The organism is Neglectibacter sp. CSJ-5 (genome assembly GCF_032490475.1).
GTDB lineage: Bacteria > Bacillota > Clostridia > Oscillospirales > Acutalibacteraceae > Hominenteromicrobium > Hominenteromicrobium mulieris.
Genome location: NZ_JAVYJC010000001.1, coordinates 576,715 through 634,163 on the forward strand (window position 1 = coordinate 576,715; position 57,449 = coordinate 634,163).

51 protein-coding genes and 4 tRNA genes (2 of these 55 only partly in view) are annotated in these 57,449 nt (G+C 52.8%); 44 read left to right on the plus strand and 11 right to left on the minus strand.

The features are described 5' to 3' along the window. A protein-coding gene (locus R2K26_RS02590; protein ID WP_308448085.1) for an aldo/keto reductase crosses the window boundary here: on the plus strand, positions 1 to 236 show its 3' end. 754 nt of this gene lie to the left of the window's left edge; only the last 236 of its 990 coding nucleotides appear in the window; its start codon lies beyond the left edge, outside the window; the stop codon is at positions 234 to 236. Positions 237 to 337: 101 nt separating this feature from the next. Here R2K26_RS02590 and R2K26_RS02595 read toward each other — a convergent pair. Further along, a tRNA-Tyr gene (locus R2K26_RS02595) sits at positions 338 to 422 on the minus strand. A gap of 344 nt (positions 423 to 766) precedes the next feature. Here R2K26_RS02595 and larC point away from each other — a divergent pair. From larC to R2K26_RS02630, 7 genes are all read left to right on the plus strand, one after another. Continuing rightward, positions 767 to 2,029, plus strand: coding sequence for a nickel pincer cofactor biosynthesis protein LarC (gene larC / locus R2K26_RS02600; protein ID WP_316518643.1), 1,263 nt, complete (start codon positions 767 to 769; stop codon positions 2,027 to 2,029). Positions 2,030 to 2,205: 176 nt separating this feature from the next. Beyond that, entirely contained in the window at positions 2,206 to 3,246 is a 1,041-nt protein-coding gene (locus R2K26_RS02605; RefSeq protein ID WP_308448087.1) for a hypothetical protein, read from the plus strand. A 79-nt stretch (positions 3,247 to 3,325) separates the two neighbouring features. Continuing rightward, entirely contained in the window at positions 3,326 to 3,553 is a 228-nt protein-coding gene (locus R2K26_RS02610; RefSeq protein ID WP_316518644.1) for an integrase core domain-containing protein, read from the plus strand. 193 nt (positions 3,554 to 3,746) lie between these two features. Continuing rightward, positions 3,747 to 5,513, plus strand: a complete 1,767-nt coding sequence (locus R2K26_RS02615; protein WP_316518645.1) for a phosphotransferase — start codon at positions 3,747 to 3,749, stop codon at positions 5,511 to 5,513. Further along, the gene (locus R2K26_RS02620; protein WP_316518646.1) at positions 5,503 to 6,285 is read left to right on the plus strand and encodes a hypothetical protein; all 783 of its coding nucleotides are present in this window, start codon (positions 5,503 to 5,505) and stop codon (positions 6,283 to 6,285) included. The genes R2K26_RS02615 and R2K26_RS02620 overlap by 11 nt, the downstream gene beginning before the upstream one ends. A gap of 88 nt (positions 6,286 to 6,373) precedes the next feature. Beyond that, a complete protein-coding gene (locus R2K26_RS02625; protein WP_316518647.1) occupies positions 6,374 to 7,093 on the plus strand; it encodes an NTP transferase domain-containing protein in 720 nt (239 codons plus the stop codon). Then, positions 7,094 to 8,635, plus strand: coding sequence for a BCCT family transporter (locus R2K26_RS02630; RefSeq protein WP_316518648.1), 1,542 nt, complete (start codon positions 7,094 to 7,096; stop codon positions 8,633 to 8,635). Between the two features lie 92 nt (positions 8,636 to 8,727). On the opposite strand, the gene R2K26_RS02635 is transcribed toward R2K26_RS02630, so the two are convergent. Continuing rightward, positions 8,728 to 11,382: a hypothetical protein gene (locus R2K26_RS02635; protein ID WP_316518649.1), complete on the minus strand. Its 2,655-nt coding sequence runs from the start codon at positions 11,380 to 11,382 to the stop codon at positions 8,728 to 8,730. Positions 11,383 to 11,778: 396 nt separating this feature from the next. On the opposite strand from R2K26_RS02635, the gene R2K26_RS02640 reads away from it, so the two are divergent. The 4 genes from R2K26_RS02640 to R2K26_RS02655 all read left to right on the plus strand — a co-directional run bounded on the left by R2K26_RS02640 (position 11,779) and on the right by R2K26_RS02655 (position 13,268). Next, positions 11,779 to 12,741, plus strand: a complete 963-nt coding sequence (locus R2K26_RS02640) for a hypothetical protein (protein WP_316518650.1) — start codon at positions 11,779 to 11,781, stop codon at positions 12,739 to 12,741. 138 nt (positions 12,742 to 12,879) lie between these two features. Beyond that, positions 12,880 to 12,955 (plus strand) — tRNA-Lys (locus R2K26_RS02645). 21 nt (positions 12,956 to 12,976) lie between these two features. Next, positions 12,977 to 13,052, plus strand: a tRNA-Thr gene (locus R2K26_RS02650). A 131-nt stretch (positions 13,053 to 13,183) separates the two neighbouring features. Then, positions 13,184 to 13,268: transfer RNA gene (locus R2K26_RS02655), tRNA-Tyr, on the plus strand. A gap of 423 nt (positions 13,269 to 13,691) precedes the next feature. Here the strand turns inward: R2K26_RS02655 and R2K26_RS02660 are convergent. Then, positions 13,692 to 14,264, minus strand: coding sequence for a hypothetical protein (locus R2K26_RS02660; protein WP_316518651.1), 573 nt, complete (start codon positions 14,262 to 14,264; stop codon positions 13,692 to 13,694). Positions 14,265 to 14,429: 165 nt separating this feature from the next. On the opposite strand from R2K26_RS02660, the gene R2K26_RS02665 reads away from it, so the two are divergent. From R2K26_RS02665 to R2K26_RS02680, 4 genes are all read left to right on the plus strand, one after another. Continuing rightward, positions 14,430 to 14,726 carry a helix-turn-helix transcriptional regulator gene (locus R2K26_RS02665; protein WP_316518652.1) on the plus strand — a complete coding sequence of 99 codons (297 nt, stop codon included), beginning with the start codon at positions 14,430 to 14,432 and terminating at the stop codon, positions 14,724 to 14,726. Positions 14,727 to 15,077: 351 nt separating this feature from the next. Next, positions 15,078 to 15,743, plus strand: coding sequence for an SGNH/GDSL hydrolase family protein (locus R2K26_RS02670; RefSeq protein WP_316518653.1), 666 nt, complete (start codon positions 15,078 to 15,080; stop codon positions 15,741 to 15,743). Between the two features lie 31 nt (positions 15,744 to 15,774). Continuing rightward, positions 15,775 to 17,418, plus strand: a complete 1,644-nt coding sequence (locus R2K26_RS02675) for a TIM barrel protein (protein ID WP_316518654.1) — start codon at positions 15,775 to 15,777, stop codon at positions 17,416 to 17,418. 18 nt (positions 17,419 to 17,436) lie between these two features. Then, a complete protein-coding gene (locus R2K26_RS02680; RefSeq protein WP_316518655.1) occupies positions 17,437 to 17,997 on the plus strand; it encodes a pyruvate kinase alpha/beta domain-containing protein in 561 nt (186 codons plus the stop codon). Between the two features lie 64 nt (positions 17,998 to 18,061). Here R2K26_RS02680 and R2K26_RS02685 read toward each other — a convergent pair whose 3' ends face one another. Together R2K26_RS02685 and R2K26_RS02690 are read right to left on the minus strand one after the other, a co-directional pair. Further along, complete coding sequence (locus R2K26_RS02685; RefSeq protein WP_316518656.1) at positions 18,062 to 20,035, minus strand: YgiQ family radical SAM protein; 1,974 nt, start codon at positions 20,033 to 20,035, stop codon at positions 18,062 to 18,064. 17 nt (positions 20,036 to 20,052) lie between these two features. Beyond that, positions 20,053 to 21,630: an alpha-galactosidase gene (locus R2K26_RS02690; RefSeq protein WP_316518657.1), complete on the minus strand. Its 1,578-nt coding sequence runs from the start codon at positions 21,628 to 21,630 to the stop codon at positions 20,053 to 20,055. A gap of 205 nt (positions 21,631 to 21,835) precedes the next feature. Between R2K26_RS02690 and R2K26_RS02695 the strand changes: the two genes are divergently transcribed. Further along, positions 21,836 to 24,109 carry a glycoside hydrolase family 3 N-terminal domain-containing protein gene (locus R2K26_RS02695; protein ID WP_316518658.1) on the plus strand — a complete coding sequence of 758 codons (2,274 nt, stop codon included), beginning with the start codon at positions 21,836 to 21,838 and terminating at the stop codon, positions 24,107 to 24,109. Between the two features lie 135 nt (positions 24,110 to 24,244). Here the strand turns inward: R2K26_RS02695 and R2K26_RS02700 are convergent, their stop codons facing one another. Next, positions 24,245 to 24,799, minus strand: a complete 555-nt coding sequence (locus R2K26_RS02700) for a DUF308 domain-containing protein (RefSeq protein WP_308448094.1) — start codon at positions 24,797 to 24,799, stop codon at positions 24,245 to 24,247. Between the two features lie 253 nt (positions 24,800 to 25,052). Beyond that, complete coding sequence (locus R2K26_RS02705) at positions 25,053 to 25,736, minus strand: Crp/Fnr family transcriptional regulator (protein WP_316518659.1); 684 nt, start codon at positions 25,734 to 25,736, stop codon at positions 25,053 to 25,055. A 115-nt stretch (positions 25,737 to 25,851) separates the two neighbouring features. Between R2K26_RS02705 and R2K26_RS02710 the strand changes: the two genes are divergently transcribed. The 4 genes from R2K26_RS02710 to R2K26_RS02725 all read left to right on the plus strand — a co-directional run bounded on the left by R2K26_RS02710 (position 25,852) and on the right by R2K26_RS02725 (position 29,093). Then, positions 25,852 to 26,592 carry a 4Fe-4S binding protein gene (locus R2K26_RS02710; protein ID WP_316518660.1) on the plus strand — a complete coding sequence of 247 codons (741 nt, stop codon included), beginning with the start codon at positions 25,852 to 25,854 and terminating at the stop codon, positions 26,590 to 26,592. Continuing rightward, a complete protein-coding gene (locus tag R2K26_RS02715) occupies positions 26,589 to 27,047 on the plus strand; it encodes a hypothetical protein (protein ID WP_316518662.1) in 459 nt (152 codons plus the stop codon). The genes R2K26_RS02710 and R2K26_RS02715 overlap by 4 nt, the downstream gene beginning before the upstream one ends. An 89-nt stretch (positions 27,048 to 27,136) precedes the next feature. Next, positions 27,137 to 28,045, plus strand: coding sequence for a patatin family protein (locus tag R2K26_RS02720; RefSeq protein WP_316518663.1), 909 nt, complete (start codon positions 27,137 to 27,139; stop codon positions 28,043 to 28,045). Between the two features lie 22 nt (positions 28,046 to 28,067). Continuing rightward, a complete protein-coding gene (locus R2K26_RS02725; RefSeq protein WP_316518664.1) occupies positions 28,068 to 29,093 on the plus strand; it encodes a glycoside hydrolase family 172 protein in 1,026 nt (341 codons plus the stop codon). 52 nt (positions 29,094 to 29,145) lie between these two features. Here R2K26_RS02725 and recG read toward each other — a convergent pair whose 3' ends face one another. The 4 genes from recG to R2K26_RS02745 all read right to left on the minus strand — a co-directional run bounded on the left by recG (position 29,146) and on the right by R2K26_RS02745 (position 34,749). Continuing rightward, positions 29,146 to 31,185: an ATP-dependent DNA helicase RecG gene (recG, locus tag R2K26_RS02730; RefSeq protein ID WP_316518665.1), complete on the minus strand. Its 2,040-nt coding sequence runs from the start codon at positions 31,183 to 31,185 to the stop codon at positions 29,146 to 29,148. A 63-nt stretch (positions 31,186 to 31,248) separates the two neighbouring features. After that, a complete protein-coding gene (locus R2K26_RS02735; RefSeq protein ID WP_316518666.1) occupies positions 31,249 to 32,943 on the minus strand; it encodes a DAK2 domain-containing protein in 1,695 nt (564 codons plus the stop codon). A 134-nt stretch (positions 32,944 to 33,077) separates the two neighbouring features. After that, positions 33,078 to 33,851, minus strand: a complete 774-nt coding sequence (locus R2K26_RS02740) for a TIGR00282 family metallophosphoesterase (RefSeq protein ID WP_316518667.1) — start codon at positions 33,849 to 33,851, stop codon at positions 33,078 to 33,080. A gap of 16 nt (positions 33,852 to 33,867) precedes the next feature. Beyond that, positions 33,868 to 34,749, minus strand: a complete 882-nt coding sequence (locus tag R2K26_RS02745) for an aminoglycoside 6-adenylyltransferase (RefSeq protein ID WP_316518668.1) — start codon at positions 34,747 to 34,749, stop codon at positions 33,868 to 33,870. A gap of 223 nt (positions 34,750 to 34,972) precedes the next feature. On the opposite strand from R2K26_RS02745, the gene R2K26_RS02750 reads away from it, so the two are divergent. From R2K26_RS02750 to R2K26_RS02860, 23 genes are all read left to right on the plus strand, one after another. Beyond that, entirely contained in the window at positions 34,973 to 35,932 is a 960-nt protein-coding gene (locus R2K26_RS02750) for a substrate-binding domain-containing protein (protein ID WP_316518669.1), read from the plus strand. Positions 35,933 to 36,065: 133 nt separating this feature from the next. Then, positions 36,066 to 36,893 carry a phosphate ABC transporter permease subunit PstC gene (pstC, locus tag R2K26_RS02755; RefSeq protein WP_316518894.1) on the plus strand — a complete coding sequence of 276 codons (828 nt, stop codon included), beginning with the start codon at positions 36,066 to 36,068 and terminating at the stop codon, positions 36,891 to 36,893. Positions 36,894 to 36,917: 24 nt separating this feature from the next. Then, positions 36,918 to 37,829 (plus strand): phosphate ABC transporter permease PstA, encoded by a 912-nt coding sequence (pstA, locus tag R2K26_RS02760; RefSeq protein ID WP_316518895.1) that lies wholly within the window; start codon positions 36,918 to 36,920, stop codon positions 37,827 to 37,829. A gap of 47 nt (positions 37,830 to 37,876) precedes the next feature. Continuing rightward, positions 37,877 to 38,629: a phosphate ABC transporter ATP-binding protein PstB gene (pstB, locus tag R2K26_RS02765; RefSeq protein ID WP_316518670.1), complete on the plus strand. Its 753-nt coding sequence runs from the start codon at positions 37,877 to 37,879 to the stop codon at positions 38,627 to 38,629. Positions 38,630 to 38,655: 26 nt separating this feature from the next. Further along, positions 38,656 to 39,294 carry a phosphate signaling complex protein PhoU gene (gene phoU / locus R2K26_RS02770; RefSeq protein WP_308448106.1) on the plus strand — a complete coding sequence of 213 codons (639 nt, stop codon included), beginning with the start codon at positions 38,656 to 38,658 and terminating at the stop codon, positions 39,292 to 39,294. A 34-nt stretch (positions 39,295 to 39,328) separates the two neighbouring features. Continuing rightward, complete coding sequence (locus tag R2K26_RS02775) at positions 39,329 to 40,003, plus strand: response regulator transcription factor (protein ID WP_316518671.1); 675 nt, start codon at positions 39,329 to 39,331, stop codon at positions 40,001 to 40,003. Positions 40,004 to 40,018: 15 nt separating this feature from the next. Continuing rightward, the gene (locus R2K26_RS02780; RefSeq protein ID WP_316518672.1) at positions 40,019 to 41,695 is read left to right on the plus strand and encodes an ATP-binding protein; all 1,677 of its coding nucleotides are present in this window, start codon (positions 40,019 to 40,021) and stop codon (positions 41,693 to 41,695) included. Between the two features lie 119 nt (positions 41,696 to 41,814). Next, positions 41,815 to 43,212: an alpha-L-fucosidase gene (locus R2K26_RS02785; protein WP_316518673.1), complete on the plus strand. Its 1,398-nt coding sequence runs from the start codon at positions 41,815 to 41,817 to the stop codon at positions 43,210 to 43,212. Beyond that, positions 43,197 to 43,463 (plus strand): hypothetical protein, encoded by a 267-nt coding sequence (locus R2K26_RS02790; protein WP_176820657.1) that lies wholly within the window; start codon positions 43,197 to 43,199, stop codon positions 43,461 to 43,463. Before R2K26_RS02785 ends, R2K26_RS02790 begins: the two co-directional genes overlap by 16 nt. Positions 43,464 to 43,677: 214 nt before the next feature. Continuing rightward, positions 43,678 to 44,052: a PqqD family peptide modification chaperone gene (locus tag R2K26_RS02795; RefSeq protein WP_316518674.1), complete on the plus strand. Its 375-nt coding sequence runs from the start codon at positions 43,678 to 43,680 to the stop codon at positions 44,050 to 44,052. A gap of 1 nt (position 44,053) precedes the next feature. Further along, positions 44,054 to 44,386, plus strand: coding sequence for a hypothetical protein (locus R2K26_RS02800; RefSeq protein WP_308448110.1), 333 nt, complete (start codon positions 44,054 to 44,056; stop codon positions 44,384 to 44,386). After that, positions 44,386 to 45,513 carry a radical SAM protein gene (locus R2K26_RS02805; protein ID WP_316518675.1) on the plus strand — a complete coding sequence of 376 codons (1,128 nt, stop codon included), beginning with the start codon at positions 44,386 to 44,388 and terminating at the stop codon, positions 45,511 to 45,513. Before R2K26_RS02800 ends, R2K26_RS02805 begins: the two co-directional genes overlap by 1 nt. Continuing rightward, positions 45,497 to 46,381: a hypothetical protein gene (locus R2K26_RS02810; RefSeq protein WP_176820661.1), complete on the plus strand. Its 885-nt coding sequence runs from the start codon at positions 45,497 to 45,499 to the stop codon at positions 46,379 to 46,381. Before R2K26_RS02805 ends, R2K26_RS02810 begins: the two co-directional genes overlap by 17 nt. Further along, positions 46,372 to 46,845 carry a S24/S26 family peptidase gene (locus R2K26_RS02815; protein ID WP_316518676.1) on the plus strand — a complete coding sequence of 158 codons (474 nt, stop codon included), beginning with the start codon at positions 46,372 to 46,374 and terminating at the stop codon, positions 46,843 to 46,845. Before R2K26_RS02810 ends, R2K26_RS02815 begins: the two co-directional genes overlap by 10 nt. Then, entirely contained in the window at positions 46,835 to 48,544 is a 1,710-nt protein-coding gene (locus tag R2K26_RS02820) for an ABC transporter ATP-binding protein (RefSeq protein ID WP_316518677.1), read from the plus strand. Before R2K26_RS02815 ends, R2K26_RS02820 begins: the two co-directional genes overlap by 11 nt. 177 nt (positions 48,545 to 48,721) lie before the next feature. Further along, the gene (locus tag R2K26_RS02825; RefSeq protein WP_316518678.1) at positions 48,722 to 50,059 is read left to right on the plus strand and encodes an MATE family efflux transporter; all 1,338 of its coding nucleotides are present in this window, start codon (positions 48,722 to 48,724) and stop codon (positions 50,057 to 50,059) included. A gap of 532 nt (positions 50,060 to 50,591) precedes the next feature. Further along, on the plus strand, positions 50,592 to 51,557 hold the full coding sequence (gene hprK, locus R2K26_RS02830; RefSeq protein ID WP_316518679.1) for an HPr(Ser) kinase/phosphatase: 966 nt from the start codon (positions 50,592 to 50,594) through the stop codon (positions 51,555 to 51,557). Between the two features lie 154 nt (positions 51,558 to 51,711). Beyond that, positions 51,712 to 52,488, plus strand: a complete 777-nt coding sequence (locus tag R2K26_RS02835; RefSeq protein WP_316518680.1) for a phosphatase — start codon at positions 51,712 to 51,714, stop codon at positions 52,486 to 52,488. Further along, complete coding sequence (gene murB, locus R2K26_RS02840) at positions 52,481 to 53,398, plus strand: UDP-N-acetylmuramate dehydrogenase (protein WP_316518681.1); 918 nt, start codon at positions 52,481 to 52,483, stop codon at positions 53,396 to 53,398. The genes R2K26_RS02835 and murB overlap by 8 nt, the downstream gene beginning before the upstream one ends. 51 nt (positions 53,399 to 53,449) lie before the next feature. After that, a complete protein-coding gene (gene rapZ, locus R2K26_RS02845; protein WP_316518682.1) occupies positions 53,450 to 54,310 on the plus strand; it encodes an RNase adapter RapZ in 861 nt (286 codons plus the stop codon). Between the two features lie 20 nt (positions 54,311 to 54,330). Next, on the plus strand, positions 54,331 to 55,323 hold the full coding sequence (gene whiA, locus R2K26_RS02850; protein ID WP_316518684.1) for a DNA-binding protein WhiA: 993 nt from the start codon (positions 54,331 to 54,333) through the stop codon (positions 55,321 to 55,323). Then, positions 55,292 to 55,777: a hypothetical protein gene (locus tag R2K26_RS02855; RefSeq protein WP_316518685.1), complete on the plus strand. Its 486-nt coding sequence runs from the start codon at positions 55,292 to 55,294 to the stop codon at positions 55,775 to 55,777. Before whiA ends, R2K26_RS02855 begins: the two co-directional genes overlap by 32 nt. 37 nt (positions 55,778 to 55,814) lie before the next feature. Then, positions 55,815 to 57,449, plus strand: partial view of a DNA polymerase III subunit alpha gene (locus R2K26_RS02860; protein WP_316518686.1) — the 5' portion only. 1,953 nt of this gene lie beyond the right edge of the window; only the first 1,635 of its 3,588 coding nucleotides appear in the window; the start codon lies at positions 55,815 to 55,817; its stop codon lies off the right edge, out of view.

Below are 57,449 nucleotides of genomic sequence, written 5' to 3' on the forward strand. Positions count from 1 at the left end.
TCATTGACCGTGTGGCGGAGCTGGCCGAGAAGCGCGGCTGTACCATGACGGAGATCGCCCTCGCGTGGCTGCTGACGAAGGTTGCGTCGCCCATCTGCGGCGCAACAAATCTTTCGCACATCACGGGGCTTGTGAACGCCGTTGAATTGAGGCTCACCGCTGACGAGATTGCATACCTTGAAGAGCCCTACGTGCCGCACGCGTTGGTCGGCGTGATGGCGCAGAACCATGGGTGATTTGGAGACGCCGTGTATTTCACTGCCCGCAGGGCAATTTCACATATCGAAGGGATTCGTTTCGTTGAAAAAAGGACTTTGCAAACGCAAAGTCCTTTTTCTGGTGGAGGAGGGTGGATTCGAACCACCGAAGCAAGAAGCAGCAGATTTACAGTCTGTCCCCTTTGGCCACTCGGGAACTCCTCCATATACAGAGCTGCGTAAACGCAAACTCATATTATAAAAACGGGAAACCCGTTTGTTGCAAGACGAACACACTGCTCGCTTGAGACAATCGTTATTATAATACATCGGTACGCAAAAGTCAACCCTGTTTTTGCGAAAATTTGTGTTTTTTCGCGGGGGAAAAACTTTACGGTTCTGGTTTGGCTTGACATCATCGCTTTGGGGCGGTATACTGTATTTATTGCGGCAGGAAGCTGCGATGGCGTTGAAGCGCCGGATCTTTTTTTATAGGATTAAATTGTGCCAGCGGAGGCGCGCGGACTGTATGGGGTTCGTGCGCCTTTTTGATTTTAGGAGGAATCTGCATGAAGACTTTGTATTTTGACTGCGGCATGGGTGCGGCGGGCGACATGCTTTCGGCGGCGCTTTTAGAACTGTTTGACGACAAACAGGCAGTGCTCGACGAGCTGAACGCGCTCGGTATCCCCGGTGTGGAATTTAAGGCGGAAGTGAGCACGAAATGCGGCATCAACGGCACGCATCTTTCCGTTACGGTGAACGGCGAGGAGGAAGAAAGCGCTGACGTGCACGACCACGAACATCACGCTCACGACCATGTACACGAACATGAGTATCACCACGACCACGATCACGAACATACGCATGAGCATGAACACGGCCACGGGCATCACCACCACAGCAGCATGGCGGATATCGAGCATATCATCGGGCATCTGCCGTTGGAGAATGCGGTGCGTGCAGACGTGATTGCGGTGTATAAGCTCATCGCGGAGGCGGAGAGCCATGCGCACGGCATGCCGGTTTCGGAGATCCACTTCCATGAAGTCGGCACGATGGACGCGGTGGCGGACATTACGGCGACGTGCTTGCTCATCCGCAAGCTTGCGCCGGAGAAGATTGTTGCGTCACCGGTGCATGTAGGCGCGGGAAAGGTGCGCTGTGCACACGGTGTGCTGCCTGTTCCGGCCCCGGCTACGGCGTATATTCTGCGCGACGTGCCGATCTACGGCGGGCACATTCAGGGTGAGCTCTGCACGCCGACGGGCGCGGCTTTGCTGAAGCACTTTGCGGCAGCGTTCGGCGATATGCCGGTTATGCGCGTGCAGCGCGTGGGTTACGGCATGGGCAAGAAGGACTTTGAAGTGGCGAACTGTGTGCGCGCGATGCTGGGCGAAACCGGCGACGGCGCGGACTCCGTTTACGAGCTGAACTGCAACATCGACGATATGACCGCCGAGATGATTGGCTTTGCGGCGGAGAAGATTCGCGAGGCGGGCGCGGTGGAGGTCTTCACGACCGCCGTTATGATGAAGAAAAACCGCCCTGGCACGCTGCTGACGGTGCTGTGCCGCGAGGCGCAGAAGGAGGCCGTTGTGCAGGCGATTTTCAAACACACGGCGACCATCGGCATCCGCGAGACGCTGTGCCGCCGCTATGTGCTGACCCGCACGGAGGAGACGGTGGAGACCGCCCTCGGCCCGGTGCGCCGCAAGGTGTCTTCCGGTTACGGCGTGCAGCGCGCGAAGTTTGAGCACGATGACCTGGCGGCGCTCGCCGAGAAAAACGGGTTGAGCCTCACGGAAGTGATGAATAAGATTGATAGATAAAATATAAAGGTTTATGGGCCTCGCGTTTTGCGGGGCTCTTTTTCTGTGTGCGGCAAAACTTGCAAAAGTATTGCAAAGAAACTGCAAAAACTGTACGGTTTATATTGAAACAGCGGGGCGGGTGTGGTATGCTCTGGGCGTAGGAAGGTTACACAAAACCGAAAGGAGCATTGGTTATGAAACGGACGTTAAGGACGAAAATCTGGTGTGTTGTGTTGGCAGTTGCGTGCGTCAGCGGCGTGGCCTTTGGCGTTGCAAATTTGCCGCGTGTGCAGGCGGAGGCGGTCTCCGGCGGCGTGGAGGTCACGGAGGCACCGGGGAATGAAGCAGTAGTTTCGGAAGAAAGCAAAGCGGAAGTGCCGGAGATCTCTGGAAATCCCGAAATCTCCGAAGTATCTGAAACGGCGGAGGTATCTTCTGCGAAAGAAGAATTTGAATCGCATTTTACAGCGGATGAAAAACTGGATTTCTCCAAGATACCGAAAATCGTTCGCACGGAAGACGGGAGCATTTCAATTGAAAACGGCGACGGCAGTTTTGATGCAGAGAATGACCCGTACTTTTCTGCATCGAGCATTTACGGCGGTAAAAATGTGAAAGCCACGATCAAAGACGTGCATATGTCCAATAAACTTGAATATGGTCTTACGCCAGCGGATAACGACTGCTTTGTTCCGTGGTGGATAAATGGTGGTTACCCGTGGCTGGAGACCTGCGAGCTGAACGAAGACGGCACGCTTTCTTCGCCGCATTATGCGTTTGCGTATGTCACAATCGGCTTTGAGAACACCGGAGATGAAGCGACGGGATTCCTTTCCGGAGTATACGACATGGGACAGTATGACACAGACGGCTGCCCTTTGGATATGTCCGAGTGCACGACCGACAAGCGAGAGCTGATCAACGGCATTGCAGAAGTTCCGATGAATGCGGAAGACCCGAACAAGACCGGGAATATTCTGTTGGAGCCGGGTCAGACAAGAGAGCTTGTCTTCATATATCTTTTGTCTGACGAGAGCGTCTATGTGCGCACAGATGATGAAGCCGCTGAAAGAGACGGTGTGAAAAATTACATTGAGATCGTAGAAAACTACTTTATCGACGCCTATACGGAAACCGATTGCCGATATACAATCGATGTCAACAGCGGTTTGGGCCCGTTTGTGCACTATGACGTGAGCGACATTGTGAATGATTTCTTTACGGAGCACAAATAATATTGCAAATTGGAGCCGGATGAAAACTAAGAAAGACTAATTATTAAAAGTCCAAAATGAAAAAATTCGTCAACCGTTTGTGCAGCACAAGCTAATTCCACCCAGAACGCCTTGGCACAACGGCAAGGTAGAGCGGAGTCATCGAAACGACCGGCGCTATTTTTACAACTGGGAAAAGTTTGCAAGTGTAAAAGATCTAAACCGAAAGCTCAAAGATCATTTGCACTGGAGCAACAGAAAGCCCATGCGCACGTTGGGCGGCAAAAGCCTTCTTGATCTCCTCCGTGAAATACTTTCTAACGCCTGATTCTTTTCTATCCCACTCTTTTTATCTCTTTGTGGGTCATATCTATTTACAACGCAGAGTAGATGAATGCAGAAAATGCTAGATGTATTGACTTTTGGATTTATATCGACTATACTATGTTAGAGGATTAAAGGATGATTTAAATCCTTGTTTTTAAGCAAAAATGTTCACGAATATTAAAAATGGAGATTATATGAACACGCAGAAAAATGATATTTTGAAAACTATTTTTTTGAATTCGTTTACTAATCAACGAATCTTAGCAGAAGAATCTGGGCATTCACTGGGGGTTGTAAATCGTTCGATAAGAGAACTTATGCAAGACGGATATATAGATAAGTCAATCCGCCCAACCAACAAGGCGGTAGAGGAGTTTAAACAAAAGGCACCAAAACGCGCGATTATTTTGGCTGCAGGTTTTGGAATGCGGATGGTTCCTATTAATACAGAAATACCGAAAGGACTGTTAGAGGTTAATAGGGAACCTTTGATTGAACGTATTATCAGACAGCTTCATGAAGTAGCAATCAAGGAAATTTATATAGTTGTAGGCTTTATGAAGGAAAAGTATGAATATCTGATTGATGAGTATGATGTAGAACTCGTAGTAAATGCTGATTACGCGGCAAAGAACAATCTACATTCGATCAAACTTGTAAAAGAACACTTGGAGAATGCTTATATTATTCCTTGTGATATTTGGTGCGATCAAAATCCTTTTCATCGATATGAGTTGTATTCTTGGTATATGGTCAGTGATCTCATAGATAATGAGAGTAACGTTCGCGTCAACCGTAAGATGGAGCTTGTAACTGTGCCGGAGAGTTCAGGTGGTAATGCAATGATTGGAATCTGCTATCTTGTGAAGGAAGATGCAGATGTTGTCGCAAAGCGCATTGATGAACTTTGTGAAAACCACTGGTATGATGGAGCATTTTGGGAAGAAGCGCTTTATAATAATGATAGGATGATTGTGACCGCTTATGTGGTGCATTCATCAGATGTCGTTGAAATCAATACTTACGAACAACTTCGGGAAATTGATAGCAATTCTAGCCAATTGAAGACAGATGCTATTCAAGTGATTTGCACAGCGCTTGAAGCAAAAGAAGAAGAAATTACGGACATAACTGTTTTAAAAAAAGGCATGACAAACCGATCGTTTCTGTTTACATGTAAAGGTAAGAAATATATCATGCGTATTCCTGGAGAAGGAACTGATCAATTAATCAATCGCCGACAGGAAGCTGCAGTTTACCAAGCGCTTGATAGAAAGCATATCTGCGATGATATTGCATATATCAACCCGGAAAATGGCTATAAAATCACAGAGTTTCTGGAAGGAGCCAGAGTATGTGATCCATCGAATTACGAAGATGTCAAGAAATGTATGAAACGACTACGTGCATTTCATGACTTGAAACTGAAAGTAAATCATGAGTTTGATATTTTCGGCCAGATGGAGTTCTATGAAACGCTATGGGAGGGGATGCCTTCTGTTTATAAGGATTATGAAAAAACAAAAGCAAATGTTCTGTCACTGAAGTCTTATATTAATGCACATGCTGGAGAAAAAGTTTTGACCCATATTGATGCAGTGCCAGATAATTTCCTATTTGTTGAAAAAGATGGAAAAGAAGAAATCCGACTGATTGACTGGGAGTATGCAGGAATGCAAGATCCTCATGTGGATGTGGCAATGTTCTGTATTTATTCCCTTTACAATAAACGTCAGGTAGATCGGTTGATTGCAGCCTACTTTACTGAAGGCTGTAGTGATGAGACCAGAATCAAGATTTATTGTTATATTGCGGCTTGTGGACTTTTATGGAGTAACTGGTGTGAGTATAAGAGAAATCTTGGTGTAGAATTTGGCGAGTATTCTTTGCGGCAATATCGTTATGCAAAAGACTACTATAAAATTGTGAAAGAAGAGCTGAGTAATAAAAATGAAAAATAGAAAATTTGTATGGATTTGCTTTCTATTCGTTGTGCTTATAATTGTGGTTGCCTATGAGAAAGACTATTTTGTAGACAATTCTGAAAATCCATCAACGATAAATGACGTGGGCTGGCAACAAATCGATTCGGAATGGTATTACTATGATAAAAGCGGAAATCCAGTTCGGAACGAATGGATAGATCGATATTATATTGGTGAAGATGGAAAAATGGTTAGAAATCAATATGTAGATCGATTCTTCGTGTCTGAAGATGGAAGTTGGAACGGAAGGTTTGAACCTCCGAACTGGTTGATGCATGGAATATGGAAAAAGAACGGGAACACGTGGACCTATCAATACAACAATATTACTCAGTTTTTAGATTTTTCGCAAATTAGGAGTATTTCTCGGTTAGGATATGATGTTTATAGCGAGAAGACACCGCCAGAGCAAAGTGAAGAATCTTATCGATTGGCGGTAGTTGAGGCTGATAATACAGCGAGAATATCAACAATGCCACGAATTATAAGGGACACTGAAATACAAGAACTTTTAAGTTTAAAAAGGGAGAACAACGAAGTTTTCTTTTTTACATATGATACTGCGATTCTGACGGATGAAGTATTGAATAAGTTAAGAGATGAGAGAATCCCTTTTGAAATGGGAACGATAGATTCCGAAGTCGAAATTGTAAATTATTTAACTGAAAACTATCAATATTGCACGGGTGTTGAGAGCAATAGAATTGTAGCATCGAAAATTGATATGGATCAAGTTATGAAAGACTAACTATTAAAAGTCAAGCCCCAAATGTATGGAATAAAAAAGAAAGCAGGCAAATCAAAAAGGGTATTGATTATATGAGGAGGAGAGAAAAATGAATAAGGTTGAAAGAGCCATCATCATGGCCGCAGGATTGGGAAATCGAATGCACCCGGTGACGCTGACAACACCGAAACCGCTGGTTAAAGTGAATGGGGTGCGGATGATTGACACAGTCATTGATGGTCTGCATAAAAACGGAATTAATGAAATTTATGTTGTTGTCGGCTATCTGAAAGAACAGTTTGTGACGCTTGAAGAGGAGTATCCTGGGGTTAAGCTGATTGAAAATCCATACTATGATACTTGCAACAACATCTCTTCACTTTATGTGGCACGAGAGTATATTGAGAATGCTATCATTCTTGATGGAGATCAGATTATTTATAATCCGGAAATTCTTGCACCAGAGTTTGAACGCTCTGGTTATAACAGTGTTTGGACAGATGGAGAAACGGATGAGTGGCTTCAGACTGTTGAGAATGGCATTGTTACAGCATGCAGTCGAACAGGTGGAAAAGGCGGATGGCAGCTGTACAGTATTTCCCGTTGGACTGCAGAGGATGGAAAAAAACTAAAACGACATCTCGAAATTGAGTTTGAACAAAAGAAGAATCGACAAATCTACTGGGATGATGTGGCGATGTTCTGCTACCCAGAGGAGTATCAATTGGGTATCCATCCGATGAATAGAAACGATATTATAGAGGTGGATAATCTGAGCGAGCTAATTGCTCTGGATGGCAGCTACAAAAAATATGTGGAGGAAAAGTAAATGAATACGAAAAAAGAACATGGAAAAATAGACTGGATGATAACACTGGTGCCTTTGGCAATCGTGATTGCATTATGTGTTCTTTTCTTTTTTGTACCGGAGCAATCGAATGCTGTACTGAGTCAGATTCGTTTTTTCTTTGGTGATACCTTTGGTACATATTACTTAGTAATTGGATTAGGAATTTTTATTCTTTCTCTGTATATTGCTGGTTCTAAGTACGGTAATATCGTCCTTGGCGAGCAGAATGAGAAGCCAAAGTATTCCTTCTTTGCGTGGGGCTCAATGATGTTCACCTGTGGTCTTGCGGCAGACATCTTATTCTATTCATTTTCAGAGTGGGTGCTGTATGCAACTGATCCTCATTTAGTAGAAATGGGTAGTATTCAAGATTGGGCAGGCGTATATCCGTTATTCCACTGGAGCTTTATTCCGTGGGGATTTTATCTGGTACTGGCTGTTGCCTTTGGTTTTATGCTTCATGTGAGAAAAAGAAATCGTCAGAAATATTCAGAGGCTTGCCGTCCGATTCTTGGAAAGCATACAGATGGATGGGCAGGTCGCATTATTGACCTGTTAGCTGTGTTTGCACTTCTTGCTGGTACTGCCACCACATTTAGTGTGGCAACACCGCTGATGGCAACCATTATCAGTGAGTTGTTCCATGTTGCCGTTAGTCGTACTGTGATCAACATTATTATTCTTCTGATTACCTGCGCTGTATATACATACTCCTTACTGCATGGATTTAAGGGAATCAGCAAGTTGGCAAACATTTGTATTTATATGTTCTTTGGCCTGATTGCCTTTGTGCTGCTGTTTGGTGGAGAAACACGGTACATTATTGAAACTGGTTTTTCTTCCCTTGGACGGATGATTCAGAACTTTGTTGATCTGTCTACGTTCACTGACCCGCTTCGCACATCGAATTTCCCGCAGAATTGGACGATTTATTATTGGGCATATTGGATGGTCTGGTGCGTGGCTGCTCCGTTCTTTATTGGCAACATTTCGCGTGGCAGAACAGTACGTCAGACAATTCTTGGTGGCTATGTATTTGGTGTTGGCTCTACGTTGATGAGCTTTATTGTACTTGGTAACTATTCTATGGGAATGCAAGTAACTGGAAAAGCTGACTTTATTGCACAGTATCTGGAAAATGGAGATTTGTATGGCATGATTGTGTCTATCATCAAAACGATGCCGGGCGCACGCGTTATCATGGTAGTTGTTCTGTTGACGATGATTGCTTTTTATGCAACATCTTTTGATTCTATTGCATTGACAGCGTCTTGTTATAGCTATCATGCACTAAATGATGGAGAGCAGCCTAATAAGAGTATTCAGTTAATGTGGTGCATTCTGCTGATCCTTCTACCGATCGCGTTGCTGTTTGCAGAAAGTTCTATGAATAATCTTCAGTCGGTTAGTATTGTGGCGGCGTTCCCGATAGGAGTTGTCATTGTGATGATTGCAGCGAGTTTTATAAAAGACGCAAAATTGTATATGAAAGAGTTAAAAGCAGACGATAAGAAGAGGTAGAATAGCAACAAAGAGAATAGGACCTTTTGTTGTAAGTTTAATTTACAACAAGAGGTCCTATTTTTAGCTGTAGGAGAGTTGGACGTGGGTGTTTAGCTAACCCACACACCGGAATCGTCAAACGAGTAATTTGTGCCACCGATATTTACAGTTTCGTTTGAAGCCATATGACCGTCGTCGTAGAGGTAATACCAAACACCGCCAATGAATTGCCAGCCAGTCTGCATGGCACCAGATGAGTTGAAGAAATACCAAATACCGCCAATGGATTGCCAACCAGTCTGCATGGCACCAGATGAGTTGAAGAAATACCAAATACCGTCAATGGATTGCCAACCAGTCTGCATAGCACCAGATGAGTTGAAGAAATACCAAACACTACCTATGGATTTCCATCCGTAGGCTTTGATACTGTTTTCGTAGAAGTGCCAGTTTCCGTTTTCGTTTTCCCAACCATTCTTTTGAATTTCAGTTATCCATCGTCCTGAAGCATCAAAAATATAGCTTGTACCACCAATATTCAAAGTGTCATTGGATACCATATGGCCGTTATCGTAGAAATAGTACCAGTCTCCGTTAATTTGCTTCCAACCGACCTGCATATTACCGGAGGGGTCAAAGAAATACCAATCACCTGTAATCCATTGCCATCCGGTTTGCATGATGCCAGAGGCATCAAAATAATACCAGACTCCACCAATCATTTTCCAATCGGTAACCGCTGTTCCGTTTTCGTAATAATACCATTCACTATTCTTTTGCTCCCAGCCGTCTGGGCGTTTACCGGAAAGCTTTGGCAAAACAACAGTACTCATATCCGTGATTTCGTTTTCACCGAGTTCGTCGGAGAATACTTTTTTGCAGACGCTGCACTGCCAGTAAGCTTTGTTGCCGTCTTCCGTGTAGGTTGGAGCTTTTTCGGAGACAGCTTCAAGGGTGTGGTCGCCGATAGGGTCACGCTCAAATGGTGATTGATAAAGAGGCAAGCCTCGTGCATTTAGCTTCTGACCACAAAGCGTGCATTCGTAATAATCCACAACGCTGCCGCCACCGCAAAGGGTGTAATCGGCAGGATGCAGTTCCGTACCTTTTATATGGTCGTAATATGAACCGCCATACCAAGTGGCGTATTTACCCTCGGCATTTACAGCGCTGCCGCAGTAAATGCATTTGTGATATTCGGTTTTGTAGCCGCCGGTGCAGCTTGTATAATCTGCGGGGTAAACTTCAGTGCTTGGCGTGTGAATGCTATTTTCCGGATCGCAGGGATTTATCGGATTTCCGTTACCGTCAATAGCTGCGCCGCAGTCCATGCAGTAATAGAAATTTTCCTTATATCCACCGCCGCACGATGTATAGTTGGCTTTGTGCAAAATAGTTCCGGGAGTATGTTTCGCGTTCTCATCAGGATTGTAATATTTAACGTAGTTTCCGTCTTTATCTATAAAAGCAAGTCCGCAAACTGCACATTCATACCAATCTTCTTTACGACCGCCTTTACAAGGCTTATAATCTGCGGAGTGTTTTGAGCCTAAAACATGCTGTGCGTTTTCTTCAGGGGGATAACCTTCAGCACGTTTTCCGTTGCCGTCTACCAGTGCATCGCAATAAACGCAAACGTAATAATCTGCTTTATATCCACCGTAGCAAGGAACATAATTTGCCGGGTGTTTAATTGTTCCGGGAGTATGCACAGCGCTGGGATCAGCCGCAAAATATATGATTATGTCGCCGTCAGCGTTTACGATCTGGTTGCAATATATACAGGAGTAAAAATCTTCCTTGTAACCACCGCCACAAGGTGTGTAGTTTGCTTCGCCTAGTTTATCACCGGGCGTGTGCTTGTCGGTTTCGCAAGGATACCATATAGCAGCATTGCCGTCGGCATCTATTGATAGAGAACAATAGATGCAATAATAATGTACATCTTTATAGCCACCGCCGCAAGGCGTATAATCGGCTTCGTACATATCATCTCCGGGGGTATGCTTGTCCGTTTCGGCAGGATACCACGAGACTACATCACCATTAGCGTTTGTGGCGGCGTCACAATAAGTGCACAAATAGTAATCCTCTTTATAACCACCTTGGCAAGGCAGATAATTAGCGTTGTATTTTGTGTTACCAGGGGTATGTTTGAAAGTTTCGGCGGGAGAGTATGGAATGATGTTGCCGTCAGCATCTATGCATTGATAGCAATAAATGCAGGAGTAGTAATCTTCTTTGTAACCGCCTTGACAAGGCTTATAGTTGGCTTCGTATTTTTCTTCACCGGGTGTGTGCTTGTTGGTTTCAGCAGGAAACCAATCAAGAATGTTGCCGTCAGAATCTATAATGCTGTTACAGTATACGCAAAAATAGTAATCGGTTTTATAGCCGCCGCCACAAGGAGTGTAGTCGGCATTATACATTTCACCTGTAGGCACATGCGGAGCTGTAGGGAGTTCGACGGTTTCAAGCACATTGTCATTTTCGTCCAAATTGCTGTCGCAATCAGGGCAATGGTAATAGGCGACATTGCCGGTGTCGGTACAGGTCGGCTCCTGCGCTTCTACGAATTCCTTGTTTTCATGTGCGCAAGGGTTTACCGGTGTCGGTTCGGAAGACGGGTCTGCGAAACCCTCGGGTTCCGAGGAGGTGTCTTCTGTGAGCTCTACATTATCGGAGGGGGTAACCGCTGATACTGCCGGCAACGCACAGGAGAACACCAACATTACTGCTAAAAGCAGTGCTAAATACTTCTTCATGTTTTTCCTCCTAAAATTTCTTGTTTTTGCCAAAAAGCGAAAGCTTCATTTCTCATCTCCTAAACTTCATTTTTGAAAGACAATGCAGAATGTAATTTTGCTGTACATGCTGTACGTAGAAAAACCACATTGTGACATAGCTTCACGAATTAACTATAGCAAAATGAAATAGGAGTGTCAAGCGAAACGGTGAGGATATAGCCGAAATACAAGTGAATTTATCAAGAAACTTTGTTGTGAATAGAGAAATGGAGCGTGTATAAAGGAAATGTGCAAAACTTGCAAAAGTATTGAAAAGGAACTGCAAAAACTGTACGGTTTATATTGAAACAGCGGGGCGGGTGTGGTATGCTCTGGGCGTAGGAAGGTTACACAAAACCGAAAGGAGCATTGGTTATGAAACGGACGTTAAGGACGAAAATCTGGTGTGGTGTGTTGGTAGTTGCGTGCGTCAGCGGCGTGGCCTTTGGCGTTGCAAATTTGCCGCGTGTGCAGGCGGACACGGTTTCGGAACGTGATGACACAAAGATGTCCTCGCAGGCGGACACGAGCCTCAAAACGGCAAAGGACATGTTTGAAGAAGAATTCGCGGCAAGTTCGAAGCTGGATTTTTCCAAGTTTGCGAAGGTTGTCCGCGGAAAGGACGGAAGCTTTTCGCTTGAAAATGAAGACGGCAGTGCCGTTGCGGAAAATGACCGTCTTTTCACGGTGCTTGGAGTTTCCGGCGGCAAGGCGCTTAGAGAGGAGATCGTAGACGTGCACCTCTCCGACCGGCTCGAATATGGGCTGACCCCAGCGGACAATGAAAACTTTGTTCCGTGGATGTACAGCGGGCGGTACCCGTGGCTGGAGACCTGCGAGCTGAATGAAGACGGCACGCTTTCTTCACCGCATTATGCGTTTGCGTACGTGACAATCCGCTTTGAAAACACAGGCAAGGCGGAGAGCAGTTTCCTTTCCGGCGCGTACCGCATGGCGCAGTACAACACGGACGGCTGCATCTTAGATACGTACGAGTGCACGACCGACAAGCGCGAGCTGCTTGATGGCAAGGTGGAGCTTGCGTCGGACAATCCGGCCGATATCAAGAGCGGCAAGGTCGTTTTGCAGCCGGGACAGGCACGTGAGGTGACGTTTACGTATCTTGTATCCGACGAGTTTGCGTATCCGATTTTGGACACAGTGGCGGCGGAAGAATCGAATATCCAAAACTATATCACGATGGTGAGAAACTTCGCTATTGACACCTACGAGGAGACCGATTGCCAGTATACCGTGGAGGTTTACGGCAGTTGCGGCCCGGTGAAATATTTTGACGTGAGCGACATTGTGAATGATTTCTTTACGGAGCACAAATAATTTTGATGGGAAGGCCCGGCTTTTGCCGGGCTGTTTCCTTATGTTTCTGTGGTTTTGCGGAGAAACAGGAAATTTTCAAATTTTTTCATTTTAGAGTTGACAGAACGGCGCGAAATTGCTATAATATTAAAGCTGTATGACTCATTAGCTCAGTTGGCAGAGCACTTGACTTTTAATCAAGGTGTCCGGAGTTCGAATCTCCGATGGGTCACCAAGCGCGTTTTACGCGCTATGCGCTGGTGTAGCTCAGTTGGTAGAGCAGCTGATTTGTAATCAGCAGGTCAGGGGTTCGAGTCCGTTCACCAGCTCCAGTTGATTAAAATCGAGAACATTTTGTTTTCGTTTTTCTATATATTGTTTCCGAGTGTATTGCTTGGCAGCAATAAACAGAACTTGTTTCTGTTTTTATAATATGAGTTTGCGTTTACGCAACTCTGTATATGGAGGAGTTCCCGAGTGGCCAAAGGGGACAGACTGTAAATCTGCTGCTTCTAGCTTCGGTGGTTCGAATCCACCCTCCTCCACCAGAAAAAAAAGACTTTGCATTTTGCAAGGTCCTTTTTTTCTGTGAAATAAATTCCTTCGGGATTTGTGAAATATACCTTCGGTATGTGAAATTGCTTCGCAGTGAAATGCGCTGCGCGCGTTAAGGGCGAATTTCATTTCACTTTCTGCGTAAGTAGAAAATTTCACAATGCGTAAGCATTATTTCACATTTTGCGTAAGCAAAATATTTCACAAAAAATTATTGGGCGTTGTGAAGTGTCTGCGGACGTGGGGAGAAACACGCTTAACTTCACTTTGCGCGAAACACAAAACTTCACGTTTATACGGTAGTGTAAGTATTTCACGTTGTTGCAGGCGCGGCTTTGTTAGACTTCCGTTTTTTCCAAAAACCTAAAAGGAGCAGAAACCATAAACCTCGGTTTCTGCTCCTTTTAGGTTTTTATTTATGCGAAGATATTTTGAATAAACTTTGGAAAATACTTAGCGACCGAAAAGAAATGTGATGCTGAAAACACATAAATCAACGTGGGTACCGCTATACAAATAGCCGTCAGAAGTGTTGACAAAACGCACTTTGATATAGACGTTTCATTAGCTGATTCTATTGCTAGTCCGGCTGCACACCACGACAAGAGGGCTGTTGCAAGCGTACAAAAGCCTACAATCGGAATTCCAAGTAAAATTATAATAATTACTTCAATCAAATTACCGTGTGTAAATTCATCAGTCATCAGTCCGACAAATATCCACACCAACGCTCCACTCCATATCGCATTTACAGCACAAAGCAAGAATATGTATATTTTTGTGAAAATGCTGCGTTCACTTGTTATAACTTCTTTAACGTATAGATATATTCCTACAATCATAACAATCGCAAAGAGAATTCCCACAATAATTTTTACCGCGGGCCAGATCCATACAACTACGCCTGCTACACCTATCGCCGCCAGAATGGCTGCAATGGCGACAACAGCAACCACCAAACCTAAGTCCACAAAGATGATCCATTCCATACGTTTTCCCCCTAAAACATTATAATTTTCGGCTGTTTGCCTTTTTCGCCGATATGTTACCACCTTTTATCGAAAAAGTCAACTATTTCAGGAATAATATTTTACAATAGTTGACTTTTTACCATTATAATGGAGATACTATGGTCATAATGGGAGGTTCAGCTTATGTACATGCCGCAAATCGGTGAACGGATACGCTTTCTGCGCACGCGGCAGAACCTTTCCCAAAGCGCATTGGCGGAAAAGCTCAGTGTTTCCAAATCGGTCGTAAGCTCCTATGAGACCGGCGTTCACCTGCCTCCTTACGATGTCCTGCTGCGTATCGCCGCTATTTTCGGCGTGAGCACCGATTATCTTCTCGGTGCATCCTCCGGCAGAACGATCAATGTTGACGGGTTGACTGACACACAGATACAAGCGATAGCCTTGATCGTAAACGAGTTGAAAGAGAAACAAATTTGACAGTTATAAAATAAAACTCCCCCGAGTGTACGGCACACAAGCCGTCTTGTTCGGGGGAGTTTTTAGTTAAGGTAATAAGTAATAGATAATAGTAAAAATGTGTGCGTTCCACGCACAGACCCGAATGAGTTGAGTCGTGCGCTACTTATTTTTGAAGTTATTCCTCAAACGGGCGGACGCGGAGGGTGACGCCGATACGATCGACCATTTTAAATACGAAGTGATAAACAAATTATAAAGCCGATGAGCGGCTTTGTCAACGTGGTAGGTATTTTGCACAGTGCCCTTGTAATTTTGTAGAAATCCGATTATAATATAACCAGAAATTTACTCTTTTAGGGGGAGTTTACCATGATTTTTGAAAATATGGATCGCATTATTTTTGCAGGGGATTCCGTAACGGATATGGGCAGCGCACAGCCGGTGGGCGAGGGCTTGTTTGACAACATGGGTCACGGCTATCCGCGCGTCATCGAGAGCCTTGTGACGGCGACTTACCCGGAGCTGAGCATTCGTTTTACGAACTCCGGCATCAGCGGCAATACGTCGAAAGACCTGCTTGCGCGCTATGAGCGCGACGTGCTTTCCTTGAACCCGCAGTGGGTGTCTATCTGCATCGGCATCAATGATGTGTGGCGGCAGTTTGATTCTCCGGCGCTTACCGACCAGGCGGTTGACCCGGTGGAATATGAAGAAAACCTGCGCACGATGATTGAGCAGGCGAAAATGGTTGCGAAAGGCGTTATCGTCTGCACGCCGTACTACATGGAGCCGAACAAGAGCGACTTTATGCGAGCCAGAATGCAGGAATATGTGGACATCTGCGAGCGCCTTGCCGAAGAATACGGCTGCCGTTTTGTGAACTTCCAAGCGGTGTATGACAAGTTTTTGCAGTATAAACACTCCTCGTTCATCGCATGGGACCGCGTGCACCCGAACCAGATCGGCGCGACGCTGATGGCGAAGGAATGGCTCTCGAAGTGCGGGTTTGAATACGACCACACGCCGGAGGCGTAAGATCCCATTATAATCTGGGGGAGTTGAAAGCATGAAATTTGGTGTGCAGCTTTACGGCCCGCTCAACAACATGCAGGGCGAGGTTTTGGAGAAGCTTGCTGCGTTGGCAAAGGCCGGTATTACAGAAATTGAACCCTGCATGACGACGGGGCCAATCCTCGGCCCGGAGGACGTGATCTGGCCCGCAGACTGGCTGCTTGCACATGCCGAAGAAATTCGGAATGTGGGCCTGCGGATTGTATCAATCCATGTTTTTGCGGAGAATTTGGTACAGTCTATGGATAAGCTGAAGGCGATTGCGGAGAAGACCGGGCTGAAGCAGTTTGTGGTGAAAACGCCGGAGAACAGTACGGAAAGCATCTTGCAGCAGACGGCGCTGAACTACATGAAAGCGGCAGATATGCTGGAGACGCTCGGCGTTCGGTTGCTGCTGCACAATGAGGCCGGGGATATACAGACGAAAATCGCGGGCAAGACGGCGTATGAACACTTGCTTGACCTTTGCATGGGCAAGGTAGGCGCACAGGTGGACGTGGGCTGGGTGCAGTTTGGCGGAGAAAATCCGGTCGCATTTTTGGAGCGCAACGCGGCGCGGGTGCATTCCGTGCACCACAAGGATTTCGGTGCGGGCCGCGAGCCGATTGACGTGCCGGTGGGCACGGGCAACGTGGACCTTGCCGCGTGCTTCCGTTTTGCCCAGAGTCGGGACATTCCGCAGCTTGTCGATCAGGAGCACTTTGGCTCCGATGTGCCGGGCGAGCTTCAAAAAGTTTGTCAGATGCTGAACGGGTTTGCCCAAAACCGAAAAGATACGGTAAGCTTTTTGAATGTTTACGACGTGAAGACCGGCGCGGTACGCACAGTGGCAAGTTTTGACCGCGTGATAGAGGCGCCGAACTGGCTGAAAAACAGCGATACCATTCTTTATAACGCCGAGGGGCACATGTATGCCTATGACCTCAACACGAACACGGAACGGCTGCTCGACACCGGCAGCTGCGACCAATGCAATAACGACCATGTGGTCTCCCCGGACGAAACGGAGCTTGCGGTCAGCCACATGACGTTTGACAACGGAGACTTTACTTCCCGTGTTTATATCGTGCCGATGAAAGGCGGTGAGCCTCGTCTGGTGACGCCGAACAGCCCGAGTTTTTTGCACGGCTGGTCGCCGGACAGCACGGAGATGGCCTACTGCGCTTTCCGCGACATCGACGGCAGGCAGGAAGTGGACGTGTACACGATCCCGGTGAACGGCGGCGCGGAAAAGCGACTGACAAAGGGTGGCTTTAACGACGGCCCGGAGTATTCCCCGGACGGAAAGTACATTTGGTATAACGCTACAAACTCCGGCTTGATGCAGGTTTGGCGCATGGAGCGGGACGGCGGCGAGCAGACGCAGATCACCGAAAACCGGCGGAACAACTGGTTCCCGCATGTATCACCGGACGGAAAACGGGTGGTCTATATTTCCTACGGCCCGGAGCAGCTGGAGCCGCACGAGCACCTGCCGAACATGCCGGTGGAGCTGTGGCTGATGGATGCGGACGGCGAAAATCAGCACAAAATCCTGTCACTGTTTGGCGGGCAGGGTTCGATCAATGTGAACTCCTGGGCCGGAGACAGCATGCGGTTTGCATTTGTGAGCTACGCGATTTTGGAAGGCCCGAAATGACTGACGAGGTGAACAAAAATGATTTTTGAAAATAAAGGCAAAGAGAATACTTTGGAGACGCTGCACATTGCTTTAAACGCCGCGAAGGAGCGCGGAACGACGCTTGTGGTGGCTTCGAGCGCGGGCGACACGCTTATAGAACTCATCAAAATGCAGGAAGCGCTCGGGACAAATGTGCCGATGGTCATGGTGGGGCAGGCGTACGGCTACCCGAAGCAGGGCGCGAACACCATGACGGACGAGCGGCGCGCGGAGTTGACCGCAGCCGGTGTGCATATCATTCATGCCGCGCACGCTTTGAGCGGTGCGGAACGCGGCATCAGTCGTAAATTCAGCGGCGCGTACCCGGTGGAGATCATGGCGCACACGCTGCGCATGTTCGGACAGGGCACGAAGGTTTGCGTGGAGATTGCGATGATGGCGCTGGATAACGGCGCGATTGAGCTTAATAAGCCGGTTGTCTGTGTGGGCGGCTCGGCGCGTGGTGCGGATACCGCGTGCATTATCACGCCGGCGTATACGGCGGACTGCCTTGACACGAAAATTCACGAGATCCTCTGCAAGCCGGGTTTGTATTAAATCATAAAGCAATGACAAAAGCTCTGCGCCTGAAATTCGGTGCAGAGCTTTTTGCTGTCTTACATTATCGTTTGCCGCGCTTTTTGGGCGGCTCGCCTGTCCAACGGCGGCTTTGGGGCACCATTGGTTGACTCGTTCTGCCGTGCTTTGCGCCGTTTTTGTTTTTACCGTCAAACGGTTTATTGCTGTTTGCGGCGGGCTTTGGGGGAGCAAAACGGGTATCACCGTGGCGGGGGCGCAAGAGGCAGTTTTTGCCTGTGCCAATGAGATCGCGGCGATTCGCTTTGATGAGCGCTTCTGTGACGAGGTCGTAATTTTTCGGGTCACGGTACTGGATGAGCGCGCGCTGCATCGCTTTTTCGTGCGGGTCGCGCGCGACGTATACAGGCTTCATTGTGCGCGGGTCGAGCCCCGTGTAGTACATGCAGGTCGAGATCGTAGACGGGGTGGGGTAGAAGTCCTGCACTTGCTCCGGCATATAGCCGAGGTCGCGCAGATATTCCGCGAGCTTTACGGCGTCCTGTAAGGTGGAGCCGGGATGCGAGGACATGAGGTACGGCACGAGGTACTGGTTGAGGTGCATTTCTTCGTTCAGCTCTTTGTAGCGCTTGACGAAGCGTCGGTAGACGGAATTCTGCGGCTTACCCATCATGCGCAGCACGCCGTCGGAAATATGCTCCGGTGCGACTTTGAGCTGGCCGCTGACGTGGTATTTAACAAGCTCGCGGAAGAATGTTTCGTCTTTGTCATTGATGAGGTAATCGAACCGAATGCCGGAGCGCACAAAGACCTTTTTCACTTTGGGCAATGCGCGCAGCTTGCGCAGGAGGGAAACGTAATCCGTGTGGTCGATCTCCATGTTGGGGCATGGCTCCGGGAACAGGCATTGGCGGTTTTTACACACGCCGACCTTCATCTGCTTTTTGCAGGCGGGCTTGCGGAAGTTTGCCGTGGGGCCGCCGACGTCGTGAATGTAGCCTTTAAAATCGGGATCCTCGGTCATTTTTTTCGCTTCTTCCAAAAGCGATTCGTGGCTGCGGGACTGAATGATGCGGCCCTGGTGGAACGTCAGCGCGCAGAAGCTGCATGCGCCGAAGCACCCGCGGCAGCTGGCAAGACTGAATTTCACTTCTTCAATGGCGGAGATGCCGCCGAGGGCTTCGTAATCCGGGTGATAGGTGCGCGTATAGGGCAGGGCGTAGGTGTCATCCATTTCTTCGGTCGAAAGCGGCATCTGCGGAGGATTCTGCACGACGAACAGGTGATCGTCCGGGTACGGCTCGACGAGCGTTTTCGCCGTGAACGGGTCGGTGTTGAGATACTGATTGTAAAAGCTTTTCGCGTACAGCTCTTTACTGGTGGAAATCTTATCGAAGCCGGGTAGGTGGAGCATGTCGTCGCCATCGGGCGCGATGTGCGTTTTATACACGGTACCGCGGATGAACGTGAGCTCCTGCACGGGGATGCCGCTGCGCAGGGCTTCGGCAATCTCGACGATGGAGCGCTCGCCCATGCCATAGGAAATGATATCCGCGCCGGAATCGAGCAGGACGGAGCGCTTCATTTTGTCCGACCAGTAATCATAATGCGCAAGGCGGCGCAGGCTGGCCTCGATGCCGCCGATGATGATGGGCGTTTTCTTAAATGTGCGGCGGATGAGGTTGGAATATACGATGACGGCGTAATCCGGGCGCAGGCCCATTTTGCCGCCGGGGGAGAAAAAGTCGCTGCGGCGGCGCTTTTTGGCGACGGAATAGTGGTTCACCATGGAATCCATATTGCCGGCGGAAACGAGAAAGCCAAGTTTTGGCTCGCCGAGTGTGCACACGCTTTCGGGGTCGCGCCAGTTCGGCTGTGCGATAATGCCGACCGTGAAACCGTTTGCTTCGAGAATGCGGGAGATGATCGCTGTGCCGAACGACGGGTGGTCGACGTAGGCATCGCCGCTGATGTACACGAAATCGAGCTGTTCGATGCCGCGTACCGCCATATCTTCTTTTGAAACAGGCAAAAAAGCCGTTCTGTCTAATTTGTTCATGAAAAGTCCTTAAGAATTTATACGCTGCCGGTCAGAATGCCGCACGGCTCTGTCCAGTCAAAGTGTTTCGTTTCCTCGCCGAGCTTCCACACGGCGGGGCAGGTGGTCTCGTGCCAATCGAGCGGGCGCGCGGTGGGCTGGGGCTGACTTGCGCGGCGGAAAGCGTCGCGGATGATGGCTTTGCGCTCGCCGTTTAAATAGGAAGCCGGAACGGAGAGCAGCGTGGGTGTGCCGCTTTTTGCCACAAGCTCCAGCCAGCGCATGCCGAGCGTTTCGTCGATGGCATCGGTGAGCGGTACGCAGTCGGCATCAATGGCGAAGAAGCGGTCGTGCATCGGCGCGGTGAATGCCAATGTGTTCATGCCCATGCGGCGCGTACGTGCCCAGAGCTTGCCGCTGACGTCATCACCGGTGCGGTTGAGGTGCATGAGCCCAGCGCCGAGGTGGCCGAAGCAGTTGCAGCCCATGACCATGGCGTCACCCGCGGCAGCTAAGATGCGTTTATATAATTCCATTAAAATTTCGGCCGTTGTGCGGGTTTCGTCCGCAAAGCGCCAACCGCTGTCCGTGAGCTCGTCGCCCATTTCAAAACCCCAACGGCCGAGTACGTCGTAGGAAGTGAAATCGTGCTTGATGAGCTTGTAACCCCAGCTTGAGACGGTGCGGATGTCCTCTGCGATGTGGTCGAGCACTTCGGGCACGGAGGGGTCGAGGTATTCGGGGTCACGCTTCGAGCGCCAAGAGGCGGGAATACTTTCGCTGTGATCCCATAATAAACGTACCCAGATGCCCGGCTGTATGCCGGATTCGTGCAGCTTTTTGGCGAGGCCCGGCATGTCCGGAAAGCCCTTGTTGCCTGCGCGCCACGGGCCGCCGTTGTAGTTATCCGCACGGTCAATTTGCCAGCAGTCGTCGATGATGAACCACGGGCGGTTTGCGAGCCCTTCGGTGAGTTCGGCGAGGGCCTTCGCTTCGCGCAGAACGTCATCTTCCGTGGCATGCCCGTAGGCATGGTACCAGTTATTCGCGCCGTAGACGGGGGATTTCGGCAGAATGGGATTCGGGCTCAAAACGGAGAAAAATTCACCCATGGCAGTAAAGCCGTCGGCGTCTTCGTATTCTGCGCGGCAAAGCTCCGCAGCGCAGAGGGTGCGACCATTTAAGCGCACGCCGAGACCGCCGCAGCGCACGTCGAGATATACGCTGTACCCGGTGCTTTCGGCTGTCCACCAGCACATGGCAGCGGGCTGCGTGTGCACGCCGAAGGCTTCGGTCTTGTTGCCGCTCTGCAGGAAGAAGTACCACGGCATGACGCGATGGGGGACATAACCGCGCCATTCATAGTCGCCGTAGCCGCGCTCCCAAACACCGCCTAAAACCTGCGCTTTTTCGGGCAGCGGGTCCGCGAAATAGAGCGTGACGCGCTGCACGGGCGTTGTATCAGCGGTGACGTATACGCGCAGAGCTTCGCCGTTCGGCTTTAACTCGACGGTGATGTCTTTATAGGTAGTTGGATTTTGAAACGGAAGGAATTTTTCTTCATCGTCGGTTTTTAAGAGCATGCCGGTGGGCATGGGGAATTTTTTTGGATTCATAGGGGTGCTCCTTCGGTCATGGATGCTTTTTTATAGTATAACACAGGATACGCAAAAAGAAAAGTGATGAAATTCCGTGAAAGCTGTACGAAAAATTCGTTTGATTTTCTTCCTTGTCAACCGTGCAAAGGTGTGCTATGCTTTAACATGTACGCACAACTGAGCTTTATGTCGATTGACAGTTTCAATGGAGAGGACAATAAAAATGAAAGAAAAATTTAAAGACAGTGCGCTTTCCCCGAAAGAGCGTGCGGAAGACCTGCTGCCGCGCCTGACGCTGCGCGAAAAGGTCGGTCAGGTGAATCAGAAGCTTTACGGCTTTCAGAGCTACACCTGCAACGGCGAGCACGTGGAGCTTGCGGACAGCTTTAAAGAAGAAGTGGAAAAATGGGGCGGCCTCGGTGTGCTTTACGGCTTATACCGCGCAGACCCGTGGGCGAATAAGGATTATACGACCGGCCTTACCGGCGTGAACGCAATCCGCGCCTATAATCTGGCGCAGCGCTATGTACTGGAGCACTCTCGCTTCGGCATTCCGATGCTGATGAGCAGCGAGTGCCCGCACGGCCACCAGGCGCTCGACGGCTATTTGCTGCCGGTGAACCTCGGCATGGGCGCAGCGTGGAACCCGAAGCTCGTTGAAGAGGGCTTTAAGGTCGTTGGCGAACAGCAAAAAGAAATGGGCGTGGATTTTGCGCTCGTTTCTATGCTGGACATTCTGCGTGACCCGCGCTGGGGCAGAAGCGAAGAGTGCTACGGCGAAGATCCGTACCTCTGCGGTCAGAACGCTGCGGCGGCGGTGAAGGGCTGTGCGAGTGCCGGTTTGGAGGTTGTTGCGAAGCACTTCTGCGCACAGGGCGAAACGACCGGCGGCGTAAACGCCAGTGCGGCGCGCATCGGCGAGCGCGAACTGCGCGAAATTCATCTGCCCGCGATGAAGGAGGCCGTGAAAGCGGGCGCGACGGGTGTGATGGCAGCATATAATGAGATTGACGGTGTGCCGTGCCATGCGAATGACTGGCTTTTAAAGGACGTGCTGCGCGAGGAGCTTGGCTTTGACGGCATCGTGATGGCGGACGGCGTAGCGATTGACCGTCTCGGTATGCTGACGGGTAACGACAAGGCGGCAAACGGCGCGTATGCTTTAAATGCAGGCGTGGACGTGAGCCTGTGGGACGACAGCTTCCCGCACCTGGAAGAAGCCGTGGAGCGCGGGCTCGTTTCCGAAGAAACGCTCGACAAGGCGGTTCTGCGCATGCTGGAGCTGAAATTTGCGCGCGGGTTGTTTGAGCACCCGTACCTTGAAGAAAAGCCGCTGACGGAATACAATGTGCCGAAAACGTTTCCGCAGAGCCTTGAAATTGCGCGGCAGTCGGCAGTGCTGCTCAAAAACGACGGTGTTCTGCCGCTGAAAAAAGAGAAGAAGCTGCGCATTGCGGTCATTGGCCCGAACGCGGACGCGCTGTATCAGCAGCTTGGAGACTACACACCGCCGCTGCGTGACGGTGTGGGTGTGACGGTGCTTGACGGCATTCGGAACGAATTTAAGAACGTCGATGTACGCTATGCGCTCGGCTGCACGATCTGCGACGACGATACTTCCGGTATTGCGGAGGCGGAGAAGCTTGCGGAGGAGAGCGACCTCGTCATTTTGGCGCTGGGCGGTTCTTCAAGCCGCTTTGCGGGCGCGGAGTTTGACACGAACGGCGCGGCAATCGTCGGTACGAAATTGCAGATGGATTGCGGCGAGGGCGTGGATACCTCTGATGTGCGTCTGCCGGGCGCGCAGAACGAGCTGGCGAATGCCGTGTTTGAAAGCGGCAAGCCGGTTGTGACGGTGCTCATTTCCGGCCGCCCGCATGCTATCCCCGAGATTGCGGAAAAGAGCGATGCGGTGCTGTGGTCGTTCTATCCGGGCCCGTGGGGCGGCACGGCCATTGCGGAAGTTTTGAGCGGCGCGGCAGATCCGTGCGGCTGCCTGCCGGTTTCTGTGCCGCGCACAACGGGACAACTGCCGGTGTACTACAACGCCCGCGCTTCCTATGACATGATGCGCTACCGCGATTTGGAGAACACGCCGCTGTACCCGTTCGGCTTCGGTTTGCACTACACGACGTTCAAGACGACTGTAAAGGACGGCACGCCGGAAATTTCTATTGCGGCACTTGAAAACGGAAAAGCGCATACCGTGACGTGCGAGGTGGAAAACACCGGCAGCACGGCGGGCCATGCGACGGTGCAGCTGTACATTCAGGGCGTGAGCGGCACAATCGTCCGCCGCGTGCGCGAGCTGAAAGCGTTTGAGAAGGTGTATCTCCAGCCCGGCGAAAAGAAGACGGTAGAACTGAAGCTTGACTGTGACGCACTGAGCATCTGGAACCGCAAAATGCAGTTTGCGCCGGAAGAGAGTAAAGTGGAGCTTTACGTTGAGGAAAGCGGCAGCAAGGTCTGGAACGGCGAGCTGAAAATTACGAAGTAAACGAATATAGTCAAAACAAAAGCACTGTGCCGCACAAGGACACGGTGCTTCGTTTATTGCAGTTGTGCGATGCTCGTCTTCACGACGTGCGTTCGGTCGAACGGTATATGTTGCCTGTTATTGCAAAAAGGTTGTTTAGCGGATATCCTTGTACTCGGATTTTTCTGCGCGGCGCTGCTGGATGTAGGTGATGAGCTCAAAGAGACCGTCTGCTAAAATGCTGATGCCGAAGAACATGATGGCGGCTTTTGCGGCACGGAACGGATTTACGAGCAGCACGATGCCGAGAATGAGCGGCAGTACGGCGGAGATGAGTACCCAGAAGCGGTAGGGGCTGTACACCGAGAGGGCATCAACGGCGAGCGGCATTTTTCCGATGCCGTCTACAAGCAGCATGATGCCGAGCGCGATGGGCAGGAAAGAGAGGACGACGTACGGGCGGGAAAAGCAGAAAATACCGAACGCAAGGCAGAGAATGCCGATGACGAGCGTGCCGCCTGCAGTGAAGCCGAGGTTTCTGGCTTTTATAAAATACCAAAAGCTATGTGCGGCGTACAAAATGAGTGCAGCGGCGATGCCCCAGCAAAAGACGGTGCCGGACATGCCCGGCCAAAACGTGAGCACAAGGCCGAGCGCCATGTAAAGGACGGACGCCCAAAGAGACGTGGTGCGGAAGAAAATGTTTTTCATGAAGATAAGTCCTTTCTATAATAGAGTAATGGAGAGTGTATTTCTAAAGGCGGTTTTGACCGCCTTTCAAGAACCCCCTTGATAGGGTTTCTTGCGGCGCAACAATTCACCGGATTGTTGCGCCTATTTTCCTGATCTTAGTTAGGCAAAAGGTGTTTCGACTTTTGCGAAAGTCGACTCAGGGCTTTGCCCCGAGCCCCCACCAACTTTTTGAAAAAAGTTGGATCAAAAACTTTATTCGTCTCGCTTTCCGTCAGCTTGTGCGCTTTAGTTCAAAATGATTTTTGGAGAAGTTTAAAATGCCTTCGTCGCGCATTTTGCCCATTTCTTTGGAAAGTGCGCTGCGGTCTACGCTAAGGTAATCCGCAAGCTGCTGGCGATTGAACGGGATTGTGAAGCTGTCGCTGTTTTCGCGGATGGCCTGAAACGACAGGTATGAAATGAGTCGCCCGCGTATCGTTTTCGGTGCGGTGTGGAAAATACGGCGCGAAAGCGACAGGTTTTTCTGCGCGCTGACGAGCAGCAGGTTTTCAATCAGCTTGCCGTGGTACCTGCAGTTTACGGGACACGGGGAGAGAATCTGTGCGGTTTTCAAAAACAGCACGGTGCAGTTTTCTGCGGCGGCGACATTGACGAGCATCGGTTCATTCGGCACACAGGCATAGGTTTCTGCAAAGACCTGACCGGGACCGACTTTATCGAGAACACTGCGGTTGCCGAAAATGTCGTCGCTTTCAATCGTCACGCTGCCCGTGAGCACGATGCCGAGCGCGTTTGTGTGCTCGCCCGCGTGGCAGATGAGATCGCCCTTTTTATAGCTGCGCGTTTTCGCTTTTAGGTGCTCGAGCAAAACGCCGAAATCGCCTGCGGGGATGCCCCGAAACAGCGGCGAGCGCCCTAAGATGCTGTAATCCGTAAAATAGCCTCCTTTTTTCAATCTTCGTTGTTATAACAACATACTTTACAGCCTAATCGTAGTATACTGTGTTCGTAAAGTCAAGAGAAAACCTTGTGGCTTTTGCAAAATTTAAAAATTGGAAGGAATTTTGAATATGATCCGCACCATCGTTCACTTTGATGAAGAAAAATGCAACGGCTGCGGCCTGTGCGCGAATGCCTGTCAGGAGGGCGCCATCGGCATTGTAAACGGCAAGGCGAAGCTGCTGCGCGACGATTACTGCGACGGTCTCGGCAACTGCCTGCCTGCATGTCCCACGAACGCAATCTCCTTTGTGGAGCGCGAAGCGGCGGCGTTTGACGAGGAAGCCGTGAAAATGGCTATGGCAGAGAAAGCCGCGAAGAAAGAGGCAGAGGAAATGGCAGAAAAGCTTGGCACGCCGAAGTTCACCGGTTGCCCGGGCAGCATGGCACGCGCTATTGAGAGAAAGTCTGTAAATACGGATAACAGTGCGGTCAGCGGCAAGATTGAATCCGAGCTGCGCCAGTGGCCGGTGCAGATTAAATTAGCGCCGATCCGCGCCCCGTATTTTGACGGCGCGAACCTGCTGATTGCGGCGGATTGCACGGCGTATGCGTACGGTGATTTTCATCGCGACTTTGTGCACAACCGAAAAGTGCTCATCGGCTGCCCGAAGCTCGATGAGGGCGATTACACCGAAAAGCTGACGGAGATCATCCGTCAGAACGACATCAAGAGCCTGACAATTGTGCGCATGCAGGTGCCGTGCTGCGGCGGCCTTGAGCACGCAGCAGTGAACGCACTGAAGGCGAGCGGCAAGTTCATCCCGTGGCAGGTGAAGGTCATCGCGACCGACGGCAGTCTCGTAGAATGAGGACGGGAAATCAAACGTGGGATGCGCTGCTGGGGGCGCTTGTGGGCGTTGTCCGCGCGGAGCAGAAAAACGCGAAGACCGTGGAAACGGACAGAGTGCTTTTTGAGGGCTTTGCCGCGCTTGCGGAGGATGATGAAACGGCGTTGCAGAACATGCTGGCGTGCGCCCACGCGGAGAAAAACCGCATTGCGCCGGACTGTGCGTATTGCGCCATGCCATGCGGCAGCACGAGCGATTTAGATTTCGGCACTGTGCGCAACGCGCGGGAGGCTGTGCGGAAGCAGAAATTTGCCATCACCGAACGGTTGATCGAAATCGCGCCGGGGATGCTTTGCAAGCTCGAAAGCGGTGAGTTGGGCGAAGACGAGCTTTTTGTGTTTCACAAAGCCGTGTTTGCGCTCGGCGAAGATTGGAGCCAGGAGGAGCTTGAAGAGATGCTTGAAACTCTAAACTGAACCGTTTTGTTGCAAGGAGGAAGCTGCGGCTTTCCTCCTTGACTTTTTTAACTTGATATTGTATGATAAGCGCAAAGAGGGTGAGATTTGTGACCGATTATACATGGCAGCCGATTCCCGGCAAGACGCTTTCGCGCCGGCTGCCTGAGGGCACAGCGCTCGTTTTAGAGGGCGGCGGCCTGCGCGGCTATTACAGTTGCGGTGTGATGGAAGCGTTCATGGAAAAAGATCTGCTGTTTCCGTATATTATCGGCGTTTCGGCGGGCGCAGCGAATGCGCTTTCGTACATATCGGGCCAACCGGGGCGCAGCCGAGAGATCATTGAACACTATGTCGGGAACCCCGAATATGTAAGTACGCGAAATCTTTTGACAAAGCACACGATGTTCGACTTTGATTATATTTTCGGCACGGTGCCGGAAAAGCACATTTTTTTCGACTGGCACAAGTTTCATGAGCAGGATACGCGCTTTTTGACCGGCGCGATGAACTGTGCGGACGGCAAGACCGTTTGGTTTGAAAAGGACACGCTAAAAGCGCCGTTTATGGCTTCGCGTGCATCGTGCTCCGTGCCGCTCATCACGAAAATTCAGCATTATATGGGCTATGACCTCTTGGACGGCGGCATCAGTGACCCGATTCCAATCGAAAAGTCGCTTGCAGACGGCAACACGTTCCATGTGATTGTTTTGACGCGCAACAAGGGATACCAAAAGGAACCGTTCGGGCACACGGCGTTTTTGAAAGCGGCGTTTCGCAAGTACCCTGCTGTGGCAGAAGCGATGCGCACGCGTCATGAGATTTATAACCGTCAGTTGGCGTTGTGTGAAAAGCTTGAAAAAGCGGGCAGGGCGGTCATCATTCGTCCGTTAAAGCTGCTCAACGTCAGCCGCACAAAGGCGGAGGTTCCCGCGCTGCTCGCTCTACATGACGAGGGACTTTATGAGGGGCGCGCGGCACTCGGTTCAATTGAAGAAATGCTTAGTATTAAACTCTAACAGAAATAAAGGAGGCATTTTCATGACACTTTTTAAAATGGAAAACCGCAGAAACTTTGGGTTTTCCGCAGAAAATCCAACAGGTACAAAAGGCGGCGGCACACGCGGTAAGGACTGTGAAAAACTGAACCCGTGCATTCAAATTCAGCCCGGCGAGACCGTTACGCTGTGTGACACGGACGGCCCGGGCATGGTGACACACATGTGGTTCACGGGTTACGTGGGACACTCGTTTATTCTGCGAATCTACTGGGAAAACAATGAACAGCCGTCCGTGGAAGCGCCGTTTTCGGCATTTTTCGGTTGCGCGTATGACGAGAATTTTTCTGACCGCGACGGCAATTACCCGGTTTTGAACTCGGCTATGATGCTCGTTGCACCGGGGCGCGGGTTCAACAGCTACTTTGAAATGCCGTTCAGAAAACACTGCCGTATTACAATGGAAAATCGCGGTGAAAAGGCAGAGACGCTTTTCTATATGATTTCCGGATGGTATGGAGAGATTCCCGAAAACAGCGGTTATTTTCACGCGACATATCGGCAGGAGCACCCTGTGCAGAAGGGACGCTCGTATGTGATCTTGGACGGCGTGCACGGCAAGGGCTGCTTTGCGGGCGTGACGCTGGCTTCCGGCATGAACGGGCACAACACCTGCTGGGTGGAGGGTGAAGCCAAAATGTACATTGACGGCGACACATACCCCACGATGAACTACACGGGCACGGAGGATTACTTCTGCGGCTCGTATGGCTTTGGCAATGACATTTACCTCAACCGCTACCAGACGTTCAGCGGGCTTTATACGGGCTTGTATGCGATTTTGGGCGACACGAAGGAAATGTATAACCACCAAAAGCGCTTTATGCTGTACCGCTGGCACGTGAAAGACCCGGTTTATTTCGATGAGGACTTTAAAATGACGATTGATAACCTCGGCTGGACGGGCCCGCGCTACGACGATTACACGTCTGTGGCATATTGGTACCAGACGGAGCCGAAGCCGGTGCCGTTTACGCTGCCGGAAGACAAAGAGCTTATCATGGAATAAAAAAACAGCTTCCGTTTTGGGATTTCTCCGAACGGAAGCTGTTTTGTTTTTATTATAGGGTTACTGTGCCGTTATTTGATGCAAAGAGCCGGCGCATTTCGGCGCGCAGGCCGCGCAGGGCGGGGGAGCTGAGCTCCGGGTCGCGCTCGGTCAGCTCTTTGGCGCACTGCTGCGCTTCCTGCAAAATCTGCATGTCGTTTAACATATCGGCAATTTTGAGCTTCGGCAGGCCGTGCTGGCGCTCGCCGAAGAAATCGCCCGGACCGCGCAGGCGCAGGTCTTCGTCCGCGACCTTGAAGCCGTCCGTGGTGCTGCAAAAGAGCCTTAAACGCTGTAATGTTTCATCGTTTTGTGCTTCCGTCACCAGAATGCAGGTGGAGGCGTATTTGCCGCGGCCGACGCGTCCGCGCAGCTGGTGTAACTGCGAAAGGCCGTAGCGCTCGGCGTTTTCAATCATCATGATGACGGCATTCGGCACGTCCACGCCGACCTCGACGACCGTGGTGGACAATAATAATTTCGTGCGGTTTTCTGCAAAATCGGTCATGACGGCGTCCTTTTCCTTCGGCTTCATTTTGCCGTGCAGAATGCCGATGGGCATGTCACCGAAGTAATCGCGCACGATCTTTTCATACGCCGCGATGCTTGCCGCGTCGCTTTCGCCCTCTTCGATAAGCGGGCAGACGATGTACGCCTGTCGTCCCTCGTCGATGTGCTTTTTGATGTACCCGAACGCGCGGCGGCGCTTTGGCGGGTCGATGAGATACGTTTCGATGGGCTGACGTCCCGGGGGAAGCTCATTTAGAACGGAAACGTCGAGGTCGCCGTAAATCATCAGCGCCAAGGTTCGGGGGATTGGTGTGGCGCTCATGACAAGTGTGTGCGGGAAGTTGCCTTTTTTTGCGAGCGCGGTGCGCTGATTGACACCGAAGCGGTGCTGCTCGTCCGTGATGACGAGCGCGAGGGACGAGAACTCCACGCCGTCACTGATGAGTGCGTGCGTGCCGACGGCAAGCTGAATCTCGCCGGTTTTGAGTCCCTTAATGGCTTCGCGTTTTGCTTTGGCGCGCATGCTGCCCGTGATGAGCACCGTTTTGATGCCGCAGGGGGCGAGGAGATTGGAGAGGGACTCGTAGTGCTGCGCCGCCAGAATTTCCGTAGGAGCCATGAGCGCCGCCTGAAATCCGTTTTGAATGACCGTGTGGCACAGCGCCGCCGCCACGGCTGTTTTACCGCTGCCGACATCGCCCTGAATGAGACGATTCATCGGGTGCGGGCCCTGCATGTCGCGGATGCCGTCCTGCACGGCACGCTGCTGTGCGCCGGTCATCGTGAAGGGGAGCAGGGCGGCAAACTCTTTTGTATAATCCTTTTTGAGCGGATACGGATTTTCGCGCACACCTGCGCGGCGGATTTCCGCCATGCCGAGCTGCAAGACGAGCAGTTCCTCGAACACGAGCCGTCTGCGTGCCGTGGAAAGCGCTTCGGGCGAATTCGGAAAGTGGATGGTTTTGAGCGCGTATTCGAGGCGGCACAGCGCGTATTTCAGGCGCAGCGCGTCGGGCAGCGGGTCTTTGACGGTCTCGGGGAGCAGGCGCAGGGCTTCTTTTACCGCGTTTGCAATGATGCGAGAGGTGAGGCCGCTCGTCTGCGGGTAAACAGGCACCATGTCCTGCATGCGGCTTTCGGGAACGAACTCCGGGGAGGCCATTTCGCGGCGCATGAACGTGCCGGTTACCTTGCCGCGAAACGCGTAGACCGCGCCCTCCGTGAGCAGACTTGTAATGTAGCGGTTATTGAAAAATGTCAGCTGCATGTCGTCTTCGCCGTCCGTGATGCTTGTCTTGTAAAGCGTCATGCCGCCGCGGATACGCTGCTCGACAGGACGGCGCAGCACTGTGCCTTTTACGATATTCACTTCGTTTAAGAGTGTATTGCGGATGGGCACCGCGTCGCGCCAATCCTCATAAGCGCGGGGATAGAGACGCAGCAGATCGCCCACCGTGGGCGCGCCGAGCTTGCGGAACAGCTCCGCACGCTTTGGGCCGACTCCTTTTAAAGACGCAATGTCCGCTTCAAATAAAGACGCCATGAAACCTCCGACATAAAACGAAAAAGGGCAGGGCATAAAGCCCCGCCCTAAGCTGCTTTGAAATTATTCCACGGAAAGAATGAAGTAGTAGACCGGCTGGCCGCCGTTTACGAGGTTGATATCCACACCGTCGCCTGCCTTGTTCTTGATGAGACGCAGTGCTTCGTTGGCTTCTTCCTCGGTGATGCCTTCGCCGTAAATGAGCGTGATAAACGAGGTGTGCTTATTCATCAGCGCCTTTGCGACCTTGTAGACGGAACGCACCGGCGTGTCGCCGACAAACTCGAGCTTGCCGTTCGTCATGCCCATGGTGTCGCCCTCTTTGATTTTGAAGCCGCCGAATTCGGAATCGCGTGCGGCGAACGTGACCGTGCCGGTCGCGACGTTTTCCGCTGCGGAAAGCATGGCAGAAGCGTTTTCGTCTGCGGAAGCATCCGGGTCAAAGCTTAAGAGTGCGGAGAGACCCTGCGGAATGGTGCGGGTCGGTACGACGATAATCTTGCGGTCGGTGACGAGCGGCACGGCCTGTTCTGCCGCAAGGATGATGTTTTTGTTGTTCGGCAGTACGAAAACCGTCTTTGCCGGGGTGGCAAGAACGGCTTCGACAATGTCCTCCGTGCTGGGATTCATCGTCTGGCCGCCGCTGACAACCTGTGCACAGCCGAGTTCTTCAAAGAGTGCACGCAGACCGTCGCCTGCCGCTACGGAAACAAAGCCGAGTTCCTCTTCGGGGGAAACGGGCTTTAAGGTCTCCTTTTCCTCTTTGCCGGCCTGCGCCGCTTCGTAAGCCGCGCGGTTTGCGTTATTGAGTTCGGCAGCTTTTTTGTGCTGCTCTTTCATGTTTTCGATTTTTACGGTCAGCAGGGAACCGAATTCCAGCGCTTTTGTGAGCGCCACACCCGGCTGTTCCGTGTGTACGTGCACCTTGATGATCTCCTCGTCATCGACCACAACAACGCAGTCGCCGAGGGTTTCGAGGAACAGACGCAGCTCGTTTGGCTCGGTGGTGACTTCCGGGTCGCGGCCGACGATGAACTCCGTGCAGTAGGTGAAGTTGATCTCGCTGTCAAATTCCGCCGCAACGCTTGCAAAGAACTGGGCGGTCTCCTCGGCCTTTTCGGCTTCGGTCATGTCGGTTTTGACGATCTCACCGTACTTGAAGACCTGCATCATGCCATCGAAAATCATGCAGAGGCCCTGACCGCCGGCATCGACGACGCCTGCTTTTTTCAGAACGGGGAGAAGATCCGGTGTGGTGGCCAGTGCTTCCGCCGCGCCCATGCAGATGGCATCCCAAACATAAATGGGGTCGTTGTCGATCTCGGCTGCCGCAGCGCCTTTTTCCGCCGCCACGCGGGCAACGGTCAAAATGGTGCCTTCGGTCGGCTTCATAACGGCTTTATAAGCGGAATCCACGCCGATGGCGAGCGCCGCTGCGAGCTGTGTACCGTCTGCTTCTACGGTGTCCTCGAGACCCTTCGAGAAGCCGCGGAACAGAAGGGAAAGGATAACGCCGGAGTTGCCTCTTGCGCCGCGCAGCATGGCGGAAGCCGCCGCCTTTGCGACCTTAGCGGTTGTTTCGTTATCCGCAAGCGCCTGCATGGCGTCGCTGCCTGCACCGATCGTCATGGACATATTCGTGCCCGTGTCGCCGTCCGGAACGGGGAAGATGTTGAGGTCATCCACAAATTTCCGGTTTTTCAATATGCTGTTCGCGCCGGAGATGACTGCGTCGCGAAGCTGTTTACCTGTAATCACTGCATACACATCCTGTCTAAAAACGTTCGGAAGGCGAAAAACCGGCTTCCGATAGATATTTGCATGTATTTTCAAACTACACTATACCATAGTTTGCGGGAAAAAACAAGGGTAATACCGCACAGAAATCACGTTTAGCGCAGGGAGAAACGCTCTGTGCTGCGGGTGAGGCCTGTTTTTTCATCGATATCGAACAAAATGCAGTCGAGCTTGCACGGACCGTCCGCAAAATCGAACCGCACGGGCATTTTGCTTATCTGCTTTTTGATGACGAGCTCCGCTCTGACGCCGAGTACGGACTCGATGGGGCCGGTCATGCCGACGTCGGTGATGTATCCGGTGCCCTTCGGCAGAACGGTTTCATCGGCCGTCTGCACGTGTGTGTGCGTGCCGAACACGGCGGAGACGCGGCCGTCTGCATAATAGCCGAATGCGCGCTTTTCGCCGGTGGCTTCCGCGTGAAAATCCACGATGCAGATTTTCGGCAGGTCGGGCGTTTTTAAAAGCGTATCGAGTGTGCGGAACGGGCAGGCGAGGTGCTCGTCAAGGTATACATTGCCCATTAAGTTGATGACGGCGATCTGCGTGCGGCCGAGATCTAAAACGGTCATGCCTTTACCCGGGGCTTCCGGCGGGAAGTTTGCGGGGCGGATGACGCAATCGCTTTCATCGATATAATCGTAAAATTCGCGGCGGCGGTAGGTGTGGTTTCCGGTGGTGATGATATCCACGCCGCTATCGAGCAGGTGGTTTGCGGAGGCAGGGGTGATGCCGTTGCCGTCCGAGGAGTTTTCGCCGTTTGCGATGACGACATCGATGCCCTTAGTGCGCTTGAAGGCGGGGAGAGTGCGGCGCAGAAAGTCGCACCCGTGGCTGCCCACCACGTCGCCGATACATAATATCTGCATATAGGGGTCCTTTCTTTTAGTCAATATGAAAATCCAGCGTTTTGGCGTTTCTCGGCAAATCTTTTGTGTATTTTAAAAAGCTTGTGACGCGGCGGTCGTATTCGTCCGTGACCGTAAAGCCGAGCGCTTTTGCGGTGCGTTTGGTGAGCTCCGTGAAAAGCTCGCCTGCCTTAAACAGTGCGCGCCAAATGTCTTCTTCGGTACATGCGGCGAAGGTTTCAAGGTAGCCGTTCCAGATGTCTGCGGGGAGAAGGTCTTTTAAGGCGTCACCGCATTTGCCGGCGCTGTAATCAAACCCATGCAGCGTTCCGGCGTACCATTTCATCATTTGCAGCAGCATTTTGCGAATACAAATTTCCATGTGCGTCTGCGCAAACAGGAGCTGGCCGCGCCACAGGCCCTTGGAGACGTACGGCGAGACCCACCAGAACTCCGTGCGGCAGTCAAAAAACATACGCTCGGTCGGCTTTTTGACGTAGTGCGTGCTCTCATTCGGCTCCGGCAGCTTCGGCAGGGCGTTGTCTTTATCCAATAATACGACGGAAAGGCGGTCGTCGTAACAATATACTTCCCAGCGGTCGATGCTCGATACGGTCAGGTCGATGCGGTTGCCGTCCGCAAACTGCATCAGATAGCATACGAACTCGGGAAAGTGCTCTTTAAATAGCTCGGTTTCGTCGGTGCGCTCGTAGACGAGAATTTCGCCGAAGTCTTTATAATAGGCTTTTTCCTTGCACGGAGTCAGATCGCGCACGAGGTACACAATGTCAAAATCATTGAACGGGTCGGGCTTACGGTTCGGGTTCGCACGGGAACCGTTTAAGATGACGGCACGGATATTTTCATCGGCATTTGCATAGCCGAGGATGAGGTCATACATTTCTTTTTCGCTGCGCATAAAAACTCCTCCGCATTTTATAGGCTTATTTTACCGCAAAACGGGCTTTTTTTCAATGTTCTTTTTGATTTTGGCTTTGTAAAACCCGAAATGTTAAGCAGTTTTACGTGGATTTTACACAAGACTTCTTTTTGAGTTTACAAAACGGCCCTATACTTTCGCTTGTAAACCAAAGGAAAAGATAAAAGGCGAGCAGAAAGCTCCCGAAAGGAAAGAGTAACGTATGAAACTCAGAAAGATCACCGCGGTTCTTGCAGCCGCACTTCTCACCATGACAGCTATGACGGCTTGCTCCGGCGGCGCAGCAAGCTCCGCTTCCTCCGAGACACCGTCCTCCGAATCCTCCGCTGCATCTGCGGAGAGCGCTTCCTCCGAAGAAACGACCGGCGGCGACATAACCGGCAAAATCACCGTTCTTTCCCGTGAAGACGGCTCCGGTACACGCGGCGCGTTCATCGAGCTGTTCGGCATCGAGCAGAAGAACGATGCTGGCGAAAAGGAAGATATGACGACGGATGATGCGCAGATTACGAACAGCACCTCCGTTATGATGACCACCGTACAGGGCAACCCGAAGGCCATCGGCTATATCTCCCTCGGCTCTCTCGATGAGAGCGTCGTAAAGGCCGTGGAGATCGACGGTGCGGCACCGACCGTTGAGAATGTAAAGGCCGGCACCTATAAGGTTGTTCGTCCTTTTAACATTGCAACAAAGGGCGAGGCAAGCGAAGTTGCACAGGACTTCATCAACTTCATCATGAGCGCTGACGGTCAGAAGGTTGTCTCCGAAAACGGTTATATCACCGTTGATGATGCGGCTCCGGCTTATGCGGCATCCGGCGTTTCCGGCAAGGTCGTTGTCGGCGGTTCCTCCTCCGTTACGCCGGTCATGGAAAAGCTGAAGGAAGCTTATATGGCGCTGAACCCGGACGTTACCGTTGAAGTGCAGCAGAGCGACTCCACCACGGGTATGACCTCCACCATCGACGGTGCGTATGACATCGGCATGGCTTCCCGTGAGCTGAAGGACAGCGAGCTTGAAGCCGGTCTTACCCCGACTGTCATCGCACAGGACGGTATCGCTGTTATCGTAAACAAGGAAAATGCGCTGACCGGCCTTACGAGCGAGCAGGTTTTGCGCATCTACACCGGCGAAACGACCGATTGGTCCGAGCTTCAGTAAGAAACAATCCATAAAACGCAGGAGAGCCGGGCGGAAAGGTCCGGCTCTTTTCGCAAGGAAGCCAATAAAGTAGTTTTGAAAGTTTGAAAGGTGCGTGCAAACCGTGAAGTGGAGCAACATAAAAGAGCTTCTCATGCATATCCTCTTTTTTCTCACAGCCTGCGTATCGATCTTTGCCGTTGTTTTGATCTGCGTGTTTCTGTTTGCAAACGGTATTCCAGCCATCGGTGAAATCGGCGTATTTAAATTTCTGCTCGGCACTAAGTGGAAGCCGGGCAACGACATCTACGGCATTCTGCCAATGATCCTCGGCAGCCTCTACGTCACGGCGGGCGCAATCCTCATCGGTGTGCCGATCGGGCTTCTGACGGCGATTTTCCTCGCAAAGTTCTGCCCGAAAGGACTTTATAAGATTTTGAAGCCTGCAACGGAGCTGATGGCCGGTGTGCCGTCCGTTGTGTACGGCTTCTTCGGTCTCGTTGTTTTGGTGCCGCTTGTGCAGAACATTTTTGGCGTGGCGGGCAACACGATGCTGACAGCGTCCGTTTTGCTCGGCATTATGATCTTGCCGACAATCATCGGCGTTTCGGAAAGCGCCATTCGCGCCGTGCCGGACAGCTACTATGAAGGCTCTCTGGCGCTCGGCGCGAGCCATGAGCGCAGCGTGTTCTTTGCGACATTGCCGGCGGCGCGTTCCGGCATTTTGGCGGGTGTGGTGCTCGGTATCGGCCGTGCCATCGGCGAAACGATGGCGGTCGTCATGGTGGCGGGCAACAAGGCGCGTATGCCGCAGGGCTTGCTCGATGGCGTGCGCACCATGACGGCGAACATCGTTATGGAAATGGGCTATGCCACAGACCTGCACCGCGAGGCACTTATTGCGACGGCGGTTGTGCTGTTCGTGTTTATCTTAATTATCAACGTTACGTTCTCGCTTCTGCGCAGAAAAGACAGGGCATGACCCGGAAAGGATACGGAAATGACTATGGAACGTACCTGTAAACCCGTGGCGGCAGAGACCATCAACAAGCTCACCTTCAAGGATAAAATGCGCGCGTATAGGCGCTCGCCGCTTTCGCTTATTCTATTGCTGCTTGTCTGCGGCGCGTCGCTCATCACGATGCTGACGCTTTTATACCTTATCTTTTACATTCTTGTGAAGGGCATCCCGTATATCACACCGGATCTTTTCTCGTTCACCTATACGTCGGATAACGTGTCTCTGATGCCGGCGCTGATTTCTACGATCGTCATGACGATCATCGCGCTCGTTATTGCACTGCCGCTCGGCATCGGCGCGGCAATCTACTCTGTGGAATACGCAAAGCGCGGCAACAAGCTTGTGCAGCTCGTGCGCATCACGACCGAAACACTTTCGGGCATTCCGTCTATCGTGTACGGCCTGTTCGGCTATCTGTGCTTTGTGACGGCGCTGCACTGGGGCTATTCTTTGCTTGCCGGTGCGTTTACGGTTGCCATCATGATTTTGCCGCTTATCATGCGCACAACGGAGGAGGCGCTCATCTCGGTGCCGGATTCCTTCCGCGAGGGCAGCTTCGGGCTTGGCGCGGGCAGACTGCGCACGGTGTTTCACATCGTGCTGCCGAGCGCCGTGCCGGGCATTTTGTCCGGCGTGATTTTGGCCATTGGCCGCGTTGTGGGTGAATCCGCGGCGCTGATGTACACTGCGGGCTCCGTGGCGCAGATGCCGGGCCAGGCGGGCGGCGGTCTGTTCGATTCCGTGCGAACCCTCTCCGTGCACATGTATGTGCTTTCGAGCGAGGGCCTGCACATCGACAAAACGTATGCCACAGCGGTTGTGCTGCTGGTTATCGTCATCGGCATCAACGCACTGTCCTCGTTCGTCGCGAAGAAAATTACGAAGAAACAGGGCTAAAGCGAGCTTTTTAGAAAATCACACCAGAAAAAGATAGGGGAAACGATATGAGCTGTAAATTGGCAATCGAAGATCTGAATTTGTATTACGGCGATTTCCATGCGCTGAAATCCATCCATATGGAAATTCAGCCGAACGAGATCACCGCGTTCATCGGGCCTTCCGGCTGCGGCAAAAGTACGCTGCTGAAATCCTTGAACCGCATGAACGACCTCGTTGAGGGCTGCCGGATTACCGGCGCAGTAAAATTGGACGGCGAGGATATCTACCACGGCATGGACGTGAACCTTTTGAGAAAACGTATCGGCATGGTGTTCCAAAAGCCGAACCCGTTTCCGATGAGCGTGTACGACAACATCGCCTACGGACCGCGCACGCACGGCATCCGCTCTAAGGCGAAGCTCGATGACATTGTGGAGCGTTCTTTAAGAAACGCCGCCATTTGGGACGAGCTTAAAGACAGACTGAAGAAAAGCGCGCTGGGGCTTTCCGGCGGACAGCAGCAGAGACTGTGCATTGCACGCGCGTTGGCTGTGGAGCCGGAGGTGCTGCTGATGGACGAACCGACCAGCGCCCTTGACCCAATCTCCACCTCCAAGATAGAAGACCTTGCGGTGGAGCTGAAAAAGGATTATACTATCGTTATGGTCACGCACAACATGCAGCAGGCGGCGCGTATCTCGGACAAAACGGCATTCTTCCTGCTCGGTGAGGTCATCGAGTACGGCGAGACGGAGAGCTTATTTTTCATGCCGAAGGATAAGCGCACGGAAGATTACATCATCGGCAGATTCGGTTAAGGCTTGCAGAAAGGAACGTGACTACAATGAGAAATCGTTTGGACGAGCAGCTGGAGCTGCTCAATACAGAGCTTATCCGCATGGGCGCACTGTGCGAAGACGGCATTTCGCAGGCGGCAAAGGTGCTTGTGACACGAGACGAAGCGCTGCGCCGCGCCGTGGACGAAACGGAACAGGAAATCGACCGCAAGGAGCGCGAGATTGAAGCAATCTGCCTGCGCTTACTTTTACAGCAGCAGCCTGTTGCGAAAGACTTGCGTCTCATCTCTGCCGCGATGAAGATGATCGCAGATATGGAGCGCATCGGCGACCAGGCTTCGGATATTGCCGAAATGGTCGAGCATATCCGCGCAGAGGTGCTGCCGGGCAGCCTGCACATTGCCGAAATGGCGCGCGCTGCCGTGAACATGGTGACGAACAGCGTCGATTCGTTTGTGCGCCGTGACATGGATATTGCGCGCGCCGTGGAAAAAGCGGACGACGAAGTAGATGCGCTTTTTAACAAGGTGAAAAGTGAGATCATCGCACTCATCGCCGAAAAGCCCGAGGAGGGCGAGACATGCCTTGACCTGCTGATGGTGGCGAAGTATTTTGAACGCATCGGCGACCACGCGGTCAATATTGCGGAGTGGGTCGTGTTCTCACTCACCGGCGAGCACGATTAAGCGGCAAAGCCGTACAGAAAGGATTTAAGGGTTTATGATCTATCTTGTGGAGGACGACGACAGCATCCGCGAGCTTGTACTCTATACACTGCATACCACCGGTTTTGAAGCCGAGGGCTTCCGGAATGCAGCCGATTTCTGGCAGGCGCTTGAAAAAGAGCTGCCGCAGCTCGTGCTGCTCGACATTATGCTGCCGGATGAAGACGGTCTGCATATTTTGAAGCGTTTGCGCGCGGGTGCGGAAACGGCCGACCTGCCCGTGATGATGCTGACGGCGAAAAGCAGCGAATATGACCGTGTGGTTGGGCTGGACAGCGGCGCGGACGATTACATGCCGAAGCCGTTCGGCATGATGGAGCTTGTCTCCCGTGTGCGTGCGCTGCTGCGCAGGGCCGCAAAGCCCGCAGCGGAGGATAAGCTTTTTACGGCGGGCTCGCTTGCGGTGGATGTGAAGCGCCGCGCCGTTACGGTTGATGGTGAACCCGTGATCCTCACGTATAAAGAATTTGAACTGCTGTGCTATCTGCTGGAAAACCGCGGTGTGGTGCTTTCGCGCGATCAGATTCTCACGAAGATCTGGGATTACAATTACAGCGGCGAGACCCGCACGGTAGACGTGCATATCCGCACGCTGCGGCAAAAGCTCGGTGATGCCGGTGCGCTCATTGAGACCGTGCGCGGCGTGGGCTACCGGCTGGCACAGGATTAAAGAGGAGAAAGACGCATGAAGAAAAAGATCATTTTCAGCATGTCGTGCATTGCGCTGCTTTCCATTTTACTTTCTATGGTGCTTTCCGGCGTCGTTTCGTACTACGATTCGCTGGAAATCGTGAAAAAGGCGACCATAGCGGAAAGCCACTATATTCAAAACGGCATCGCCCTTGGCGGGGACGATTACCTTTCCGACATCCGCTCCGCCGGGTATGATACAGCCGCCGCGCAGTCTGTGCGCGTGACCGTCATCGATACGGACGGCACGGTGCGATTTGACAGTGTTGCAGATGCCGCAAACATGGAAAACCACAACAACCGCCCGGAGGTCATTGCTGCAAGAGAAAACGGTGCGGGGGAATCCGTGCGTGAATCCGATACGCTGAATGTGCAGTCGTATAACTACGCTGTGATGCTCTCGGACGGACGCGTGCTGCGCCTTTCGGTCGGTATGAAGACGGTGTTCGGCTCCATTGAGCGCATGGTGCCGTGGATGCTGCTGTGCTCCGTCATTATTTTGGTGCTGGCCATTTTGCTTTCCACGTACCGCACAAAGCAGATTGTGGCGCCGGTCAACGCCATTGACCTTGACCATCCGATGGAAAACGACGTGTACGGCGAGCTTTCGCCGCTGCTTTTGCGCTTGCAGCGCCAGAACGAGACCATCAAGGAGAAAATGGAAGAGCTGCACCGCAAGCAGACAGAGTTTACCGCCATCACCGAAAACATGCGCGAGGGCTTTATTGTGGTGGATGCAAAGGGCGATGTGCTTTCGTACAACACGAGCGCTGTGCGCCTTTTGGACGTGCACCCGGAGGACGACCGCCCACAGAGCGTGCTGGCGTTTAACCGCAGCCCCGATTTCCGTGATGCAGTGGATTCCGCGCTGACGGGTACGGCGAGCGAGCGCATCACAAAGCTGGCGGGGCGCAGTTACAGCCTCATCGCGAACCCCGTTACGAACGATAACGGCGTGCAGGGCGCGGTGATCGTGCTGCTGGACGTTACCGAAAAGGAAGAGAACGAGCGCCTGCGCCGCGAGTTCACCGCGAACGTTTCGCATGAGCTCAAAACGCCGCTGACTTCTATTTCGGGCTATGCGGAGATTATGAAGGATGGGCTCGTCAAGAGCGCCGATGTGCCGCGCTTTGCGAACAATATTTATACCGAAGCACAGCGGCTTATCACGCTTGTTGAGGATATTTTGAAGCTTTCAAAGCTTGACGAAAATGCGGTAGAGCTTGGCCGCGCCGATACAGACCTTTACGCCGTTGCGCAGGAGGTGGCCTGCCGTCTGAAAATCCCGGCGCAGCAGAACAGTATTGTCATCTCGGTGCAGGGCAGCTCGGCGTTCGTCACCGGCGTGCCGTACATTTTAGACGAGATGCTGTATAACCTTGCGGATAACGCTGTAAAGTACAACCGTCCCGGCGGCCGCGTGGTGATCTCCACCGGCACGGAAGGCGGCCACGCATATATGCAGGTCAGCGATACGGGCATTGGCATTCCGGCGGCCGACCGCGAGCGCGTGTTCGAGCGCTTCTACCGTGTGGATAAGAGCCGCTCCAAGCAGATTGGCGGCACGGGACTTGGGCTTTCCATTGTAAAGCACGGCGCCATGTTTCACCATGCGCGCGTGTCGCTTGAAAGCGAGCCGAACAAGGGCACCACGGTGCGCGTCACGTTCTAAAATAACGATTAAATGCGGTACGGAAGCGAGCTTTCTGCGCCGCATTTTTATTTTTGACATTTTGCGCGGTTGTGCTATAATACGAGCAGAGCAGCAAAACCGAAATTCGGGAGGACAGTATGGTTGAATTTTTGAAAGAGGCGGCACGTGTGGTGCCGTCTAAACGACAGCTTGATTGGTTTGAGATGGAACGCTATGCGTTTGTGCATTACGGTGTGAACACCTACACGGACCGCGAATGGGGCGAGGGCACAGAGGACGAGAAGATTTTTAACCCCACCGCGCTCGATTGCGACCAGTGGGTGGAAGCGGTGAAGTCTGCGGGCCTCAAGGGACTCATCCTCACGGCGAAGCACCACGACGGCTTCTGCCTGTGGCCGAGCAAATACACGGAGCACAGCGTGAAAAACAGCCCTTATAAGGGGGACGTCGTGCGTGAAGCCGCAGAAGCCTGCAAGCGCGGCGGCATCAAGTTCGGTTTTTATCTTTCTCCGTGGGACCGCAACTCAAAATATTACGGCACGCCGGAATATAACGATTACTTCTGCAATCAGCTGACGGAACTTCTGACCGGCTACGGCGATATTTTCTGCGTGTGGTTCGATAACGCCTGCGGAGAGGGCGAAAACGGCAAAAAGCAGGAATATGACTTCCCGCGTTACTTTGAGCTCATCCGCAAGTATCAGCCGAACGCCGTTATTTTCAATGATTTCGGCCCGGATACCCGGTGGTGCGGCAACGAGGCCGGAGAGGCGCGCCATGCCGAATGGGCCGTTGTGCCGAGCGAGCTGTGCTTTTACAGCGAGGTGCAGACCGGCGCGGGTCCGATGGCAGAAGACGGCTCTTTGAGCTACATGTACAACACGAACCGCGAGATCGGTACCATGCCGAACATCCTCTACTCGAAGGGGCTTGTTTTCGCACCGGCGGAGATCAACATGTCCATTCGTCCGGGCTGGTTCTGGCACGAAAACGAAGAGCCGCATTCGCTTGAGAGACTGTACAATACCTACCTGCGTTCCTGCGGCGCAAACGCCTGCCTGAACCTTAACGTACCGCCGACGCGCGAGGGCAAGTTCGATGAACGCGACGTGAAGCGCTTGAAGGAGCTCGGCGACCTCATCCGCGAGACGACCGAAAACCGCATTCCGTGCACGGTGGAGCGCATCGGCGGCACGCCCACGCAGCCCGTGTATGAGCTGAAGACCGAGGGGCCGGTGGAGATCGGCTGCGTTGTGCTGCGCGAGGATCTCACGCACGGTCAGCGCGTGGAGGGCTTCCGCATTCTCGGCATCGACGAAGAAAACAAGGCGGATTACGCGTTATTCGAGGGCACGTGCATCGGCAATAAGCACATCTGCGAGCTGGAAGATCCGTTCGCCGTGCAGAACCCGTTGACGGGCCACACGAACAAAAAACTTTCCGGCGTGCGCGTACAGATTACCGCTGCGCGCGACGAGGTCTTTATGCGCGAAATTTACATCACGAAAGGGAAAAGCGTATGCGAGCAGAAATAAAGCTGACGGACGTGAAAGACATTCGCGATTTGCACGAGTATATCAACGCGGAGCTGCGTCTGCGCCGCGTTGCACCGACGTTGGAAGCTTTGCAGGCGGCACTGGAAATGCCGAAAACGGAAGCGGAAATTGAGTTTACGGACTACGGCAAAATTTCCGGTGCACTTTTAGATTATGTAAATAAAATGATTGAGATGATCGTGATTGTCGGAGAGAAGAACCCGAACGTACAGGTCATGATCACAATGTGAAAACAGAATACCGATAAAGCTCAGAGCTGTGCGGAAAACGGAAAAATCGCACCCCGTTTTCCTGCATGGCTCTTCTTTTTTTGACAAAAAGACACATAAATATATTGATTTTTGCTAATTATGATTGAATTTTACAAAATATATTTGGTTGACAATACCAAAAATTCTGTTATGATTATAACCGAAGCCACGAAGCAGAAAGGCAGGGATAAGCATGGAGCGGGCGGAAAAAGCGAAAAGCCCGGAAATGGAAACGGCAGGGCTGCCGCCGAATAATATGAAAAGATTTTATGTAAACGGCAGGCACCTGCTGCGGGAGATCGCCGGGCTGTACGTGCTGATCCCTGCCGGGGAGACGGACGCGCCACAGAACCGCATCACCGCGCTGAACGAAACGGGACGGTTTTTGTGGATGCAGTTTCAGCGCCCGTGCACGGTGGCAGAAGCCGCGGCTGCGGCAGAGGCGCAGTACACCGGACAGCCGGCAGAAATGCTGCGCGGCATAGAAAACTTTGTACGGGCGGGGCTGCGCGCAGGGCTGCTGCGCGAGGCTTCCGCTGCGGAAAAAACGGAAGGAAAGGCGGTATAAAATGAAAAAAGCATGGAGCGCTCCAATGCTGCAAACGGAGGTGTTTGAGGCAAACGAGTACATCGCCGCGTGCTACACGGGCGTGTGCGATATTTCGGGCGAGGTGTTTTTGGACTCGAACGGCAACGGTGTGTATGACCGCGGCATTGACAGCAGAAAGTACTATAACGAGGCGTGCGGACAGCAGTATTCCATCACCGGGCAGGATTCCGTGATGCCGGCGAAGAACGCATTCGTTGTGGACTGGTTCGGAAATGCGACACCTGTATGGAACTTTGACGATTACCATGTCACCACAACGCTGACGCAGAACGAGCGGCCGAACCATTCGTGATGCACCCGGAGAAAGACACAGCGGAAGCGTTTTTACTGCGCCGCGCCGCCAAAACGGGCGTGCCCATCACCGGCAGTTTTGAGCTGACCCCACTTTGTAACTTAAACTGCAAAATGTGTTATGTTCGCATGAACAGGACAGAGCAGGAGAAAATCAGCCGCCTGCAAACGGCGGAGGAGTGGACAGCGCTTGCGGAAAAGCTACGCGATGCAGGCACGCTGTTTTTGCTGCTCACGGGCGGCGAGCCGCTTTTGTACCCCGCGTTTCGCGCGGTGTATCTCGCGGTGCGAAAGCGCGGTATGATCGTTACGGTGAACACGAACGGCACGCTTTTGAATGAAGACTGGGCGGCATTTTTTGCGAAAAATCCGCCGCGCCGCGTGAACGTTACGCTGTACGGCGCAAGCGGAGAGACCTACAAATCGCTGTGCGGTGACGAGACCGGGTACGCAAAAGCGATGCGCGGTATTCGTCTTTTGCAGGCGCACGGCGTGCCGGTGAAGGTCGGCGTCAGCGTGGTCAGGCAAAACCGGCATGACCTTGAAACGTTATTACAAATCACAAAGGAACGAAATTTAGAGTTGGAGCCGGACACCTATATGCTGTCCACAGAAAGCGGACAGCATGAAGCGCGGCTCTCGCCGGAGGAAGCCGCGGCCGCAAGCCTTGCAGCAACGAGAATAAAGCTTGGCGCTGTCGGTTTTCACGAATATGCGCAACGCACGGTACAGGCGCTGGAAAGCGCTGTTCCGGAAACGGAAGCCGGCATGCGCTGCCTTGCGGGGCGGTGTTCGTTTGCCGTCGGCTGGCGCGGCGATTTGCGCCCGTGCGTGATGCTCGGGGCGCTTTCCGTGCCGATCGAACACAACGACGTGCAGGCCGCTTGGTGTGCGGTGCGGGAGAAGGCTGCGGCGCTTAAACAGAATGAAGTGTGCGCCGTGTGCAAGCTGCGCCCTCTGTGCCGCGCGTGTCCGGCATCGTCTTTGCGCGAGGGCGGCGCGTTCGGCACGGTGCCGCCTTATGTATGCGCCTACACAAAAGCGCTCTACCGCCTGCTGTGCGCGGAAAGCACAGCGCCCGAAATTTTGAAGAAAGGAGAGACTGTACCCCATGCACAGGCTCTTTAAGTTGGGAGGTTTCTGCTTTGCGGCAGATCACCCCGATACACTCGTTTTTCCACCGAATTTTCTGCGTTTTGAAACGAAAGACGTGCAGCCTGCGTATTTCTACACGCTGCGCTTTGTAAAGAGCATCCCGAACCCCGTCGGCGTGTGCACGGCCGTACGGGAAGACCTCATCGTGTATCGCGACGGCGAAAAGGAATCGCGGCTTTTGGGTATACAGGGCATGCTTGGCTTTTACGCATTGTATCGCGAGCTGGACGACACGCACGCCGAGGTGATGATCGCCGAAGACTGCCGCGGCTGCCTTGTGTTTGACCCGGTATTCGCGTCGCTTTTCGCGCTTGAGCGCCGCATGCTGCAAAAAGACAGCTTTATTCTGCACAGCGCCTACATACGCCACCGCGGACGGGCTATTCTGTTTTCGGCACCGTCCGGCACGGGGAAGAGCACGCAGGCCTCGCTCTGGGCGCAATACGCCGGGGCGGAGATCATCAACGGCGACCGCGCTTTATTGCAGAAGGTGCAGGATTGCTGGATGGCGCGCGGTTGGCCGGTCTGCGGCACGTCGGGCATTTGCCAAAATGCGGATGCGCGGCTGAGCGCCGTCGTTTTGCTGCGGCAGGCGAAAAAGAACGCCGTGCGCAGGCTCTCGCGCGGGGAGGCATTTTTGCGGCTTTACGGACAGGTGACGGTGAACCGCTGGGATCAGGCGGAATCTGCACGTGTGCTCGATGCCGTGGAAGCACTGCTGCGCCGCGTACCGGCGTTTTTGCTGGATTGTACCATATCGGAAGAAGCGGTCGACTGCCTGTATGAGGCGCTGTACCCCGCAACCGTGGCGGAGACCGTCCGCCTGCGCGCATGCTTATAGATGCTGCGGGGCTGCGCGCGTACATCGGCGCAATCCTTTCCGAAACGGAAGCGGGCGGCGTAATGGAAATGCCGGTGTTCGGCAGCAGTATGGCACCGTTTCTCATCCACGGGCGGGACGCCGTGCGGCTTGTAAAATGCACGCACCCGCCAAAGCGCGGGGAGATCGTGCTGTTTCGGCGGTTAGACGGGCAGTACGTTCTGCACCGCGTTTGGCGCGTGACGAAAAGCGGGTGGTATCTCCTTGGCGACAGCCAGACCGACCCCGAGGGCCCCGTGCACGGCGAGCAAATTTGCTGCCTTGTCCTTGCCGTGCGCCGCAAAGGTAAGTGGTACGGACGAAACAGTGCGCTGTGGCGGTTTTTCAAAACCGTATGGCTCGTTTTAACACCGGTAAGGCCGCTTTTTATTGCGATACTTGCGCGCCGCCATGCCCGAAAAGAAAAGGTGCCAAATGGAGCGTAAAGAAAACAAAGTGCGTTTTTGCGAGCGCAGTGAGGTTTTGGCGGACTGGAAATGGCTGCTCACGTACAGCCGCCGCTGCAAGAAAATGATCGCGCTGTATATCGCGCTCGGCGTGCTCGGTACCACGGTCGGCCTGTTCGGCAGCGTGGCGGGCAAGTACCTCATCGACATCGTCACGGGGTACGATACCGCCCGTCTGCCGCTTTTGGTTTTCGCGGCTATTGGCAGCACGGCGGTCTCCATCGCGTTCGACTGCGTGGTGAGCCGCGTGCTGAAAAAGCTGGAGATTGACCTCCATAACAACGTGCGCGCCGATGTGTTCGACCGCATTTTAGACGCGGACTGGCAGGCGCTGCACGCGTTTTCCTGCGGCGACATTTTAAACCGCTTTGAAACGGATACGGGCGCTGTAGGCGGCGGGGCAGTGAGTTGGCTGCCGCAAATTTTAGTGACGGTTTACAGGCTGTGCGCGGTGTTTTTCCTCATCTGGATTTACAGCCCCGTGATGGCGCTCATCGCGCTCGGCGGCGCGCCGGTGGTGTTGCTGCTGTCTGCCGCCGTGCTCAAAAAGCGGCGGGCATTTGAAAATAAGCTGCGCCGCCTCGGCAGCGAAATGACCGCGTTTGAAGCGGAGACGTTTTACACGGTCGACACGGTGAAATCGCTCGGCACAATGCAAAGCCAAAGCCGAAAGCTAAAGGAAAAACAGGAAGCGCTGCGCACATGCAGTTTGCAATACAACATGTTTTCCGTGCGCGTGAATGCGCTTTTGCGGGTTGCGGGGGCGTTCACGCAGTTTACCGCCATGGGCTACGGGCTGTATTTATTGTGGACGCGTGCCATTACATTCGGTACGCTGACACTTTTTTTGCAGCAGCGCAGCAGCCTGACAAGTGCGTTTGAAAGTGCCGCAGGGCTTATCCCGAAGTTTTTGAGCACGGCGATCTCTGCACACCGTGTGCGTGAGCTTTGCGAGCTGCCGAAGGAGCGCCACGGTAAAACGGCGCTGCCGCAGGGCGCACTGATGGTAGAGCTCAAAAATGTGACAGCCGCATACCGAAACGGCGAAGCAGTGCTGAAAAACGTATCGTTTGCGGCAGGGCCGGGGGAGATTGCCGTGCTTATTGGCACATCCGGCGCGGGGAAAACGACGCTGGTGCGTGTTTTGCTCGGACTCGTTTACCCGGAAAGCGGACGTGCTGTGCTGCGCGGGAAGAATGGATGCGAAATCGTCATCAGCGCGGAGACGCGCTGTGCGTTTTCGTATGTACCGCAGGGCAGCACGCTGTTTTCCGGCACGATTGCGGAGAATCTGCGCATGGCAAAAGAGAACGCCACGGAGGAGGAAATGACAGCGGCGCTCAAAACCGCCTGCGCATGGGCGTTTGTGTCATCGCTGCCAAACGGCGTGAACACGAAGATCGCGGAGCGCGGCGGCGGGCTTTCCGAGGGGCAGGCGCAGCGCATCGCCATCGCCCGCGCGGTGCTGCGCGGCGCGCCGATCCTGCTCCTCGACGAAGCGACCTCGGCGCTTGATGAAAAGACCGAAGCGCAGGTTCTGAAAAATCTTTTAACCGCGCTGCCGGACACCGCGTGCATTTTGACGACGCACCGCCCGGGCGCGCTGAAATACTGCACGCGCCTGTACAAAGCGGAAAACGGCGCGCTGACGTGCATAGAAGTGAACAAACCCGCCTGAAAGACGTTTTAAATGCGTTTTTCGGCGGGCTTTGTTTATGACTTTGGGCGGGATTTTGCCGAACGCGCAGTCTTTTCCGCACGTGGGTGAAAATGCTTGGGTATTTTGAACATTGCCGTTTTGGTTGTAATTCCTTATAATAATGTGCGTATTTTGAAAAGAGAAGGGGAAACGGACATGAATAAGGACTTAACGACCGGCAAGCCGGCGAGTGTTTTGCTGCGGTTTACGCTGCCGATGCTTTTGAGTGTGGCGTTCCAGCAGCTTTACAATATCGCAGACAGCGTCATCGCGGGCAAATTTGCGGGTGAAGACGCGTTGGCGGCGGTGGGCGCTTCGTACCCCGTGACGATGATCTTCATGGCGGTCGCGTTCGGCATGAACATCGGTATTTCGGTCGTCATCTCGCAGCTTTTCGGCGCGAAGGATTTTAAAGAAATGAAAACGGCGGCGTATACGGGCTTTATTTCTGTTGCGGTGCTTGGCGTGGTGCTCACGGTCGTCGGCACGGTGCTGTGCGAGCCAATCTTACGCATGCTCGGCACGCCGGAGAACATCATGGAAGATACGGCGCTGTACCTTGCTATTTACATTTGGGGGCTTTTATTCCTTTTTATCTACAACATTTCTTCCGGCGTGTTCACGTCGCTCGGCGACAGCAAAACGCCGCTGTGGTTTTTGATCGCGTCGTCCGTCGGCAATATCGTGCTCGATGCCGTGTTCGTCATCATATTCCACTGGGGCGTCGGCGGTGTTGCGTGGGCGACGTTCCTCGCGCAGGGCGTGGCTTCCGCGTGTGCGTTCTGGGCGGTCTTGCGCCGCTTAAAGTCCATTGAGACAAAAGAAAAGCCTGCGCTGTTTTCCGGTGCGATGCTGCGCCGTATTTCGATCGTAGCCATTCCGAGCATTTTGCAGCAAAGCTTCGTTTCGGTCGGCAATTTGTGCATTCAGGGACTTGTCAACGGTTTCGGCTCCTCCGCCATTGCGGGCTATTCCGCAGGCGTAAAGCTCAACACGTTCGCCATCACGTCGCTGACGGCGCTCAGCAACTCGGTTTCAAGCTTTACGGGGCAGAACATCGGCGCGGGCAAAATGGAACGCGTGCGCAGCGGCTTCAAAGCAGGACTTGTGATGTCGTTTGCCGTGGCGCTCGTCTTTATGGGCGCGTATGTGTTCTGCAGCGAAAACCTCCTGCTGCTCTTTATGAACAGCACCTCGGCGGAGGCCATCGAGATCGGCAAAAAATTTCTGCTTATTGTCTCGCTGTGCTATCTGTTCCTCGCATTAAAGCTTGCCGCGGACGGCGTGCTGCGCGGTGCGGGCGCAATGGTATATTTTATGATTACCACGTTCTTAGACCTCATTCTGCGCGTTGTTCTGGCGTTTATTCTGGTGCACCCGTTCGGCATCACGGGCATCTGGCTCTCGTGGCCGTTCGGCTGGGTGATTTCCAGTACATTGTCGCTCGCGTTTTACCTTTTTGGCGTGTGGAATCCGCTGAAAAAGAAAGCATAAACGGCAAAAAGCCTTACACCAAGCTCAAAAAAGAGCAAGGCGTAAGGCTTTTGTTATTTCATTGCATTTTGGCTTGCTTATGCGTGACCCGTCACGCGCAGATAGTCCGCATAGTTGCCGTCGAAAACGTTGATCTTCCGGTTTTCGAGCACGGCGATCTTCGTCGCGAGCTTATCGATGAAATAGCCTTAGTCTCTGTCCATAGAGCCTGCACGGAGCACATCGAATTGGATTCGGAAGCAAAATGCCCGATAGTTGGTCCGAATCATGCGCTCATCGTCCTTTCGTGCGCGAAAGCGCTTTGTTTTCACCGGTATAGCGCACAAAAACGGACTTTTCAAGAAGAATTTATGCGCTGCATGGGTAAGCGGAGTTTAAGTTGATTTTTGGCGGCAAATCCGCTATAATAATATAAGATAACAGGTACCTTAGGCGTGCTTTGTGTGGGACGCCGAAAACAAAGGAGCAAAAGCCGCCAAAACAGCATAAAAAGGCTTTTGCAGCCGTCTTAACTTTAGGGAGGAAGATCACGATGCCGGAAGTTTACACCATACCGCTTTCCAAGATCATTCACGAGTTACAGCTTGAGACCGCTTTTCTGCCGAAGAGCGCAGATGATATTTTGATTCAATCGAGAGACGTTGTTCGCCCCGGCATGGAGCTGAACGGCTACCACGAATATTTTGACCCGAATCGCATCGCCGTTTTAGGCCGTGCGGAAATGTACATGCTGGAGAGCTTAAAGCCGGAGCGCCGCGCCATGGCGCTGGATAGCTACCTGTCCCTGAAGCCGCCGGCAGTGATTGTTTCCCGCGGTATTGACCCCGGCAAGGACTTCATGGAGATTGCCGAAACGTACCACGTGCCGGTGCTGCGCACGACGGAGTCGACCTCAAATGTTGTCGCGTCGCTCGTTGCGTATTTGAACGTCGAGCTTGCGCCGCGCATCACACGCCACGGCGTTTTGGTGGAGGTTTACGGCGAAGGTATTCTGCTTGTCGGCGACAGCGGCGTCGGCAAGAGCGAGACGGCCATCGAGCTCATCAAGCGCGGCCACCGTCTCATCGCGGACGATGCGGTGGAAATTCGCCGCGTATCCAGCAAATCGCTCGTCGGTCAGTCCCCGGAGAACATCCGTCACTTCATCGAGCTGCGCGGCATCGGTATCATCAACGCCCGTCGCATTTTCGGTATGGGCGCCGTTAAGCTGCAGGAAAAGATTGACATGTGCATCAACCTGGAGATCTGGGACGCGACGAAGGTCTACGACCGCATGGGCATGGACAGCGAATACACGGAAATTCTCGGCATCAAGGTGCCGGTGATGACGATCCCGGTAAAACCCGGCCGTAACCTTGCCATCATCATTGAAGTTGCGGCGATGAACAACCGCCAGAAGAAAATGGGCTACAACGCCGCCTACGAGCTGCTCTCCGCGCTCGGCATGGATGCTTCCATGATGCCGCACGAGGAGATTAAGAGGGACTTGGATATTTAACAGCCTTCCTGATCTTTTGGTAGGCAAAAGGGTTTCGCTTTCTGCGGAAAGCGGCTTAGGGCGCTGCCCTAAGAACCTGTAAACTTCCTGAAGAAAGTTTCATCAAAGACTTTTAACCGCGTTTAAGGTTAGCTGAAAGTGAGAAAATATCATCATGTATAACATCATTGCAGATTTGCATACACATTCGCTGGCGTCTACGCATGCGTACAGCACCATTCGCGAAATGGTCGATTCCGCTGCGGAAAAGGGTCTCAAAGCCATTGCCATCACCGACCACGCCCGCACCATGCCCGGTGCGCCCGGCCCGTGGTTCTTTAATTCCATGCATGAACTGCCGCTTTTATACCGCGGCATTCTACTCATTGCGGGCATGGAGGCGAATGTCATCGATTTGAACGGCACGCTCGACATCAATGAGAACGAACGCCGCGACGTCAACTGGCTTGTGGCGTCCATTCACAACCTCGGACTGCCGGGGCTTGAGAATCCCACGGTCGAAAAATGCACGCAGCTTTGGCTCAACATTGCACACGATCCGAAGGTGAATGTCATCGGCCACAGCGGCAGTCCGGAGTTCCGCTACGATTATGAAACGGTCATTCCGGAGTTCGGTCGAAACCACAAGCTTGTGGAGATTAACGCGCATTCCTTTGAGGTGCGCAAGGCGAATATCCCGAACTGCCGCGAGATTGCGCTGTGCTGCAAAAAACACCGTGTGCCGATTATCGTCAGCTCGGACGCGCATTTTGAGACACAGGTGAAAGATCACACTGCGGTGCTCGAGATGCTGCGCGAGATTGAGTTCCCGGAGGAGCTGATTCTCAACGCGAACACGAACCGCCTCATCGAGTATCTGCGCGCGCACACGAACATCCTTGAAAACCGCAAGGATGCCGATGCTATTTTAAGGAGCTTTGAGAATGTCTGATTACCGTAAATTTGACGCCGCACTACAAAGTGCCGGCGTATGCTATAAGACCGATGAGCCCATGTCTGCCCACACGTCGTTTAAGATCGGCGGCCCGGCGGATCGGTTTGTCGAAGTGAAGACCGTCTCTGAATTGCAGGCGGTTTTAAATGCTGTAAGCGACGAGAATGTCCCGTATTTCATCCTCGGCAATGGTTCCAATCTGCTTGTGCCGGACGAGGGCTTGCGCGGCGCGGTGCTGACGCTGCAGGGCGATTTTAAAAAAGTGCAGAGCCTTGCGAACGGTCATGTTTTGTGCGGCGCGGGTGCATCGCTTGCGACGGTATGCAGCTTTGCACGTGGGCAGGGGCTCACGGGCCTTGAATTTGCGTGGGGCATTCCGGGGCAGCTCGGCGGCGCAGTGTACATGAACGCCGGCGCCTACGGCGGCGAGATGAAGCAGGTCGTCGAACGCGTCCATTTCCTTGAAGCGGACGGCACGCCCGGCGTAATGAGCGGGGAAGACCTCGCGTTCGGCTACCGCAAAAGCGCCTTTATGGGCACGAAGCGCATCATCACAAGCGCGGAGCTGCGCCTTGAAAGCGGTGCGGAAGCGGAGATCACCGCGAAAATGGAAGATTTCATGCGCCGTCGCCGCGAAAAGCAGCCGCTCGAGCTGCCGAGCGCAGGCAGCGTATTCAAGCGCCCGGAGGGCTATTTTGCCGGTGCGCTCATTGAACAGTGCGGCCTGAAGGGCTTTGCCGTGGGCGGCGCGTGCGTCAGCGAAAAGCATGCAGGCTTCATTGTGAACAAAGGCGGTGCGACGTGTGCCGATGTGGAAGCGCTCATCCGCGCCATTCAGGATACAGTTTTTCAGGCGACCGGCGTGGAGCTGGAGCCGGAAATTCGCCGCATTTCGCTCAGCGAGTAAAATTTGTGGGATTTACGGTGGCATTTGGCTGCCGAAAAGGTGGTTTTTAAAATGGAATTTGTGATCTTGACCGGCTTATCCGGCGCGGGCAAAACGCGCGCCATGCACGCCATGGAGGATATCGGCTTTTATTGTGTCGATAATCTGCCCCCGGCGCTCATTCCGGTCTTTTACGATCTTTGCGATAAATCCGAGGGTATTCAGCGCCGCGTGGCGGTCGTCACGGATACCCGCGGCGGCGAGCTTTTTAAGTCATTTTTCAGCGCGCTCGAAACACTGAAGGCGCAGAACAAGCCGTATAAAATTTTGTTTATGGATGCGTCCGAGCCCGTGCTTGTCAACCGCTTTCAGGAGACACGCCGCAAGCACCCGCTTTCCGAAGCGATGCAGGGCTCTTTGGAGCAGGCCGTGCGCCTGGAGCGCGAGATGCTGCGCCCGGTCAAAGAGGTCTCCGATTACGTCATCGATACGTCGAACATTCCGGCGGCGGGGCTGAAAGCGCGCATTTCCGACCTGTTTTTGCAGAACGACAACGACGCCATTACGGTGCATTGCATCAGCTTCGGCTTTAAATACGGTCTGCCGCTCGAATCCGACCTTGTGTTTGACGTGCGCTGCCTGCCGAACCCGTTCTATGTGGAGGAGCTGCGTGAACATACCGGCCTTGAAGCGCCCGTGCGCGACTACGTGATGAACTGCAAGGAAACCGAGGGCTTTAAAACCCGCTTTACGGACATGATCGATTACATGCTGCCGCTCTACATTCAGGAGGGCAAAAGCCAGCTTGTCATCGCGGTCGGATGCACCGGCGGGCATCACCGCTCCGTGGCGCTTGCGCAGTATATGCACGATCACCTTGCCGCAAACGGCGTTCACGCCACGGTCTCGCACCGGGATATCACGAAACAATAAAGCGGGAGGGAGCCGTTTTCATGTCATTTGCTGCGGATTGCAAGCAAGAGCTGTGTATGATTGAAAATAAGCGCGCGTGCTGTTTGAAAGCGGAATGCTACGGCCTTCTGCTTTTTTCAAAGTGTTTTTCCGCGCGGGAATCGCAGATGGTATGCGAAAATGCCGCCGTTGCACGCCGTGTGGCGGAGGCTGCCGCCGTTTCGGCCGGTGTATACGCCGAGGTGCGCTCGCAGTTAAGACGCAAGAATATCGGCGCGTATGCCATCACCATTCCGGGTGAAGCCGCACGCATTCAGATGATCCGTTCGTTCGGGCACGATGAGAATGACGTGAACCTGCATATTCATGAGGAAAATCTGCAAAAAGACTGCTGCATTTCGGCGTTTTTGCGCGGTGTGTTTCTCATCTGCGGCACGGTCACAGACCCGCAGAAGGAGTATCACCTTGAGTTTTCCACGCCGTACCTGCACCTTGCGGAAGACCTTGTGGGCGTTCTGCACCGCGTGAAGGCCGCGCAGCTTTCGCCGTCTATTGCACGCAGAAAAAACAGCTACATTGTCTACATAAAGGAAAGCGCCGCCATTGAGGATTTCCTCACGCTGACGGGTGCGGTAAACTCCGCCATGAACCTGATGCAGATCAAAATGTACAAAGAGACCTACAACAATTTAAACCGTGTCTCGAACTGCGAGACCGCGAATCTTGATAAAACGTACTCTGCTGCAACAAAGCAGATCGCCGCCATTGCGCTCATCAGCGACAAGGTGGGACTGGACGAGCTGCCCGCTGACCTGCGCGAGGCCGCCGTTTTGCGGCTGGAAAACCCCGAAATGTCGCTGCGCGAAATGGGGGAGCGGCTTTCCATCAGCCGTTCCGGTGTGAATCACCGCCTGCGCCGCATTTTGGAGTTTGCGGAACAGCTCGGCTCGCCGGAGGAATCCCTTGCGGAGCAGAGCGTTTTCGAAGTGGAGGAAAAGCTGCATGCTGAAAATGCAAAGACCGAAGAGCTTTAAAGACCTTGTGTTGGGCATTTTGATTGTTGCGGTGCTCGGTGTGGGCGCCTATTTCATCGCCGATGCGCTGAAAGCCGAGCTTGTGCCCGGCGATATCGTGGTGCGCTCCGGCAATGAAGAGATTACCGCGCTGCAGAACGTGACTGGCGAGCAAAGGAAGAACGGTTCAAAAGCGTGTGGAGGGCATTTTGAAATTGAAGAGGTTGCCGATGAATTCCCGGTCATTCGCATGGATAAAGGCATCGTGCTTGAAGCCTCGCAGGATCCCTACGGCGCGATGTATTACACGGTTTATAACGAGGATTTTTCCGAGCTTTACTACCGCAGCGAGCGGTTTGCGTACCCTGAAAACGACGGCACATACTACGTTGTGATCGATACCGCGTGGGGGGATAAAAACCACTATTTTTCCACCGAGCACGGATTTACCCTTGTGATTGAAAACGACAATTAGAAGTTTATGTAAACTTAAATGGAAAAGGAGGGCGAAAATGGCGTTTACACATTTGCATGTGCACACCGAATACAGCCTTTTGGACGGCGCTTGCCGCATTGAAAAGCTGCTCGATAAGGCGCAGGAGATGGGACAGAAAAGCGTTGCCATTACGGATCACGGCGTGATGTACGGCGTGATCGACTTTTATAAGGCAGCGAAAAAGCGCGGCATCAAGCCGATCATCGGCTGCGAGATCTACGTTGCAAAGCGCAGCCGGTTCGATAAAATTCACGGCATCGATAACGAAAACCGGCATCTTGTGCTGCTGTGCAAAAACGAAACGGGCTATCGCAACCTTGTCGCCATTGTCTCTAAAGCGTGGACAGAGGGCTTTTACAGCAAGCCCCGTGCCGATATGGAGCTGCTGCGTGAACACAGCGAGGGACTCATCGCGCTTTCCGCCTGCCTTGCGGGTGAGATCCCGCGTACGCTTTCCGTCGGCGACTATGACGAAGCCAAAGCCGCCGCCCTGCGCTACCGTGAGATTTTCGGCGAGGACAATTTTTACCTCGAATTACAAGACCACGGCCTGCGCGAACAGGCACATATCAACCCGCAAATAATCCGATTGTCCAAAGATACGGGCATTCCGCTCGTCGTGACGAACGACTGCCACTATATCGAAAAAGAAGACACCAAAATGCACCACATCCTCGTCTGCATCCAGACGAACCGCACGGTGGAGGATGAGGATACGCTGGAATTCGGCTCCGATGAATTCTATTTTAAAAGCGAAGATGAAATGCGTGCACTGTTCCCGGATTGTCCCGAGGCAGCGGACAACACGCAGAAAATCGCCGACCGCTGCAATGTGGAATTTGAGTTCGGCAAAACGAAGCTGCCGCGCTTTGATACGCCGGACGGCAGCGACAACCGCGAATATTTCCGCCGCATGTGTTACGCGGGTTTGCACAAATACTACGGCGAAAACCCGAAAAAAGAAATCGCAGACCGCCTTGAATATGAAATTTCGACGATTGATACGATGGGTTATGTAAATTACTACCTCATCGTGTACGATTTCATCCGTCAGGCGAAAAGCATGGGTATCCCGGTCGGCCCGGGCAGAGGCTCCGGCGTGGGCAGCCTCGCCGCATACTGCATCGGCATCACGGGCGTTGACCCGCTGCGGTATGACCTGCTGTTCGAGCGTTTTTTGAATCCGGAGCGCGTCAGTATGCCGGACTTCGACGTCGATTTCAGCGACGAGCGCCGACAGGAGATCATTGAGTATGTCACGGAAAAATACGGCGCCGACCATGTGGCGCAGATCGTCACGTTCGGCACCATGGCGGCGCGCCTTGCGATACGCGACGTTGGCCGCGCCATGGCGATTCCGTACACGACGTGCGATACCGTCGCAAAGCTTGTGCCGATGGAGCTCGACATCACGATTGATGCCGCGCTGGAACGCGTTTCCGAGCTGCGCGATTTATATGAAAGCGACAAACAGGTGCACGAGCTCCTCGACATGGCACGCAAAATTGAGGGCATGCCGCGCCACACGTCCACGCACGCCGCCGGTGTTGTCATCACAGACCGCCCGGTCGTCGATTACGTGCCGCTGAGCATGAACGACGATTCGCCTGTCACGCAGTACACGATGACGGCCATCGAGCAGCTCGGTCTG

What these genes read in the sequence shown, in the direction of transcription:
- larC (WP_316518643.1), top strand. Translation starts at nt 767, where the DNA reads ATGAAGACTTTGTATTTTGACTGCGGCATGGGTGCGGCGGGCGACATG.
- R2K26_RS02605 (WP_308448087.1), top strand. Translation starts at nt 2,206, where the DNA reads ATGAAACGGACGTTAAGGACGAAAATCTGGTGTGTTGTGTTGGCAGTT.
- R2K26_RS02615 (WP_316518645.1), top strand. Translation starts at nt 3,747, where the DNA reads ATGAACACGCAGAAAAATGATATTTTGAAAACTATTTTTTTGAATTCG.
- R2K26_RS02620 (WP_316518646.1), top strand. Translation starts at nt 5,503, where the DNA reads ATGAAAAATAGAAAATTTGTATGGATTTGCTTTCTATTCGTTGTGCTT.
- R2K26_RS02625 (WP_316518647.1), top strand. Translation starts at nt 6,374, where the DNA reads ATGAATAAGGTTGAAAGAGCCATCATCATGGCCGCAGGATTGGGAAAT.
- R2K26_RS02630 (WP_316518648.1), top strand. Translation starts at nt 7,094, where the DNA reads ATGAATACGAAAAAAGAACATGGAAAAATAGACTGGATGATAACACTG.
- R2K26_RS02635 (WP_316518649.1), bottom strand. Translation starts at nt 11,382, where the DNA reads ATGAAGAAGTATTTAGCACTGCTTTTAGCAGTAATGTTGGTGTTCTCC.
- R2K26_RS02640 (WP_316518650.1), top strand. Translation starts at nt 11,779, where the DNA reads ATGAAACGGACGTTAAGGACGAAAATCTGGTGTGGTGTGTTGGTAGTT.
- R2K26_RS02660 (WP_316518651.1), bottom strand. Translation starts at nt 14,264, where the DNA reads ATGGAATGGATCATCTTTGTGGACTTAGGTTTGGTGGTTGCTGTTGTC.
- R2K26_RS02665 (WP_316518652.1), top strand. Translation starts at nt 14,430, where the DNA reads ATGTACATGCCGCAAATCGGTGAACGGATACGCTTTCTGCGCACGCGG.
- R2K26_RS02670 (WP_316518653.1), top strand. Translation starts at nt 15,078, where the DNA reads ATGATTTTTGAAAATATGGATCGCATTATTTTTGCAGGGGATTCCGTA.
- R2K26_RS02675 (WP_316518654.1), top strand. Translation starts at nt 15,775, where the DNA reads ATGAAATTTGGTGTGCAGCTTTACGGCCCGCTCAACAACATGCAGGGC.
- R2K26_RS02680 (WP_316518655.1), top strand. Translation starts at nt 17,437, where the DNA reads ATGATTTTTGAAAATAAAGGCAAAGAGAATACTTTGGAGACGCTGCAC.
- R2K26_RS02685 (WP_316518656.1), bottom strand. Translation starts at nt 20,035, where the DNA reads ATGAACAAATTAGACAGAACGGCTTTTTTGCCTGTTTCAAAAGAAGAT.
- R2K26_RS02690 (WP_316518657.1), bottom strand. Translation starts at nt 21,630, where the DNA reads ATGAATCCAAAAAAATTCCCCATGCCCACCGGCATGCTCTTAAAAACC.
- R2K26_RS02695 (WP_316518658.1), top strand. Translation starts at nt 21,836, where the DNA reads ATGAAAGAAAAATTTAAAGACAGTGCGCTTTCCCCGAAAGAGCGTGCG.
- R2K26_RS02700 (WP_308448094.1), bottom strand. Translation starts at nt 24,799, where the DNA reads ATGAAAAACATTTTCTTCCGCACCACGTCTCTTTGGGCGTCCGTCCTT.
- R2K26_RS02710 (WP_316518660.1), top strand. Translation starts at nt 25,852, where the DNA reads ATGATCCGCACCATCGTTCACTTTGATGAAGAAAAATGCAACGGCTGC.
- R2K26_RS02715 (WP_316518662.1), top strand. Translation starts at nt 26,589, where the DNA reads ATGAGGACGGGAAATCAAACGTGGGATGCGCTGCTGGGGGCGCTTGTG.
- R2K26_RS02725 (WP_316518664.1), top strand. Translation starts at nt 28,068, where the DNA reads ATGACACTTTTTAAAATGGAAAACCGCAGAAACTTTGGGTTTTCCGCA.
- recG (WP_316518665.1), bottom strand. Translation starts at nt 31,185, where the DNA reads ATGGCGTCTTTATTTGAAGCGGACATTGCGTCTTTAAAAGGAGTCGGC.
- R2K26_RS02740 (WP_316518667.1), bottom strand. Translation starts at nt 33,851, where the DNA reads ATGCAGATATTATGTATCGGCGACGTGGTGGGCAGCCACGGGTGCGAC.
- R2K26_RS02745 (WP_316518668.1), bottom strand. Translation starts at nt 34,749, where the DNA reads ATGCGCAGCGAAAAAGAAATGTATGACCTCATCCTCGGCTATGCAAAT.
- R2K26_RS02750 (WP_316518669.1), top strand. Translation starts at nt 34,973, where the DNA reads ATGAAACTCAGAAAGATCACCGCGGTTCTTGCAGCCGCACTTCTCACC.
- pstC (WP_316518894.1), top strand. Translation starts at nt 36,066, where the DNA reads ATGCATATCCTCTTTTTTCTCACAGCCTGCGTATCGATCTTTGCCGTT.
- pstA (WP_316518895.1), top strand. Translation starts at nt 36,918, where the DNA reads ATGGAACGTACCTGTAAACCCGTGGCGGCAGAGACCATCAACAAGCTC.
- pstB (WP_316518670.1), top strand. Translation starts at nt 37,877, where the DNA reads ATGAGCTGTAAATTGGCAATCGAAGATCTGAATTTGTATTACGGCGAT.
- phoU (WP_308448106.1), top strand. Translation starts at nt 38,656, where the DNA reads ATGAGAAATCGTTTGGACGAGCAGCTGGAGCTGCTCAATACAGAGCTT.
- R2K26_RS02775 (WP_316518671.1), top strand. Translation starts at nt 39,329, where the DNA reads ATGATCTATCTTGTGGAGGACGACGACAGCATCCGCGAGCTTGTACTC.
- R2K26_RS02780 (WP_316518672.1), top strand. Translation starts at nt 40,019, where the DNA reads ATGAAGAAAAAGATCATTTTCAGCATGTCGTGCATTGCGCTGCTTTCC.
- R2K26_RS02785 (WP_316518673.1), top strand. Translation starts at nt 41,815, where the DNA reads ATGGTTGAATTTTTGAAAGAGGCGGCACGTGTGGTGCCGTCTAAACGA.
- R2K26_RS02790 (WP_176820657.1), top strand. Translation starts at nt 43,197, where the DNA reads ATGCGAGCAGAAATAAAGCTGACGGACGTGAAAGACATTCGCGATTTG.
- R2K26_RS02795 (WP_316518674.1), top strand. Translation starts at nt 43,678, where the DNA reads ATGGAGCGGGCGGAAAAAGCGAAAAGCCCGGAAATGGAAACGGCAGGG.
- R2K26_RS02800 (WP_308448110.1), top strand. Translation starts at nt 44,054, where the DNA reads ATGAAAAAAGCATGGAGCGCTCCAATGCTGCAAACGGAGGTGTTTGAG.
- R2K26_RS02805 (WP_316518675.1), top strand. Translation starts at nt 44,386, where the DNA reads ATGCACCCGGAGAAAGACACAGCGGAAGCGTTTTTACTGCGCCGCGCC.
- R2K26_RS02810 (WP_176820661.1), top strand. Translation starts at nt 45,497, where the DNA reads ATGCACAGGCTCTTTAAGTTGGGAGGTTTCTGCTTTGCGGCAGATCAC.
- R2K26_RS02815 (WP_316518676.1), top strand. Translation starts at nt 46,372, where the DNA reads ATGCTTATAGATGCTGCGGGGCTGCGCGCGTACATCGGCGCAATCCTT.
- R2K26_RS02820 (WP_316518677.1), top strand. Translation starts at nt 46,835, where the DNA reads ATGGAGCGTAAAGAAAACAAAGTGCGTTTTTGCGAGCGCAGTGAGGTT.
- R2K26_RS02825 (WP_316518678.1), top strand. Translation starts at nt 48,722, where the DNA reads ATGAATAAGGACTTAACGACCGGCAAGCCGGCGAGTGTTTTGCTGCGG.
- hprK (WP_316518679.1), top strand. Translation starts at nt 50,592, where the DNA reads ATGCCGGAAGTTTACACCATACCGCTTTCCAAGATCATTCACGAGTTA.
- R2K26_RS02835 (WP_316518680.1), top strand. Translation starts at nt 51,712, where the DNA reads ATGTATAACATCATTGCAGATTTGCATACACATTCGCTGGCGTCTACG.
- murB (WP_316518681.1), top strand. Translation starts at nt 52,481, where the DNA reads ATGTCTGATTACCGTAAATTTGACGCCGCACTACAAAGTGCCGGCGTA.
- rapZ (WP_316518682.1), top strand. Translation starts at nt 53,450, where the DNA reads ATGGAATTTGTGATCTTGACCGGCTTATCCGGCGCGGGCAAAACGCGC.
- whiA (WP_316518684.1), top strand. Translation starts at nt 54,331, where the DNA reads ATGTCATTTGCTGCGGATTGCAAGCAAGAGCTGTGTATGATTGAAAAT.
- R2K26_RS02855 (WP_316518685.1), top strand. Translation starts at nt 55,292, where the DNA reads ATGCTGAAAATGCAAAGACCGAAGAGCTTTAAAGACCTTGTGTTGGGC.